54 protein-coding genes and 1 pseudogene (1 of these 55 running past the window's edge) are annotated in these 55,901 nt (G+C 64.8%); 18 read left to right on the top strand and 37 right to left on the bottom strand.

The features are described 5' to 3' along the window. Window positions 1-92: 92 nt before the first annotated feature. On the top strand, window positions 93-3,650 hold the full coding sequence (locus ACTYOL_RS07240; RefSeq protein ID WP_444757713.1) for a hypothetical protein: 3,558 nt from the start codon (window positions 93-95) through the stop codon (window positions 3,648-3,650). A gap of 206 nt (window positions 3,651-3,856) precedes the next feature. On the opposite strand, the gene ACTYOL_RS07235 is transcribed toward ACTYOL_RS07240, so the two are convergent. From ACTYOL_RS07235 to ACTYOL_RS07175, 13 genes are all read right to left on the bottom strand, one after another. Next, the gene (locus tag ACTYOL_RS07235) at window positions 3,857-4,903 is read right to left on the bottom strand and encodes an EscU/YscU/HrcU family type III secretion system export apparatus switch protein (protein ID WP_200603538.1); all 1,047 of its coding nucleotides are present in this window, start codon (window positions 4,901-4,903) and stop codon (window positions 3,857-3,859) included. Next, window positions 4,896-5,714, bottom strand: coding sequence for a type III secretion system export apparatus subunit SctT (sctT, locus tag ACTYOL_RS07230; RefSeq protein ID WP_197893089.1), 819 nt, complete (start codon window positions 5,712-5,714; stop codon window positions 4,896-4,898). The genes ACTYOL_RS07235 and sctT overlap by 8 nt, the downstream gene beginning before the upstream one ends. A 6-nt stretch (window positions 5,715-5,720) precedes the next feature. Then, window positions 5,721-5,990, bottom strand: coding sequence for an EscS/YscS/HrcS family type III secretion system export apparatus protein (locus ACTYOL_RS07225; RefSeq protein ID WP_054892864.1), 270 nt, complete (start codon window positions 5,988-5,990; stop codon window positions 5,721-5,723). A gap of 4 nt (window positions 5,991-5,994) precedes the next feature. Next, entirely contained in the window at window positions 5,995-6,651 is a 657-nt protein-coding gene (gene sctR, locus ACTYOL_RS07220) for a type III secretion system export apparatus subunit SctR (protein WP_063543624.1), read from the bottom strand. Beyond that, on the bottom strand, window positions 6,648-7,676 hold the full coding sequence (locus ACTYOL_RS07215; RefSeq protein WP_200603539.1) for a FliM/FliN family flagellar motor switch protein: 1,029 nt from the start codon (window positions 7,674-7,676) through the stop codon (window positions 6,648-6,650). Before ACTYOL_RS07215 ends, sctR begins: the two co-directional genes overlap by 4 nt. Beyond that, on the bottom strand, window positions 7,673-8,146 hold the full coding sequence (locus ACTYOL_RS07210; protein ID WP_063543622.1) for a YscO family type III secretion system apparatus protein: 474 nt from the start codon (window positions 8,144-8,146) through the stop codon (window positions 7,673-7,675). Before ACTYOL_RS07210 ends, ACTYOL_RS07215 begins: the two co-directional genes overlap by 4 nt. A gap of 13 nt (window positions 8,147-8,159) precedes the next feature. Next, window positions 8,160-9,482 (bottom strand): FliI/YscN family ATPase, encoded by a 1,323-nt coding sequence (locus ACTYOL_RS07205; RefSeq protein WP_063543620.1) that lies wholly within the window; start codon window positions 9,480-9,482, stop codon window positions 8,160-8,162. After that, the gene (locus tag ACTYOL_RS07200) at window positions 9,479-10,069 is read right to left on the bottom strand and encodes a FliH/SctL family protein (RefSeq protein WP_054892869.1); all 591 of its coding nucleotides are present in this window, start codon (window positions 10,067-10,069) and stop codon (window positions 9,479-9,481) included. Before ACTYOL_RS07200 ends, ACTYOL_RS07205 begins: the two co-directional genes overlap by 4 nt. Further along, complete coding sequence (locus ACTYOL_RS07195) at window positions 10,066-10,692, bottom strand: hypothetical protein (RefSeq protein WP_063543616.1); 627 nt, start codon at window positions 10,690-10,692, stop codon at window positions 10,066-10,068. Before ACTYOL_RS07195 ends, ACTYOL_RS07200 begins: the two co-directional genes overlap by 4 nt. After that, window positions 10,689-11,471, bottom strand: coding sequence for a type III secretion system inner membrane ring lipoprotein SctJ (gene sctJ, locus ACTYOL_RS07190; RefSeq protein WP_197893081.1), 783 nt, complete (start codon window positions 11,469-11,471; stop codon window positions 10,689-10,691). Before sctJ ends, ACTYOL_RS07195 begins: the two co-directional genes overlap by 4 nt. 4 nt (window positions 11,472-11,475) lie before the next feature. After that, window positions 11,476-11,823, bottom strand: a complete 348-nt coding sequence (locus ACTYOL_RS07185) for a hypothetical protein (RefSeq protein WP_442797965.1) — start codon at window positions 11,821-11,823, stop codon at window positions 11,476-11,478. 93 nt (window positions 11,824-11,916) lie between these two features. Further along, window positions 11,917-12,132, bottom strand: coding sequence for a hypothetical protein (locus ACTYOL_RS07180; RefSeq protein WP_054892873.1), 216 nt, complete (start codon window positions 12,130-12,132; stop codon window positions 11,917-11,919). A 22-nt stretch (window positions 12,133-12,154) separates the two neighbouring features. Further along, window positions 12,155-12,733, bottom strand: coding sequence for a type III secretion protein (locus ACTYOL_RS07175; RefSeq protein WP_197893077.1), 579 nt, complete (start codon window positions 12,731-12,733; stop codon window positions 12,155-12,157). A 112-nt stretch (window positions 12,734-12,845) separates the two neighbouring features. On the opposite strand from ACTYOL_RS07175, the gene ACTYOL_RS07170 reads away from it, so the two are divergent. Then, window positions 12,846-13,631, top strand: a complete 786-nt coding sequence (locus ACTYOL_RS07170) for a tetratricopeptide repeat protein (RefSeq protein WP_444757712.1) — start codon at window positions 12,846-12,848, stop codon at window positions 13,629-13,631. Window positions 13,632-13,651: 20 nt separating this feature from the next. Here the strand turns inward: ACTYOL_RS07170 and ACTYOL_RS07165 are convergent, their stop codons facing one another. The 8 genes from ACTYOL_RS07165 to ACTYOL_RS07130 form a co-directional block, all read right to left on the bottom strand. After that, window positions 13,652-14,086 carry a hypothetical protein gene (locus ACTYOL_RS07165; protein ID WP_444757711.1) on the bottom strand — a complete coding sequence of 145 codons (435 nt, stop codon included), beginning with the start codon at window positions 14,084-14,086 and terminating at the stop codon, window positions 13,652-13,654. A 12-nt stretch (window positions 14,087-14,098) separates the two neighbouring features. Next, entirely contained in the window at window positions 14,099-15,358 is a 1,260-nt protein-coding gene (locus ACTYOL_RS07160; protein WP_370671064.1) for a type II and III secretion system protein family protein, read from the bottom strand. A gap of 59 nt (window positions 15,359-15,417) precedes the next feature. Then, window positions 15,418-17,559: a type III secretion system export apparatus subunit SctV gene (gene sctV / locus ACTYOL_RS07155; RefSeq protein ID WP_444757710.1), complete on the bottom strand. Its 2,142-nt coding sequence runs from the start codon at window positions 17,557-17,559 to the stop codon at window positions 15,418-15,420. Next, entirely contained in the window at window positions 17,556-17,891 is a 336-nt protein-coding gene (locus ACTYOL_RS07150; protein ID WP_371105658.1) for a tetratricopeptide repeat protein, read from the bottom strand. The genes sctV and ACTYOL_RS07150 overlap by 4 nt, the downstream gene beginning before the upstream one ends. Then, a complete protein-coding gene (locus ACTYOL_RS07145) occupies window positions 17,891-18,253 on the bottom strand; it encodes a hypothetical protein (RefSeq protein WP_186708430.1) in 363 nt (120 codons plus the stop codon). Before ACTYOL_RS07145 ends, ACTYOL_RS07150 begins: the two co-directional genes overlap by 1 nt. Window positions 18,254-18,261: 8 nt before the next feature. Further along, entirely contained in the window at window positions 18,262-19,191 is a 930-nt protein-coding gene (locus tag ACTYOL_RS07140) for a SctD/MshK family protein (RefSeq protein WP_444757709.1), read from the bottom strand. Between the two features lie 111 nt (window positions 19,192-19,302). Beyond that, window positions 19,303-19,467, bottom strand: a complete 165-nt coding sequence (locus ACTYOL_RS07135) for a hypothetical protein (protein WP_172964786.1) — start codon at window positions 19,465-19,467, stop codon at window positions 19,303-19,305. Window positions 19,468-19,880: 413 nt separating this feature from the next. Beyond that, on the bottom strand, window positions 19,881-20,666 hold the full coding sequence (locus tag ACTYOL_RS07130) for a helix-turn-helix transcriptional regulator (RefSeq protein WP_054892881.1): 786 nt from the start codon (window positions 20,664-20,666) through the stop codon (window positions 19,881-19,883). Window positions 20,667-20,843: 177 nt separating this feature from the next. Here ACTYOL_RS07130 and ACTYOL_RS07125 point away from each other — a divergent pair, with 177 nt between their 5' ends. From ACTYOL_RS07125 to ACTYOL_RS07115, 3 genes and pseudogenes are all read left to right on the top strand, one after another. Beyond that, window positions 20,844-21,668: a carbon-nitrogen hydrolase family protein gene (locus ACTYOL_RS07125; RefSeq protein WP_063543604.1), complete on the top strand. Its 825-nt coding sequence runs from the start codon at window positions 20,844-20,846 to the stop codon at window positions 21,666-21,668. A 138-nt stretch (window positions 21,669-21,806) separates the two neighbouring features. Then, complete coding sequence (locus tag ACTYOL_RS07120; RefSeq protein WP_112897678.1) at window positions 21,807-23,129, top strand: APC family permease; 1,323 nt, start codon at window positions 21,807-21,809, stop codon at window positions 23,127-23,129. A 200-nt stretch (window positions 23,130-23,329) separates the two neighbouring features. Then, window positions 23,330-26,755 (top strand): annotated as a pseudogene (locus ACTYOL_RS07115) (hypothetical protein). Window positions 26,756-26,983: 228 nt separating this feature from the next. Here the strand turns inward: ACTYOL_RS07115 and mqo are convergent. From mqo to ACTYOL_RS07100, 3 genes are all read right to left on the bottom strand, one after another. Further along, window positions 26,984-28,627, bottom strand: coding sequence for a malate dehydrogenase (quinone) (gene mqo / locus ACTYOL_RS07110; RefSeq protein ID WP_065861399.1), 1,644 nt, complete (start codon window positions 28,625-28,627; stop codon window positions 26,984-26,986). A gap of 264 nt (window positions 28,628-28,891) precedes the next feature. Further along, window positions 28,892-29,965, bottom strand: a complete 1,074-nt coding sequence (locus tag ACTYOL_RS07105; RefSeq protein ID WP_054892889.1) for an AI-2E family transporter — start codon at window positions 29,963-29,965, stop codon at window positions 28,892-28,894. 12 nt (window positions 29,966-29,977) lie between these two features. Next, window positions 29,978-31,048 (bottom strand): DUF2066 domain-containing protein, encoded by a 1,071-nt coding sequence (locus tag ACTYOL_RS07100; RefSeq protein ID WP_200603546.1) that lies wholly within the window; start codon window positions 31,046-31,048, stop codon window positions 29,978-29,980. Between the two features lie 271 nt (window positions 31,049-31,319). On the opposite strand from ACTYOL_RS07100, the gene purM reads away from it, so the two are divergent. From purM to ACTYOL_RS07080, 4 genes are all read left to right on the top strand, one after another. Further along, window positions 31,320-32,378: a phosphoribosylformylglycinamidine cyclo-ligase gene (purM, locus tag ACTYOL_RS07095; protein ID WP_054892891.1), complete on the top strand. Its 1,059-nt coding sequence runs from the start codon at window positions 31,320-31,322 to the stop codon at window positions 32,376-32,378. Further along, window positions 32,378-33,031 carry a phosphoribosylglycinamide formyltransferase gene (gene purN, locus ACTYOL_RS07090; protein WP_153774387.1) on the top strand — a complete coding sequence of 218 codons (654 nt, stop codon included), beginning with the start codon at window positions 32,378-32,380 and terminating at the stop codon, window positions 33,029-33,031. The genes purM and purN overlap by 1 nt, the downstream gene beginning before the upstream one ends. A gap of 8 nt (window positions 33,032-33,039) precedes the next feature. Beyond that, the gene (locus tag ACTYOL_RS07085; RefSeq protein ID WP_054892893.1) at window positions 33,040-33,750 is read left to right on the top strand and encodes a DUF3108 domain-containing protein; all 711 of its coding nucleotides are present in this window, start codon (window positions 33,040-33,042) and stop codon (window positions 33,748-33,750) included. A 194-nt stretch (window positions 33,751-33,944) separates the two neighbouring features. After that, window positions 33,945-34,127, top strand: a complete 183-nt coding sequence (locus ACTYOL_RS07080) for a hypothetical protein (protein ID WP_054892894.1) — start codon at window positions 33,945-33,947, stop codon at window positions 34,125-34,127. Window positions 34,128-34,171: 44 nt separating this feature from the next. Here ACTYOL_RS07080 and ACTYOL_RS07075 read toward each other — a convergent pair whose 3' ends face one another. From ACTYOL_RS07075 to ACTYOL_RS07045, 7 genes are all read right to left on the bottom strand, one after another. After that, window positions 34,172-34,711 (bottom strand): DUF2058 domain-containing protein, encoded by a 540-nt coding sequence (locus tag ACTYOL_RS07075; RefSeq protein ID WP_054892895.1) that lies wholly within the window; start codon window positions 34,709-34,711, stop codon window positions 34,172-34,174. A gap of 26 nt (window positions 34,712-34,737) precedes the next feature. Next, the gene (gene mazG / locus ACTYOL_RS07070; RefSeq protein ID WP_153774386.1) at window positions 34,738-35,571 is read right to left on the bottom strand and encodes a nucleoside triphosphate pyrophosphohydrolase; all 834 of its coding nucleotides are present in this window, start codon (window positions 35,569-35,571) and stop codon (window positions 34,738-34,740) included. Between the two features lie 109 nt (window positions 35,572-35,680). Next, window positions 35,681-37,921, bottom strand: coding sequence for a GTP diphosphokinase (gene relA / locus ACTYOL_RS07065; protein WP_054892897.1), 2,241 nt, complete (start codon window positions 37,919-37,921; stop codon window positions 35,681-35,683). A 96-nt stretch (window positions 37,922-38,017) separates the two neighbouring features. Further along, window positions 38,018-39,382 (bottom strand): 23S rRNA (uracil(1939)-C(5))-methyltransferase RlmD, encoded by a 1,365-nt coding sequence (rlmD, locus tag ACTYOL_RS07060; protein WP_200603547.1) that lies wholly within the window; start codon window positions 39,380-39,382, stop codon window positions 38,018-38,020. Further along, on the bottom strand, window positions 39,382-40,281 hold the full coding sequence (gene cysM, locus ACTYOL_RS07055; protein WP_054892899.1) for a cysteine synthase CysM: 900 nt from the start codon (window positions 40,279-40,281) through the stop codon (window positions 39,382-39,384). Before cysM ends, rlmD begins: the two co-directional genes overlap by 1 nt. A gap of 95 nt (window positions 40,282-40,376) precedes the next feature. Then, window positions 40,377-41,810, bottom strand: a complete 1,434-nt coding sequence (locus ACTYOL_RS07050; protein WP_197893058.1) for a sensor histidine kinase — start codon at window positions 41,808-41,810, stop codon at window positions 40,377-40,379. A 2-nt stretch (window positions 41,811-41,812) separates the two neighbouring features. Further along, complete coding sequence (locus ACTYOL_RS07045; RefSeq protein WP_444757708.1) at window positions 41,813-42,529, bottom strand: response regulator transcription factor; 717 nt, start codon at window positions 42,527-42,529, stop codon at window positions 41,813-41,815. A 203-nt stretch (window positions 42,530-42,732) separates the two neighbouring features. On the opposite strand from ACTYOL_RS07045, the gene ACTYOL_RS07040 reads away from it, so the two are divergent. The 4 genes from ACTYOL_RS07040 to ACTYOL_RS07025 are packed head-to-tail and all read left to right on the top strand — an operon-like array spanning window position 42,733 to window position 47,374. After that, entirely contained in the window at window positions 42,733-45,489 is a 2,757-nt protein-coding gene (locus ACTYOL_RS07040) for a response regulator (RefSeq protein ID WP_197893056.1), read from the top strand. A 31-nt stretch (window positions 45,490-45,520) separates the two neighbouring features. Further along, complete coding sequence (locus ACTYOL_RS07035; RefSeq protein WP_151924265.1) at window positions 45,521-46,510, top strand: 2-hydroxyacid dehydrogenase; 990 nt, start codon at window positions 45,521-45,523, stop codon at window positions 46,508-46,510. A gap of 25 nt (window positions 46,511-46,535) precedes the next feature. Then, window positions 46,536-46,973 carry a hypothetical protein gene (locus ACTYOL_RS07030; RefSeq protein ID WP_153774382.1) on the top strand — a complete coding sequence of 146 codons (438 nt, stop codon included), beginning with the start codon at window positions 46,536-46,538 and terminating at the stop codon, window positions 46,971-46,973. Then, window positions 46,970-47,374: an META domain-containing protein gene (locus tag ACTYOL_RS07025; RefSeq protein ID WP_372821292.1), complete on the top strand. Its 405-nt coding sequence runs from the start codon at window positions 46,970-46,972 to the stop codon at window positions 47,372-47,374. Before ACTYOL_RS07030 ends, ACTYOL_RS07025 begins: the two co-directional genes overlap by 4 nt. Window positions 47,375-47,514: 140 nt before the next feature. Here ACTYOL_RS07025 and ACTYOL_RS07020 read toward each other — a convergent pair whose 3' ends face one another. Continuing rightward, window positions 47,515-47,982 (bottom strand): TlpA disulfide reductase family protein, encoded by a 468-nt coding sequence (locus ACTYOL_RS07020; RefSeq protein WP_112897668.1) that lies wholly within the window; start codon window positions 47,980-47,982, stop codon window positions 47,515-47,517. An 87-nt stretch (window positions 47,983-48,069) separates the two neighbouring features. Here ACTYOL_RS07020 and arsC point away from each other — a divergent pair, with 87 nt between their 5' ends. The 3 genes from arsC to ACTYOL_RS07005 are packed head-to-tail and all read left to right on the top strand — an operon-like array spanning window position 48,070 to window position 49,431. Beyond that, complete coding sequence (arsC, locus tag ACTYOL_RS07015; RefSeq protein ID WP_054892906.1) at window positions 48,070-48,423, top strand: arsenate reductase (glutaredoxin); 354 nt, start codon at window positions 48,070-48,072, stop codon at window positions 48,421-48,423. Further along, window positions 48,420-49,025, top strand: a complete 606-nt coding sequence (gene wrbA, locus ACTYOL_RS07010) for an NAD(P)H:quinone oxidoreductase (RefSeq protein WP_054892907.1) — start codon at window positions 48,420-48,422, stop codon at window positions 49,023-49,025. The genes arsC and wrbA overlap by 4 nt, the downstream gene beginning before the upstream one ends. After that, entirely contained in the window at window positions 49,018-49,431 is a 414-nt protein-coding gene (locus tag ACTYOL_RS07005) for a DUF2069 domain-containing protein (RefSeq protein WP_065861389.1), read from the top strand. The genes wrbA and ACTYOL_RS07005 overlap by 8 nt, the downstream gene beginning before the upstream one ends. 52 nt (window positions 49,432-49,483) lie before the next feature. On the opposite strand, the gene ACTYOL_RS07000 is transcribed toward ACTYOL_RS07005, so the two are convergent. Then, window positions 49,484-50,155 (bottom strand): DNA-3-methyladenine glycosylase I, encoded by a 672-nt coding sequence (locus tag ACTYOL_RS07000; RefSeq protein WP_197893046.1) that lies wholly within the window; start codon window positions 50,153-50,155, stop codon window positions 49,484-49,486. Window positions 50,156-50,159: 4 nt separating this feature from the next. After that, on the bottom strand, window positions 50,160-50,984 hold the full coding sequence (gene ttcA / locus ACTYOL_RS06995) for a tRNA 2-thiocytidine(32) synthetase TtcA (RefSeq protein ID WP_054892909.1): 825 nt from the start codon (window positions 50,982-50,984) through the stop codon (window positions 50,160-50,162). Between the two features lie 251 nt (window positions 50,985-51,235). Between ttcA and ACTYOL_RS06990 the strand changes: the two genes are divergently transcribed. Together ACTYOL_RS06990 and ACTYOL_RS06985 are read left to right on the top strand one after the other, a co-directional pair. After that, window positions 51,236-51,835 carry a Yip1 family protein gene (locus ACTYOL_RS06990; RefSeq protein ID WP_054892910.1) on the top strand — a complete coding sequence of 200 codons (600 nt, stop codon included), beginning with the start codon at window positions 51,236-51,238 and terminating at the stop codon, window positions 51,833-51,835. Between the two features lie 127 nt (window positions 51,836-51,962). Then, entirely contained in the window at window positions 51,963-52,457 is a 495-nt protein-coding gene (locus tag ACTYOL_RS06985) for a SprT family zinc-dependent metalloprotease (RefSeq protein ID WP_054892911.1), read from the top strand. A gap of 37 nt (window positions 52,458-52,494) precedes the next feature. Here ACTYOL_RS06985 and ACTYOL_RS06980 read toward each other — a convergent pair whose 3' ends face one another. The 3 genes from ACTYOL_RS06980 to ACTYOL_RS06970 form a co-directional block, all read right to left on the bottom strand. After that, window positions 52,495-53,115 carry a calcium-binding protein gene (locus ACTYOL_RS06980; protein ID WP_197893044.1) on the bottom strand — a complete coding sequence of 207 codons (621 nt, stop codon included), beginning with the start codon at window positions 53,113-53,115 and terminating at the stop codon, window positions 52,495-52,497. 215 nt (window positions 53,116-53,330) lie between these two features. Continuing rightward, complete coding sequence (locus ACTYOL_RS06975; RefSeq protein WP_054892912.1) at window positions 53,331-54,656, bottom strand: dicarboxylate/amino acid:cation symporter; 1,326 nt, start codon at window positions 54,654-54,656, stop codon at window positions 53,331-53,333. A gap of 382 nt (window positions 54,657-55,038) precedes the next feature. After that, window positions 55,039-55,901 carry the 3' portion of an ATP-binding protein gene (locus ACTYOL_RS06970; RefSeq protein ID WP_153774379.1) on the bottom strand. Its footprint extends 484 nt past the window's final position, so only the last 863 of its 1,347 coding nucleotides appear in the window; its start codon lies off the right edge, out of view; the stop codon is at window positions 55,039-55,041.

Genomic DNA, 55,901 nt, shown 5'->3' with positions numbered 1-55,901 from the left:
TTGATGTCGGTCGCGCAACCTGGTCGCCCAGCAACGGAATCGTCTCGGGCTGCGGGGCTGCGCTTGCCGCCGTCCTCGCCCCGGACCGTGCAATGATCAACAGACCCGAAGCCCCCTCCAGCAGCAGCCCTTCCTCCCCCTCCGACACCGCCGGCCTTTTCGACAGCGTCCTCGACAAGGCCCGCCTGCTGCTCAGCGATCCGGGCGCGGACAAGACCTTCAAGCCCAAGGTCCTGGCGGCCAACGACGGCGGCGGCAGCGTGCCGCACGACAAGCCCGCCGATGCCGACAGCTACAAGGACATCACCGAGCTGCCGGAAACCCTCGATATCGGCAAGCTGAAGATCGTCGCCCAGGACAAGGACAACGGCGTCATCTACTTCGAGCACGGCGGCAACAAGTACCAGATCAGCGAGAAGGCCGCGCAGGACAGCCAGCCAGGCTACGAGACCTTCGAGAACCTGCGCTTCGGCCATGCCGTGCCGACCCGTGAAGACCGCGGCCCCGACCACGGCACCCAGCTCTACAACCTGCTCGACACCTTGGCCGACACCCAGGGCACACCAGCCCACGACCTGATCGTCGCCGGCCTCACCGACCCGGGCCAGTCGCTGCTGCGCAAGGACGACAGCGGCTTCCTGCTGGACAACATCCAGTCGGTGGAGCAGGCCACCGACGGCGTGCTCAAGGTCAAGCTCACCAACGGCCGCGAAGTCATCATCGCCGAGGGCATCACGCCCGAGGCCTATGCTGCCTACAGCGGCGCCGGCAAGACCCGTGTCGCACTGGACGACGCCAAGGCCGCCGGCTACGAGCAGGTCACCGGCCTGCCCGCCGGCCTGGACGTGGACAAGCTCAAGGTGGTTTCCGAAGACAAGGACGCCCACGTCATCCTGTTCGAGCACGACGGCCACAAGTACGCGATCAGCCGCGACGACGCCAAGGCCCACGACCGCGGCTACGACTCGCTCGACAGCGTCCCCTCCGCCGCCGCCAACCAGCCCGCCCCGGAGAACCGCGGCAGCCAGCTGTACGACTTCCTGCACGCGCTGGACACGACCAAGGGCACGCCCGCCTTCGACTACATCAAGAACGCCCACAAGCTGCCCGACCAGCACCTGCAGACCCGTGCCGAGGGCACGCTGGGGATGAACGACATCAGCAAGGTCGATGCGCCCACCGACGGCATCCTGGTGGTCACCAAGGCCGACGGCAAACTGGTGGTGGTATCGCGCGACGTCTCCCCCGAAGCCTTCCTCGACTACAGCACCAAGGGCCAGACCCTCGCCGGTCTGGAAAAGGCCAAGGGCGACGGCTACACCAAGGCTGGCCCGGACGACTACCTGGCCTCGACCGAGGACATCATGAGCGTCGGCGGCATCGGCGACTACGGCCCGGGCCTGATCGCCTTCACCCAGCGCAAGCCCGGCGGCGAAGAGCAGAAGATCATCGTCTCGCAGTTCGACAACCCGCAGATGTTCGAACAGATCGCCGACTACCGCAGCAGCATCGCCGAGCAGGTCACCGACGTCGACAAGCTGCGCGCCGACCATGGCCTGCCGCCGCTCAAGGAAGTCTCGGTGGATGAGCTCGCCACCACCGAAAAGGACGAGGACGGCCAGCCGTTGTCGGTACGCGACCTGGCCATCCGCGACCTGGTCGATGGCTACCGCGCCGGGATCAAGGACGGCAGCATTGCCAAGGACGACCCACGGGCCAAGCTGGTTCGGGCGCTGGAAGCCAAGAGCATGGCCGACCATGGCATGTCGATCATCCCTGAGCATGGCTTTGGCAACCATGGCAACGCCAGCGACCCGATCACCGTGACCTCGCGCGATGTGCGCGACGAGATCTTCGATGCCAAGGCCATCGATGCCCAGCTCGGCGAACTGCTCGGCGACCCGACCATCGTCGCCGACCTCAAGAGCAAGCACGACGCGGCCCTGGGCAAGGTCGAAGGCGGCTCGGCGAAAGTCGACGAAACCCGCCAGAAGCTGCTCGACAGCACCTCGTCGGAGAACTTCGTCAAGTACATCAACGATCTGCAGGCCAACGGCCAGACCGAGCTTGCCACCAGTGAAATCCGCAGCGCCTACGCAGGGCTCGCCGACATCGATCCGGCCAAGGCCGACCAGTTCCTGCAGAACCTGCAGATCGACGGCTACACCCTGGAGCTGGACAAGCTGATCGCCGACCCCAGCAAGATCTCCGACGACAACACCGCGCTGGCCACCACCGACCAGACCCTGCTCATGCTCCAGGCCCTCAAGGCCGGCGGCGACGGCATCCCGCGCAGGTCGCTGGCGACCTACGAGAAATTCGTCGAGATGCTGCTCAAGGACAAGGACATGGCCACCGATTTCGGCAAGGTCATGAGCAACCTGGGCGACACCTGGCAGGCCAACGGCAAGATCACCCTCGACGACATCAACAAGGCGGTCAGCACCGAGCTGATGCCGAACCTGAGCGCGGAAAACCGCGGCGCCTTCGTCAAGACCTTGTCCTTCCTCAGCGACAATGGCGTGCTCGGCTCGATGGGCGGTGCGATCTCTCTGGGGCGGGCCATCTATCAGCTGGCCGGCAAGGGCGGCACGCTGGCCGACACCCCACGCGAGCGGGCCGGCATCGCCAACGACTTCATCGGTTTCCTCAGCACCGGTTCGCACTTCGCCACCCTCGGCACCAAGGCCTTCGACAAGGCGTTCGGCACCAACGCCTACAAGCTGATGGGCCTGGACCGCTCGGTGCCGACCATCTGGAGCAAGCCAGGCACTGCGGGGCCCGAGATCCCGCGCAGCGTCCAGGATGTGCAGAACCAGTACTACAACATCATCGACGACGCCATGGCCGACGGTAAGGATGTCGGCAAGGCGCTCAACGGCCAGCCGTTCGACGAAGCCACGATGAACAAGCTGCACCAGGGCATCGAGAGTGGTATCGAAAAGCGTGGCGGCGTGGTCGGCGCAGGCAAGATCGCACGCTTCGCCGGCAGTGCGATCAAGGTCATCGGCGCCGGTGCCGACGTGGTCGGTGGGGTGATCGGCGTGGTCATGGGTGGCCTGACCATCCGCGACGGCGTGCGTGAGAAAGACCCGATCAAGATCGCTTCCGGTTCCTTGTCGGTCGCAGGTGGCGTCAGCAGCCTGTTCGGTGCAGCCGGCAGCGTCGCCGGGGTGTTCGGTATCACCGGGCGCCTGGTGCCCCTGCTCGGGCCGGTGGGGTTCCTGTTCTCCGGGGTGTTCTCCTTCGTCGGTGCGATCCTCAACGACGTCAAGTCGCACAAGCTGCACAAGATCTCGCTGCAGAACTGGGACCAGATCCAGGACTTCAAGCAGGACGGCCTGCTCAAGCCCAACGGCGACGAGGCTTATGTGTGGCTGCAGACCTACCTTTCCGATTGGGGCCAGCGCGACGCGCCGGGCGATCGCAGCATCTTCGACTTCCGCAAGGAAGAGTGGGATGCACGCTCGAGCATCCGCGGCGACCATCGCGTCGATCATCCGGATTACATCGGCGACGGCAACAACCGCCGTTCGGAAGACTACAAGTACTCGCTCAAGCCCTCGGACTGGATCGACGACAACGGCAACATCATCTCGATGGTCGGTGATGGTTATGGCGGGCCGTACAAGCCGGTGGACAACGGCTGACCAACCCCTGCCTTGTGGAGCGGCGGTTCGCCGCTCCACAAGGGCCACACTGCCTCTGTAGGAGCGGGCTTGCCCGCGAACACCGGCATAGCCGGTGCCATGCATCGCGATGTTCCTTTCGCGGGCAAGCCCGCTCCCACAGGGTGGCATGGCCTCGGCGGCTCCGGTGTTCGCGGTGACAAGAGCCGAGCTATCTCTGCCGGGGCTTAGATCAACCGCGCAGCCACCAGCAGATCCGCTACCGCCTGGAAGGTGCTGTCCGGCACCGGATCCCCCGCCACGGTGCGCCGGGCAAGCTCGGCCGCCAGGCGGGCATCCATGGCATGGGCGATCCCCAGTTGCGCAGCTTCGCCAAGCATCCGCGCGCTCTCCTCAGGCTCGGCCTGGCACACCACCACCGGCACCGGCGTCTCCCCGCGCACATAGCGCAAACCCACCACCCAGCCACCGGCCACACCCACCATCAACGACGCCCGGCCCAACCCCAGCTTGGTCGCCATGGCCTGCATTTCCTGGCGCTGGCGGCGCAGCTCGCGCTTGATCAACGGATCGCCATCGATATCCTTGCGCTCGCGCTTCTGCTCGCTGCGGGTCATGCGCATGTCGCGGCCGAACAGCCAGCGCTGCATCAGCACATCCGCCGCGCCCAACACCAGAAACGCCGCCAGCACCGTGAACACCAGCGGCTTGAGCACCAGCAGGAAGGTCGACTGCAGGCACTCAGGCCCGCACCGCGACGACTCCATCAGCGCCTGCAGCGCATGGCGCCCGACCACGTAGAACGCCAGCCCCAGCAAGTGCACCTTGACCAGGCCCTTGAGGAACTCCACGACGTTGCGCATGGCGAAGATGCGCTTGAAACCCTCGGCCGGGTTGATGCGTTTGAAATCCGGCTTGAGCGGTTCGACCGAGAACACCACCCCGCGCATGGTCACCAGGTTGGTCAGCACCACCGCCGTCACCGTCACCGCCATCACCGGCAGGGTGATGCCGATCACCAGTTGCTCGGCCGTATCGAGCAGGCGCGGCCACACCGTGGCGAAGGGTTCGATGTAGATCTGCGCGGTCAGGTCCACCAGCGCCGTGACCTGGGCCTTGGCCCGTGGCGCCAGGATGGCGATGCACAGGGTGCAGAGCAGGATCACCACCCCCGATACCAGGTCCTGGCTCTTGGCGACCTGCCCCTTCTTGCGTGCGTCCTTGAGTTTCTTGTCCGTTGCCGGCTGCGACTTCTCTTCGCTGGTGTCAGCCATTCCCCCCCTCCACCAGGCTCTGCAGCACCCCGACCGTGCCGCGGAACTCCGCAAGCTGATCGAGCATCAGCGGCACCAGGAAGCCGATGTAGACCACCATCAGAATGGTGAAGAACAGGTTCTTCACCGGCAGGGACAGGTCGAAGATGTGCAGGCTCGGCGCCATGCGCGAAAGGTAGGCGAGCATCAGGTCGGTGATCAGCAACGAAATCAGCAACGGCGACACCATCAGCACCCCGATGCGCATCACCTGGTCGAGGATCGACAGCACCGCCGTCAGCGCAGAGCTGGCGAACAGCGGGGTGAACTGGGTCACCGGCCATAGCTGGTAGCTGTGCAGGTAACCATCGACCATGAGGATGAAGCCACCCGACATGAAGTACAGCGCGATCAGCATCACCGTGAGCAAGGTCGCCATCACCCCGGACTCCCCCGACGACAGCGGATCCACCAGTTGCGCCATGGTCGAGCCACGCTGCAGGTCGATCAGTTCCCCCGCCACTTCCGCGGCCCAGAACGGGATGCCGAACAACAAACCGACCACCAATCCGACCAGGAACTCCTTGATCAACAAGCCCGCCAGCCAGAACCCGCCAAGCTCGGGGGTAGCGGTGAAGGCCGAGAACACCGGCAGGAACATCGGCACCGAGATCGCCACGGCGGCGCAGGTGCGGATCATCCCGGTCAGGCCCAGACGGTTGAAGGCCGGGGTGATCACCACCACCCCCATGGCGCGGGCAGTGGAGAGCGCGGCCGAACTGATCACCGGGTAGGCGATCTCCAGGAAGGCATTGACGAAACCTGCGTCCATGCCCGATCAGCGCGTCCACAGCGCGAAGTTGTCCAGCACCTGGTTGCCCAGCCCCATCACCTGCCCGGCCAGCAGCGGGCCGACGAAGACGATCAGCAGCAGCACCGCCACCAGCTTGACCACCTGCGGCAGGGTCTGGTCCTGGATCTGCGTCAGCGCCTGCAACAGGCCAACGCTCAGGCCGACGATGATCGCCACCCCCAACGCTGGCGCCGACAGCAGCAACACCGTCATCAGCGCCTGCTTCATCAACGAAAGGAACACGTCCTGGCCCATCGGCTCAGCTCCCGTAGCTCAGAATCAGACCATGCATCAAGCGCGACCAGCCGCTCAGCGCAACGAAGAGGAACAGCTTCAGCGGTATCGATATCAAGGTCGGCGAGACCATCGACATGCCCATCGCCATCAGCACGTTGGACACCAGCAGGTCGACCACCAGGAACGGGATGTACAGCAGGAATCCGATCTCGAACGCCCGCGTCAGCTCGGAGCTGACGAACGCCGGTATAAGCACCACCAGGTCATCGTCACGCAGCTCGGCGCGGGCCTCTTCGGACCACACGTTCTGCGTGGCCTGGACGAAGAAGCCACGCTCGCTCTCGTTGGCGAAGCGCGACAGGTGCGCCTGCAACGGCGGCCTGATCGCCTCGCCCAACTCCTTCAACTGCTCGGCGTTCTCCAGTTGCAGGCCATGACTCTGCGCCGCGCGGTACATGTCGCCGATCACCGGCGTGGTGACGTACACCGACAGGATCAGGGCGATGCCATAGAGCACCAGGTTCGGCGGCGTCTGCTGCACACCCAGGGCGTTGCGGATCAGGAACAGCACCACGGAGATCTTCAGGAACCCGGTGAGGGTCACCACCGCCAGCGGAATCAAGCCGATGGAGGCGACGACCAGGATGATCTCGATCAGGTTTGGCTGGTAGCCACTCATGATGCGGCAAAGCTCAGCAGGCGCACGCCCAGGCCGTCGCCGATCTTCACCAGTTGGCCCTGGCCGACGCGGCGGCCGTTGATCATCAGGTCGACGCCTTCGTGCATGCGCGGCGCCAGCTCCAGCACGCTGCCCACGCCCAGCTCGCGCAGTTGCGCGAGGCTCAACTCGACGCTGCCGACCTGGCAGACCAGTTTCAGTTGCAGCTCGTCAAGGCTGCTGTCCAGGCTCGGCCCGGTGCCCTGTTCGCTCATGTGTCGCTCCTTCAAGGCAAGCGCGGTGATAGGGGGTTCGATTAGCTGCAGGCGTTGTCCGTCGCGCTGCACACGGGCTTGCCACTGGTCGTCCAGGTGCAGGCGCAGATGATCGTCCGGCCAGGGATCGAGCATGACCACATCGCCCGGCAGCAGGCTGCGCAACTCGACCAGGCTGAGCCAGGCCTCGCCGCCGTCGACGCCCAGCGTCAACGCCAGGCCACCGAGGTCGTGGGGCATGGGCGCGGCATGCTGCTCCAGCAACACGGCAATCTCGGCCCAGGTCGCGGCATCGCAGCGCAATTGCACCGCCAGCGCGCTGTCACCCAGGCGTACCTCCAGGCCAAGGCTCAGTGGCGCCAATTCGACGCACTGCGTGAGCGCGCGATCGAGCACGTGGATCGGCTGTGAGAACAGGTGCTCCAGCGGCGCGATCAGCGTCAGCAGCGCCTGCTCCAGCAACAGCGCCGCGGGCAGGCTCGGCAATAACAGCCCCTCGGGCAAGCCGAGCAGGTCGAGGGCACGGGCTGGCACGTGCAGTTGCACGGGCGAGTCGCCCAGCGACAACCACAACTCAAGCTGGGGTTCATCCATCGCCGCACCACTCGACGCCCAGGCGACACTCAGCGGCGCCCCGCCCAACTGCCCCTGCCAGGGCTGGCGCGGCCGATGCAGGCGCTGGTGCAGGGCCTGCCACTGCGGGTCAAGGCGCTCCAGGCTGTGCTCGAAGGCCAGCGCGTCGGCGGGCACCTCGGTGGTCTGGAGGGTCAAGGCGTGAGATCCAGCAAGGGGGCAAACAGGTCTTCGCCCTCATCCTGCGCTTCCCCGATGCGGCGCTCGCCCAAGGCGTGGTCTTCGACCAGGGAGTCCCAGGCATCGGCCTGGCGCTGACGAGCGACATGGGCCTGACGCAGGCTCTCCTGGGTCTGCTCCTGCTGCTGGTGGTAGTCGTGGGCCTCGTCCAGGTTGCCCAGCAGCGTCTCCTGTTCGTCCTCCAGCTCCGACAGGTGCACCTGCGCAGCGAGCCAGGCCTTGACCGACAGCCCCTCGCTGAAGCGACCGTAGAGTTTTTCCGCCTCGAGCGCGGAGGTTTCCCGCGCCAGGCACAGCCGCTGGCGGGCATCGTCGAGGGCAGCATGGGTTTCGCGGCAGAGCTGGCGCTGCGCGGCCAGTTGTGCGGACGCCCGTTGTTCACGCAATTGGCGCAGGGTCTGCAGGCTTTTCAATTCATGACTTTTCATGGGCGCTCCTCTCTCATGCCAGCACCTTGCGCATGTGTTCCAGGGTTTGTCGGGCGCCGCTCGGCTCCGCCGCCGACTGGCGCAGAAAAGCTTCGATAGCGGCGTGGCGGGCGATCGCTTCGTCCGCGAGTGGGTCGCTGCCGGCGGCGTATTCACCGATGCGGATCAGCATTTCGATATCGTTGCGCCGCGCCATCAGCTCGCGCATGCGCATGGCCAGCTGGCGTTGCTCAGGGCTGGCGACCTGCTCCATCAGGCGGCTGCGGCTGCGCAGCACATCGATGGCGGGAAAATGGTTGCGCTGGGCCAGCTCGGCGCTGAGCACCACATGGCCGTCGAGAATCGAGCGCGCCTCCTCGGCCACCGGATCGGTCGCGGCGTCACCTTCGGTGAGCACCGTGTACAGCGCGGTGATGCTGCCCCGTGCTGCGGGGCCGGCACGCTCCAGCAGGCGCGGCAGGGCCGAGAAGAACGACGGCGGGTAACCGCGGCGGGTCGGCGGTTCGCCCACCGCCAGGCCGATCTCGCGCTGGGCGCGGGCAAAGCGGGTCAGGCTGTCCATCAGCAGCAGTACGTTGCGGCCCTGGTCGCGGTGATACTCGGCCAGCACCGTTGCCACGTAGGCGGCGCGGGCACGCTCGGCGGCCGGGCGATCGGAAGTGGCGACCACCGCCACGGTGCGCGCGCGGGCCTGGGCGTCGAGCTGCACGTCGAGCAACTCGCGCACCTCGCGGCCACGCTCGCCGATCAGGCCGATCACCACCACGTCGGCATCGGTGTTGCGCACCATGCTGGCGAGCAGCGACGACTTGCCCACCCCCGGCTCGCCGAACAGGCCCATGCGCTGGCCGCGGCCCAGGGTCAGCAGCCCGTCGATGGCGCGAACCCCCACCGACAGCGGATCGACGATCACTTGTCGGGCGAAGGGTTCGGGGGGCTCGGCCTGCAGCGGATAGCGGCGCATCGGCCCCAGCGGCGGCTGGCGATCACCGTCGAGGTAATCGCCCATGGGGCTGATGACCCGCCCCAACTGGCCATCACCCACACTCACCCCCAGCGCCTCGCCGGTAGCGGTGATTTCGGTGCGGGTCGACAAGCCTTCGAGCGAGCCGATCGGCGAGAGGATCGCCTCGTCGCCATCGAAACCGATGACCTCTGCCGCCAGGGCGCGACCACTGGAGGGGTCGTGCAGGCGGCACAGCTCGCCGATGCGCACGCCGGCGACGCTGGCGCGCAACAGCACACCACGAATGCTGCGAATGGTGCCCTTCATCGGCCGTGGCCGGGCATCGCCCAGGCGCGCGTGCAGGCGCGGCAACAACGCTTGCAGGCTCACGGTGTCACCTCGGCGAACGGCAACAGGCTGCGGCGCAGCGCCTGCAACTGGGCGTCCAGCCCCAGTTCCACCGAACCGACCGGGCTGCTCAGGCGAGCCTGACCGGGCTGCAATTGATCATCGGACTCCACGGCAATCGCCGCCAGGCCATCCGTTTCGCCGTGCATGCGTCGGCGCACGGCCTCCACTTCCAGGCGCGGCACGAACAGCGTCAGCGCCTGGTCCTGGCGAAACGCAACCAGCGCCTTGCGCGTGCACAGCACGATACGCTCGGCGTCACCCAAGCTCTCCAGCACTTCGCGGGCGATGCCCAGGGCCAGGTCAGCCAGGCTGTTTTCCAACCCTGCCAGATAGGCCTCGACCTTGGCGGCAGTGTCGGCCAGCAACTCGCTGACCGCCTCGGCGCCCTTGGCACGGCCGAGCTCGAAACCGTCGGCACGGGCCTGTTCCAGCCAGCGTGCGCTGTCTTCCCGGATACGTTCGGCCTCATCGCGGGCGGCCTGCAGGTAATCGCGTCCATCGGTCCAGGCCTGGACCTCGGCGGCACGCAGGATGCGCGATGCCGGACGGCTGGGCAGCTGACTCATTGCACGCTCTCCCGGTTCTCGGACAACGGCATCAGCAAGGCGGCGACCCGACGCACGATGCCAGGGTCGGCCAACGATGCCGAACCTTCCGCCACAGGCAGCGGCAGGCGCAGTTGCAGCCAATCGCGCAGGTCGGCGGGCTGTTCGTCGAACCAGGCCTGCACGCAGCGCGCACCGTCGTGGTCGATGGCGGCCAGCAGGTCGTCAGGCTGGCGCAACAGGTCCATTGCCCCGCCCCACTGGCGGTGAGCAATGGCCAGGCCGAAGACCTCATGCCCAAGCCCCTGGCGCAGGTGCTCGACCACCTCGCGACGGATTTCCCGGCCCAAGGTCGCACCGTGCCAGATGGCCCCACACAGGCGCGGCAAACGGGCGAAATCCTGCGGAGCCAGCAGCAACACCGGCAGGTCCTGTTCGGTCGGTTGCGACACCTGATCCAACGGCTGCAACTGGAAATGCGCCAGCATCAACGCCTGCAGGCGCGCCTGGAAACGCGGCGACTCGATCAATGCCTGGATCTGCGCACCGGCGACGTTCTCGGCGAAACAGCGGCGCAGGTGGCGCCGGTCGACAAAGGCCAGAGGCTGCCCCAGCAGGGCCTGCCATTGGGGCATCAGGCTCATGGCGCCTCCGACAGGCTGTACAGCGCACGACCACGACGCTGCTGCCAGTGCCGCCAGCCCAACAGCCCGGCCAGGGCCAGCACCACCAGCAGGCTGCCACCGAGCAGCAGACGCGCGCGGGACGCATCTTGTTCGAGCATCCAGATACCCATCACGCTGACCAGGCGCGGCTGCCCCTCGTCTTCGCCCATGGGGGCTGCGGCCTTGATCGCGGTCACCGACACACCGTCATAGCTGAGCCCGGAAATGCCGTTGGCGACCAGGGTCTTGATCTGCGGAATCAGCGGATTGATGTCGGTGTTGGCGTCATAGCGCACCAGCACCGAGGCCGACGACGGGGAAATCACCCGCTTGAGCAAGTCGTTGTCCGGCAGCACCACATGTACCCGCGCCGACACGATGCCGTCGATCTGCGAGACGCTGTGCGACAGCTCTTCGCTCAGGGCGTAGACCATCTGCGCGCGCTCCTGCACCGGCGAGGACACCAGGCCGTTGCTCTTGAACACTTCGCCCAGGTTGGAGAACGACTGCCCCGGCAACCCGGCCTCGTCGAGCCGGGCCATCGCGTCGGCGAAGCGACGCTCGTCCACCACGATCTTCATCTGGCCGTTGTCCTGGACCTTGCGCGAGGCCGGGATGCCGTCGCGCAGCAACACCGCGAGCATGGCATTGGCCTCGCGCTCGCTGAGGTTGCTGTACAAGTCCATGTCACAGGCCTGCAACAGACTGGCCAGGGCGACGACGATCAGCACACGCAGGGCTCGCCAACGACGGGTCATCGATTCATTGTCCTTTGAGCAGGGTGTTGGCGGAGCCGGAAACCTGGGTCGCGCCACGTACCACCATCTGGGTTTCGATGGAGTAGTCGAACATCCGCCCAAGCGACTGGACGATGTTCGCGACCTGGGTATCACCGACCTTGGGCGCGCCCTCGGCGCCGGTGGCCACGAACGGCGACGGGACTGCGGCCGGGGTCGACGATGGCATCGCCGGGCTGCCGTGACTGAGTGACTCGGCCCGAGCGCTGAAGGTGCGCGAGCGGTCGATGAAGCCGTCCAGGCGCTGCATCAGGCTTTCACCGATCTGGTGAGGGCTGGCACCTTCAGGCATGCCCTTGGCACTGTTGGCCATGTTTTCGAAGAGGTTCTGGGAGGCACCGAGCCCCCCTTGTCCTCCTGACGGCGGCAGTGCCGCCGTGGTCGCGAGACTGGCTGTCATGGCCGCTTACTCGTCGTCGTCCGAAGACTGGGCTTCGTTCAGCATTTCCTGGGCCTTGGGCATGATGATGAACTGCCCGCCGATCAGCACGGCCTGGTTCACCAGCGCCTCCTGGAAGCTTGGATCGTCGGAGGCGTCCTGGGACTTGTCGAGCGCCGCATCGAAGCGCGCTTCGGCGCTGCTCGGGGTGCTGCCGGGGGTATCGATCGGGGTAACGGCCATGGGGCTTCTCCTGGGTGGTTTTTCAGTGATCGCTGACGCTGGCGCCGCGGAACACCCGGATACCCCGGGAGGCTGCGGACGTCGCGACGGGCTGGGGTCGGTTGTCGAGGTGCTGCTGGATCATGCTCAGGTAGGCGGGCGGTCCGGAAACCAGCAGTTCGTCGCGCTCGGCGCCAGGGCGCAGCGACAACTGGCGGCCGTACACATCGAGGCTTTGCAGGTAGTCGCGCAACTGCTCCAGGTCCAACCCGGGCTGGCGACGGAACAGGCGCGTGGCCACTTCATCGTTGCTATTGATGTAGAGCACGTTGCCGTCGTAGTACCAACCCAGCGCGTTGCTGTCGCACAGCTGGGTGAGGAAGTCGCCGGCAGTGCTGCTGCGCAACGGGCTGCGGGCCTTGCCGCGGACCTTGTCGGACACCACCACGACCAGCTCCAGGTTCTGCCCGAACTCGCTCAGCGCGCCGCGCAGGTCCTGGTCGACCAGGGCATAGGCGTAGGGTTGGGCGAACCAGTCGGGCTCGTCCTTGCCCTCGTCGCTGCGCACCGGCAACGACAGCAGAACCAGCAGCAGGGTGGTGAGCCAGAGCAGGTTACGCATGGGCGATTACCTCCCTGGCGCGGCTCACAGCTGTGAAATCGTATGAAGCGCAGTCGAAATCACACATCAAGTCGCTAGAATGGCCACTCAGTCGTCCGCTCGAGTCCTGCCCATGCCCAAGCGTTTGCCGTCCACCCTGCTTCTGATCGCCAGCACCTTGCTCGGCGCCTGTACCAGCCAGCCGAACCGTAGCGATGATGGCTACGACCGCCTCATGCACCTGGCCGGCGATCTGCAGCAGCGCGGCGATGCCGCCTCGGCCGCTGCGCTCTACCAGAATGCCGCGCAGCAACCTGGGCGCCATCCCGAAGCCTGGCAGAAGCTGGGCGACACCACGCTGGCCGCAGGCGACGCGCGCGCGGCCGAGCGAGCCTACCAGCAGGCACTTGAACTGCAGCCGGACAACCTCGACGCCCTGCTGGGGCTGGGCAGCGCCCAACTGCGCCAGGGCAAGCTGGAGCGTGCGGTCACGTCCCTGACCCAGGCGGCCGAGCGTGGCAACAGCGCCGATGCCTGGAACCGCCTGGGCATTGCGCAGATCCTGCGCGGCCAGGCAGCGGCCGCCCAAGGGGCCTTCAGCAAGGGGTTGGCGCTGGCACCGGACAACCTCGATACCCGCTGCAACCTGGCCCTGGCCTACGCCCTCGGCGGTCAGGCGCAACGGGCCCTGGACACCGTGCGCGTGGTCGGCCAGTCGCCGCGTGCCCTGCCCCGGCACCAGCGCAACGAACTGCTGGTCACCGTACTGGCCGGCCGCGAGCAGGATGTCGCCGGCCTGCCCCTGGACGATCTCTCCGCCAGCGAACGCCAGACGCTGCTGAACGAAGCCCGGCGCATCAAGGCGATCCCGGATGCCCAGGCCCAGGCCCGCGAGCTGGGCCTGGTGGACGGTCGCTAGCACCTGCACATGCGCGCGTTTCATTGCTTCTCCTGGCGATCGGCGCGCGCTTGCTGCTCATCCTGGCGTCGACGCAGCTCGGCGCGATCGTAACCCTCGATGTAGACCTGCGCGGCGCGCCCCACGGGCGCCGCCATGGTCGGGCCGGTCGGCCGCCCCTGAGCCAGGTCGTCCGGCTGCTCGACCATGCGCATCAGCGTGAGGTTGTTGGCGCAACCTGGCGGCAGCAGCGGCACGAAGTCCTCGTCCAGGCCGAAGTCATCCTTGCTCGCCGGTTTCAGGCATTCCACCGGCAGGATCTCGGTGCTGCCGTTGGCCAGTGTCTTGTGCTGAAAATCAGGGGAGTAGGAGGCCGGCTCCAGGTGCGTCTGGCAGCCAGCCAGCAGTGCCAATGGCAACAGCCAGCAGAGCCCGGCGCGGGCGCTGATCATCGACATGGAAAAGATCGATTTCATGGTCGCTCCCGGTCAGTTCATGTAGAAGCCGAACTTGCCGCCACTGCGTGGCCCCGCCGAAGCGGTCGCAGGGCCCGGCAGGGCATCGAGGGGCGTGGCCAGGTCGCGCTCGCGGGTCGGCTGCACCAGGTACGGGGTGATCAGGATCACCAGTTCAGTCTCGTTGCGCTGGAAACGCTTGGAGCGGAACAGGTTGCCCAGGATCGGCATGTCGCCGAGCATCGGCACCTTGTCCATGTCCTGGCTGCTTTCGCGCTGGAACAGGCCGGCAATGGCGAAGGTCTGGCCGCTGCCGACCTCGACCCGGGTATCGGCGCGTCGCACGCGGAACGACGGCACCCGGTAACCGTTGACGTCGGTGGTGTCCGAGCCCATCAGGCTGCTGACCTCGGGCCGCACCTGCAAGGCGATATGGCCGTTGGGCAGCAGCGTCGGGCTGAACAGCAGCGAGACACCGAAAGGCTTGTACTCGATGCCCACCAGGTCACGGTTGACCGGCACCGGCACGGGGATCTCGCCGCCCGCCAGGAAGCTTGCGGTCTGCCCGGTCATGGCGGTGATGTTCGGCTCGGCGAGGATCTGCAGCACGCCATTGCTCTGCAGGGCTTCAAGCATCGAGTCGATGTTGACGTTGCCCGAGCTGAGGCCGGCGCTGATGACATTCGATGCACCGCTGGCGGCGTCGGCGGCGAGGCGACCACCGGTGATCAAGCCAAAGGAAAAGGTGCCGTTGTTGAACAGTGCGTTCCAGCTCACCCCGTAGCGCAGCAGCTCGGAACGCGAGACTTCGGCAAAGCGCACACGGATGTTGACCTGGGCAGAACCGGCATAGGTCGCGGCGTTGACCGCTGGTACCGGGCTCTGGTTGTCGAGCAATGCATTGAGGTCACTGGCTTCGCCGACATCCCTGACCAAGCCCTTGGCCACCAGCTGGTTACCCACCGCGCTGACCTGCGCACCACTGGCCGGATGCAGGTCTTGCAGCGGACGGCTGACGCTCTGGGTCGCGTTGTTCACCGACAGGTTCAAGGCCGCCAATTGCTTGCCCGCATCGTCCAGGGCGATCAGGCTGGTCTGCCCCGGCGCCTTGCCGAACACGTAGATCACCCCGTCGGACACCACTTGCAGGTCGGCGATGCCCGGCTCGGCAACCAGCACCGAGGCCACCGGCGCCTTGAAATGCAGCACCCTGCCCTCGCCCGATGCCAGGTCGAGGCGACCGTGGCTGCCCACTGCGATCTCGTCGGCGCAGGCCAGCAACGACAGCAGCATGCCGGCCAGACCCAGCCACAAACGGTAATGAAACACAGCGCCGATGCGTGATGAACCGATCATGAAGCACTCGCCAGAGAAGTGACCGAAGCGCCGCTGGTGGAGCAGCGTTGAGAGGTGTCGCCAAGTTCGAGGGTGCCCACGGCCTGCAGGTTGTATTCACCGGCCAGCTCGCGGAACGACAGCACGGCCAGCTCCATGTCGCCACGCAGCACCAGGCGGCGCAGGTGGCGGCGCAGTTCCGGGTGCACCAGCAGCACGCTGGTGCGGTCTTCGGGCAGGCGCTCGCAGGCCTGGCGCAGTTGCAGCATCAAGGCGCGGCTGACCTGCTCGGGAATCGCCTCGCGGCCACCGTCCTGACGGCGCATGCCCGTGCGCAACTGCTGCTCCAAAGCCGGCGCCAGCACCAGGGCGCTGATCACCCGGTTGCGGTCGGCATATTGGTGGCTGATCTGTCGGGCCAGGGCGGCGCGCAGGTGCTCGGCCAGGTGCGCGGCGTCGGCATCGCGTCCACCCCAGTCGACCATGGCCTCAAGCAAGGCGCGCTGGTTGCGGATCGACACCCCCTCTGCAACCAGGTAGCGCAGGGCTTCGGCCATGCGCTGCAACGACAGGTTGCGCAGCACTTCCTTGATCAGTTCGCCATAGCTGCCCTCGATGCTTTCCAGCAGCGCACGGGTCTCCTGGATGCCGAGAAAATCTGCCGCGTAGCGGCGCAGGGTGCGCTCGACCGTCGCCCGTAGCACTTCCTCGGGGAGCATGAAGCCGATGCCCGCCTGTTCCAGACGCTCCTGGTACTCACGAGCGATCCAGTGGGCGCTGCGCGCAGCCAGGGGCGAGTCGGCTTCGATCATCGGGATGTCGAGCAACTGCACATTGACCGGGTCGTCCCTGAGCAGCAGGCAATCGGCGGGCAGTTCACCTTCGCTCACCGGCACGCCTTCAAGTTCGATGACGAAGCGCTGGGCGGCGCTCTTCGCGTCCACATGCACGGCGGCCAGGGGCACATCGATGCCGAGCTCGCCACGGATCTCGTGGCACAGCGCCTCGAAGCGCTGGCGCAACGGCTGCTCCGGCGCACTGGCCGCAAGGCCCGGCCCCATGACCAGGAGGATGCGACAGTTGAGCGGCTTGCTCGCCGACACGCTGGTCTCCACCGCTGGCACCTGGGGTTCATCCTCGGCCTCCTGTGCCTGCACCGGCTCAGCCTGCTCGGCCGCCTGGCGACGCTTGAGGTAGAACGCCGAGCCAGCCAGCACTGCGGCAAGCACGAAGAACACCGCCGCCGGGAAGCCCGGCAGCAGGCCGATGCCCAGCAGGATCAATGCCGTGAGGAACAAGGCACGGTGGCTGGCGCCCAACTGGCGAATGATCTCCGTGCCCAGGTCACCGCTGGCGCCGTCGCTGTTGACGCGGGTGACCACGGTGCCGGCCGCCACCGAAATCAGCAGCGCCGGAATCTGTGCGATCAGGCCATCACCGACGGTCAGCAGCGAATAGGTGTGCACGGCGGTGCCGAACGGCATGTCGCGCTCGACCATGCCGATCAGCATGCCGCCCAGCAGGTTCACCGCGAGGATCACCAGGCCGGCGATGGCGTCGCCCTTGACGAACTTCATCGCACCGTCCATGGCGCCGAACATCTGGCTTTCACGCTCCAGGCGCGAACGACGGCGACGAGCTTCGGCCTGGTCGATGTCGCCGTTGCGCAGGTCGTTGTCGATGCTCATCTGCTTGCCGGGCATGGCATCGAGGGTGAAGCGCGCGGCCACCTCGGCAACCCGCTCGGCACCTTTGGTGATGACCACGAACTGCGCCACGGTGATGATCAGGAACACCACCAGGCCGACCACCACCTGGCCTGCAATGACGAAGTCACCGAACGCCTGGACGATATGGCCGGCATCGCCGTGCAGCAGGATCAGCCGCGTGGTGGTGATCGACAGCGACAGGCGGAACAGGGTGCTCAGCAGGATCAGCGGCGGCAGCGCCGAGAACTCCACCGAGTGGTTGATATAGAAGGCGACGATCAGGATCAGCATGCTCAGTGCGATGTTCAGGCCGATCAGGCCGTCGACCAGGTAGGTCGGCAGCGGGATGATCATCATCGCGATGGCCATCAGCATGAACGACACGATGATCACGTCGGTGCGCTGGGACGCCGCACGCGCCAGGCCGTTGAGGCGATCGAGCGGGCTCATCGGGCGGCCCTGCGTGCACTGAGGTAGCGCTTGAAGCACTGACGCGCCTCGTCCTTGCGCCCACCGCGCCACAGCGCATGGCTGCGCAGCAGCAACAGGCCGGGTGACTCGCCTTCCTGCTCGGTGAGGCGGTCGAGTGCGTTCAGGGCGCGACTGGCGTTGCCGCTGTCGGTGAAGGCCATGGCCAGGTAGCGCAGCAGCGTGCCGTCCTGGGGGGCCATCTGCGCGGCGATCAACAGCATCACCAGCGCGCGCTGGGGCTGACCGCTGCGGCGGTAGAGGTCGCCCAGGCCCTTGAGCAGTTCGATGCTGTCGTGTCGTTCGCGGGACATCATGGTTCCTGCACCTCGGCGCGTTGCTGCTCCAGGGACTGGCGCAGGTGGATCTCTTCACGAAGCAGGTCTTCAGCCAGGTCGCGGATCTCCGGCTCGGCATCCAGCGACGGCATGACTTCGTCCAGCAGGTACTGCAGCAGGTCCAGCGCACGGGTGCCGCTGAACAGGTCCGGGTTGATCTCCTCGCCGGCACAGGCTTGCTCGAGCTCTGCGCGCAGCGAACGGCGGCCAGCCACTTCCCGCTTGCCCAGCAGCGCATCGAAGCGGGCGTTGGGGCGCGCCTGCAGCGGGCGTACGGCCTCGACGGAGGGGGTCTTTTCGGTGGAAGACGGCAACAATGGCCGCGGTTCGATCCTCATGCTCGGTCCTATAAGGTCAGGGTGAAGCGTTCTTCACCCCTGGCCAGGATCACCTGGTCGCTGTCGATACGTTCCAGCATCCAGCCGTCGGCCAAGGCCGCGCCGGGATAGAGGCGCTTGCCGCTTTCGCTGATCACATAGGGGTTGTTGCCGAACCACACCGCCTGAAAGCGCACCCGTGGACGGGCGACATCGGCCTGGGCGGTGACCGTGCTGTGCAGCATCACCTGCTGGCCGTAGCGCTGGTCGTAGTCCTGGCGTACGGCGAGCCAGCGCGCCTTCTGCGTCAGGTCCAGGCGCCCCTCGGCCACCAGTTGCCCGCCTGCTTCGCTGAGCCGCACGCCTTCCAGGCCGTTGGCCAGCAACTGCTGCCCCAGCCATTGATGGGCCTGCGCCAGCGAAGGCAGCTGCGGCGCACGCGGTACGGGGGTCACGCTGGCGGCCAGGGGTTTGGGGGGCTCGCCACGCATGGCGTAGGCGAAGGCGCAGATCAGCATCAGGCCCAGCGCCAGCGCAACGTGGGTGCGGGTGAATGCCGAGGCGTTCTGGGGCTGTGCGATTGCGGCAGTGGCGCGCGCGGGCTGTTCGTGCTCCAGGCTCAACTGCGCCTCGCCCAAGGCGATACGCAGCGGCAACTGAGCGCGATAACCGCTGCCGAGCGGAACGATGATCGCCCGCCCCTGCTGGTCTTCGACCCGCACTTCGCCGCCCACGGCCTCGACTGCGACCTTGCCGTCTGCCAGACGCAATACCAGATGGCGGGGCTCGACGCCCGGGTCATTGAGAATGAAGTCGGCATCAGGTGTGCTGCCGAAGGTGTACTGGGCGCCGTCCAGACTGATCCGGCCACCCTGGTGCAGACCCTGGGTGACGCTGAGTACCGGCTTGGAGGCTGTCGCGCCACCGGTGACGGCGGCCAGAGCGGTAAGGGCTGTCATGGGCGGGGCACCACCGTGAATACCACGGGCAACGGCCATTCAGACCCTTGCCGAAAAATGCGTCGTTGCAAGACATGCGGGCGGAGCAACCCCCGCCCGCAAGGCACAACGTCAGTTCTGCGGACGCTGTTTGGTGGCGTCGAGCTCAGCCTTCTTGGCAGTGGTCAGCTCGGTGATCTGGGCCGACTTCTCGATAGCCATGTTGAAAGTGGCTTCCATCTTGGCGATTGCTGCGTCTGCGCCGCCACCGCTGCTTGCTGGAGGTACGTTGCTCATGGTGATACTCCTTCAGGATAGGGATTCGTAAGAAGCCGCTTTGAGGCGGGTAGAAGTCCGTGCAAGACAGCGACCGAAGGGGATGTAGGCAGTCGCTCTCCAACACGGGGCCCATGTTAGGCAATGAATATTCGCCCCTGCTGTGAAACGTTGTGAAAGGTTGGGAAAACTCTTGATACAAATCACCAAACAGCGTCTTTACACAGGCTACAAGCCAGGCACAGCAAGGCCTTCAGCTGGAAGGCCGAATCCCTTGGAATGTCTCGGATTGGGTAAAACGCGCTGTTTTTCTGTCGAAACAGCCGGCAGTGAAGTTCAGTTATCGAACAAACGTAGTCACCCGGGAGGCACTACTGGGCAAATATTACAAGGCGGCAGGATGAACGGATAAATAATGACTTCTGTGAACTCAATCAACTTTGCGCCTGCAGAAACAGCGAGAACAACTCGGACTGTGACTTGATGCCCAATTTGCTGTACATGTGCTTGCGGTGCACTTTCACGGTCTCGGCGGATATCGCCAGCTTGCGCGCGATCTCCTTGCTCGAACAACCACTGAGCATCAAGCGCCCCACTTCCAGCTCCCGTGCAGTCAGGGGTGTCTGCAGCGCCTCGACGGTTTCCTCCAGGCGACTCTGCCAGCGTGGCGCCGGTGGCGTTGCCTGCTCCAGTAATTCACGCTCGAACGTCATGCGCTGGCGCATCAGCCCGGCCACCCAGGGGCGCAGCAGGTCGAGCAGGGTGATCTGCTCGGCGCTGAAACGCCCCTTGGTACCCAGCGACAGGCACAAGGTGCGCTCCTTCTCGAGCTGGACATTGAACTGCACCTCGTCGGCGACCACGTTCAGGCGAAAGTAGCGCTGGTAGTAGTCGGTCTGCTCGAAGCACTCCGGCGCCACGTCCGCCAGCTGGAACAGGCCGCTGCCCGGCGCCTCGCGGCTGGCGATGTAGAACGGGTCGAGCAGGTACAGGCCCTTGAGGTAGTCCTGGAACAGCGGGTCGGGCCCGCCATCCTCGCCTGGACACTCGGCGAACACTTGCGGTCTACCATTGCTGAAGAGCAAGGCCACCCAGCTGTCGAACGGCACATACTGATCGAGCAGGCGCACCAGGGCGAGCCAGAAGCCGGGCTTGTCGAGCGTCTCGACCAGGTGACCGACCGAGCGGTGCCAGGCCAGGTCCTGCAGCGTAAGGTTCATGCCTCTACCCCTGTTGGGTTACCACGTGGGCGTAATTACCCCTGATACGGTGCCCGACGCATACTCGGGCAAGCCTTGCCTCGGTCCGATGCGCATTCTGACCGTTTTTCACCGGGCGGTCATGTCACCGCCATGGCTCGGGCATTTCAATAAAAGATTGGGTCTATGAGAACAGCAATGAAGGTCGAACTCGTGCAACTGGTGGGCCGCGACGGTGACACCGCCTACAACCTGAGCCGCACCCTGGAGGCGATCCACGCCTGCCCTGCCGGCACCGACCTGGTGGTATTCCCTGAAACCCAGCTGATGGGGTTCCCCAGCGAAGACAACATCGCAACCCTCGCCGAACCCCTTGACGGCCCAAGCGTACGCGCCGTGCAACAGGCAGCGCGCGAACGTGACGTCGGCGTGGTGGTCGGCATGGCCGAAGCGGGTGAAGACGGCCGCTTCTACAACACCACCCTGCTGATCACCGCTGAAGGCATCGCCTTGAAATACCGCAAGACCCACCTGTGGGCGTCGGACCGCGGCATCTTCACTCCGGGCGACCGCTACGCCACCACGCTGTTCAAGGGGGTGCGGGTCGGCTTGCTGATCTGTTTCGACATCGAGTTCCCCGAAAGCGCCCGCGCCCTCGGCCAACTGGGCGTCGAGCTGATCCTGGTGACCAACGGCAACATGGATCCCTACGGGCCGACCCACCGCACCGCGATCAGTGGCCGCGCCATGGAAAACCAGGCATTCGCGGTGATGGTCAACCGCGTCGGCGAGGGTGATGGCGCCCTGGTGTTCGCCGGCGGCAGCGCGGTGGTCGACCCGTACGGGCAGTTGCTCTGCGAAGCCGGGCGCGAGGAGTGCCGCATCGGGCTGGAACTGGACCTGGCGCAACTGGATGTAGCCCGTCGCGACTACAGCTACCTGGCCGAGCGCCGCTTTGTCCTGCCGGGTGAAGTGCGCGAGCACGATAACGGCCTGCGCGAGCTGATCATCGATAACCGCTGACACCACCGCATCTATAGGGAACTCAACAATCCTGAGGGTCACGCAGACTGCAAAGCGCTGACCCGCGACGGGCAAGGGATGCCATTTTTTGCGTCGATTTCGACTCTGCATAACAAACATAATCTGGAGTAAGCAGTAATGGCCCGACTCAAGCGAACCCTTTCGCTCAGTGCGGTGGTGCTGTTCGGCATCGCCTACATGACCCCGATCATCGTCCTCGGCACCTTCGGCATCCTCGCCGACACCACTGGCGGCGTGGTCCCCTCGGCGTACCTCGCTGCCTCCGTCGCCATGCTGTTCACCGCCCTGAGCTACGGGCGCATGGCCGCCGCTTTCCCGGTGGCGGGCTCGGCGTACACCTATGTGCGCAAGTCGATCAGCCCGAAACTGGGCTTCCTGGCCGGCTGGGGCGTGCTGCTCGACTACCTGTTCCTGCCCATGGCCATCTGGCTGATCGGCGCAGCCTACCTGCACTCGGCCTTCCCCGCCGTGCCACAGGCGCTGTGGGTGCTGGCGTTCATCGGCGTGACCACGGCGATCAACGTGGTCGGCCTGCGCCTGGCGAAGAACATCAACGGCGCCCTGATGCTGGTGCAGTTCCTGGTGCTGGCGGCCTTCGTGGTGTTGGCGATCCACTATGTGCTGGGGGACGCGAGCAAACCGCTGTGGTCGCTTGAGCCGTTCTTCAAGGAAGGCGTGCAACTGCCGCTGATCATGAGCGGTGCAGCGATTGCCTGCTATTCGTTCCTGGGCTTCGATGCCGTGAGTACCCTGACCGAGGAAACCCACGAGCCGCGCAAGAACATCCCGCGGGCAATCCTGCTGATTACCCTGATCGGTGGCTTCCTGTTCATCGCCGCCAGCTACTTCGTGCAGCTTGCCCACCCCTCCACCCAGTTCGAAAACGCCGACTCGGCGGCCTACGAGATCGCCCGCAACATCGGTGGCGACCTGTTCGTCAGCCTGTTCCTGGTCGGCTTGATCGTCGGTCAGTTCACCTCGGGGCTGTCCGCCCAGGCCAGCGCCTCGCGCTTGCTGTTCGCCATGGGGCGTGACGGTGTACTGCCCAAGGCATTCTTCGGGCGCCTGAGCGAGCGCTTCGGCACCCCGGTCGGCAGCATCGTGCTGTGCGGCGTGGTGGCGCTGCTGGCGTTGCACATGGATGTCACGACCTCCACCTCGTTCATCAACTTCGGCGCCTTCCTGGCCTTCAGCCTGGTCAACCTGTCGGTGGTGTTCCACTACTGGATCGGCCGTGGCGAACGCGGGCCACGCGCGGTGCTGCTGTTCCTGGTGTTCCCGCTGATCGGTCTGGGGGCAGACCTGTGGCTGATGGTGAGCCTGGATCACCTGGCGATCTACCTGGGCCTGGCCTGGCTGGCGGCGGGCATCCTGTATCTGGCCGTGCTGACGGGTGGGTTCAGCAAGCAGCCGCCAGAGATGCATTTCGAAGAAGCGTGATCGGATCGCATCGGCCTGTGGGGCGGGTTTGCCCGCCCCACAGGCCTTTCACTGCCGTAAAACGTTGTGAATTCCCGTGCACTGAAACCTTTGCTTACATCTTGCTCTGCTACCGTCGAGCCGCCTCGAGGGTCGCCGAGCGTCCAGCAACACTGACACGCCTTGCGCCCTTTCTGCCCCGACGAAAGGAGTTTCACGGCATGTCGACCAGCCCCCTCACCCGTAGCGCCGACATCAAACTGTCAGAGCCACGCGACCACAAGCCCGCCGCCACCTTCCGCGTGCTGCTCGCCAACAGCGAGCGCAACGCCGACAGCTACCGCAGCGCCAAGCCCGACGAGCAGATGCCCGCATTGGGCGAGCTGGCCTCGATCGAAGCCCCCGGCGCCCAGGGGGCCGACACCGTGCGCTACGTGACGACCGCAGGCGACGCCGTGCTGGTCAGCAAGGCCACCAACCCCAAGCTCTACCAACAGATCGTCGAGGCCCGCCCGGCACTGGAGGCCATCGCCAAGAGCAAGCAGGACGGCTACGAACTGCTCGGCAAGGACGCCCAGGCCCCCGCCACCCTCGCTGACTACAAGGCCATCGGTGCCGCTGACGAAGTCGGCCCCGGCCTGATCCGCTACCAGACCGCCGACGGCAAGGCCTACATCGTCGCCGAGCAGGACAACCCTGACCTGTTCAAACAGGTCTCGCAGGACTACAAGGTACTCTCGGGCATCAACAGCAGCATCGCCGATGGCTACCAATGGGCCGGCGCCGACCAGCAGGTACCCGGCGCGCTTGGCGATTTCCGCGCCGTGGGCCCGGCCGAGGAAGTCGGGCCGGGCGTGATCCGCTATGAGACTCAGGATGGCAGCAAATACGTGGTGTCCGAGCGCGACAATCCCGAGCTGTACAAGGCCGCCGCCAGCGCCTATGACAGCCTCTCGGGCCTGCAGGCCAGCGAAGCCGACGGCTACCGGCGCGCCACCGACAATGAAGTCTGGCCGCCCTTCGACGGCACGGCCATCGGTGCCCGCGACGAGGTCGGCCCGGACCTTATCCGCTACGAACACAATGGCGAGAAAGTGGTGGTCGCGCGCGACGACAACCCCAAGCTGTTCGATTACCTGGCCGGCCTGCACGAGGTCTACAGCGACCCGGCCAAGGCTGGCGACATCCGCACCGCACTGGACAACGGTGCCGTGCTGGCCGATGCCAACACCCAGGCCCCGGGCCTGAACGACTACAAGGGCTTCGGCTGGACCACCGGCCAGGAAGACAATGTCCTCACCTACGAAACCCACGACGGCACCAAGGTCGTGGTCTCGCGCGACATCTCGCCGGAGCTGTTCAAGCAGGTGGCGACCGCCAACGACACCTGGGGCAAGATCCACGACAGCGAGAAGGAGGGCTACAAGCTCGCCGGCCCCAACGATTTTCTCAAGAACAAGGACATGTCCTTCGGCTCGCCGGACGAGCTGGGCGATGGCCTGATCCGCTTCGAGACCGACGAGGGCAAGTTCATCGTCTCCAAGGAGCTGAGCCCACAGCTGTACGACGAAGTGGTCGGCAAGTGGGAAGGCTGGACCAAGGGCGAGGTCGATGAGACCCGCAGCAAGTACAACCTGCCACCGCGCGAGGAACTCGATGCGCTCAATCTCAAGACCGGGGTCAAGGCCGATGAGAAGGATGCGTCCTCGCCCGAACTGACCGTGGGCGAGTTGGCTACCAAGGAGTTGCTCGACAGCTACCGCAAAGGCGTGCAGGACGGCTCGATCGCCAAGGACGACCCGCGCGCCAAGCTGGTCCGCGCCCTCGAAGCGCAGGCTGCCTACCAGAACGGCCGCGGCATCACCGGCTACGAGGAAGAGCCCGGCGCCTTCGGCGGCACATGGCGGGTGTTCGACAAGGAGCAGACCGAGCTCACCTCTGCCGACATGCACGACATCATCGACGGCGGCAAGCTCAAGGAGCAGATCAGCACCCTGTTCGCCGACGAGACCATCCAGAAGGACTACAAGTCGAAGATGGACGATGCGCTCAACCGCATCCCCAACAAGGACGAGGTCAAGCAGAAGCTGCTCGACCTGACCAACAACCCCGACTACATCGCCTACCTCAAGGACCTGCAGAAGCAGGGCAAGGACCACGAGGCCAAGGAAGACCTCAACAATACGCTCTCGGCCTTGTCGTTGTTCGATCCGGAGGCGGCGACCAAGGCGGCCCAGTCGATCCAGGCCGACGGCCTGACCAGCGACCTCAATGACCTGGTCGGCGACCCGAGCAAGATTTCCGACGAGAACAAGGAGCTGGCCACCAAGGACCTGTTCGGCCTGCTCAAGAGTGTGCTCAAGGGCTCGCTGCTGGACATGCCGCGGCGCACCCAGGAGGTCATCGAGAAGTTTCTCGAAGAGGGGCTGCAGGGCAAGCAGAAGTCCTCGGTGGTCACCAAGGTGCTCGAAGAGCTGTCGCAGATCGACATGGCCAAGGGCAGCATCAGCGAGGCCGACCTGAAGACCGTGCTGTCCAAGCCCTATGTGCCGATTGCCGACCGCGGCACCCTCGGCGAGGTGTTCAGCGCCCTCAACAGCAAGGGCATCCTCGGCACGCTGGGTGCCGGGGTGAACCTGTTCTCGGGCATCTATCAACTGGTCGGCCAGGGCGGCAAGCTGGGCGAGACCTGGCAGCAACGCCTGTCGATCGCCAAGGACTTCGTCAGTTTTGCCGGCGCCGGCAGCCACTTCGCCAAGGTCGGCGATGCCATCGGCGGGCTGGTCGGCAAGAGCGGGTTGGTCGATTTCCTCGGCCTGGACAAGACCCTGCCGGAGATCTGAGGCAAGGGCGGGATCCAGGAGCCGAAGTTCGAATTCAAGCTCAGCGAGCTGCCGGCGAGCACCAAGGCCAAGATCGCCGAAGCGCTCGATACCCTGCCCGGCAGCAAGCTCGGGGACTTTTCCGACGTGCTCGGTGACGGCGCGGGCAACGCCAACGCCGCCAAGAACGCCTATGGCGGCATTACCCAGCGCCTGGAGGACGCCGTATCAGCCTCCGGCACGGTCAAGCTGCCACCGGGCAAGGCGGCGAAGATTGCGGGGTCGGTCATCAAGGTACTGGGTCCGGCCACCGACCTTGCCGGTGGTTTCGCCGACATCGTCCTGGGGGCCTTCACCATCAAGAACGCGATCAAGGATGGCGATCCGCTGGCCAAGGCCTCCGGTGGCCTGCAGATCGCCGGCGGTGCCTTCGGTGCCTCGGCCGGTGTACTCGGTGCTGCCAGCCTGTTCGGTGCAGGCACGGCCGCAGCGCTGACCGGGCCTTTCTTCCTGGTGGGCGTGGTGCTGGGGGTGATCGGCGGGATCATCGGTTACTTCGTCGATCACAACAAACGGCAGAAGGCCAGCGAGAAGGAAAACGACTGGTACCGGGACCTGGCGGCCGATGGATTGTTGCAGGGCGACTGGGCGGACAAGGTCGAGTATGCCCACTACTCGATCCACCATTACGGCGACCGCGAGGCGCCGGAGGATGACAGCCTGTTCCGCTTCCAGGAGGCCGAATGGAAGCATTTCGACGAGACCCCGCAGAAGAATGGCTCGTCGAGCAACCGCCTGGACGACAAGTTGCACGTGGATCATTGAGCCACTGATTGCAATCCATCCCTGTGGTAGCGGGCTTGCCCGCGAAAAGAGCGCCGCGGTGGATGGCACCGGCTTCGCCGGTGTTCGCGGGCAAGCCCCGCTCCCACAGGGACTCGCTGCCACAAAACACTGTAACCAGGCACAAAAAAGCCACGAGCCCGCCTGCGGCGATCCTCGTGGCTTTTCAGGCAACGGCCTGTCAGGCGACAGGCCATTTCCTCAGGCAGCTTACAGCGCCATGTCGTTGGCAGCCTTGCTCTCGGCAGGTGCGGTCGACTCGACACCGGTGCTGGTCCCGACGCTCTGGTCGATGACCGGCGGCTTCTCCAGTTGCAGCACTTCAGCGGTGTAGTTCCACTCTTTCTGCACGGCAGCAGCGGAATCGTTCAGCTTGGTACCGTAGCTCGGCACGATTTCGCGGATGCGGGCCTGCCACTCAGGCGTAGCGACCTTCTCCTTGAACACGGTTTCCAGCACGTTGAGCATGATCGGCGCAGCGGTCGAGGCGCCTGGCGAAGCACCCAGCAGACCGGCGATGGTACGGTCCTGGGACGCCACCACTTCGGTGCCCAGCTTCAGCACACCGCCCTTCTCTTCGTCACGCTTGATGATCTGCACGCGCTGACCGGCCTGCCACAGGCGCCAGTCTTCTTTCTTGGCGTTCGGGAAGTAAGTGCGCAGGGCTTCGAAGCGGTCGTCATCCGACAGCATCACCTGGCCGGCGAGGTACTCGACCAGCGGGTACTGCTCGATGCCCACTTTGGTCATCGGCCAGACGTTGTGCAGGGTGGTGCTGCTCAGCAGGTCCAGGTACGAGCCGTTCTTCAGGAACTTGGTCGAGAAGGTGGCGAATGGCCCGAACAGGATCACGCGCTTGCCGTCCAGCACGCGGGTGTCCAGGTGCGGAACCGACATGGGTGGCGCGCCGGTCGAGGCGATGCCGTAGGCCTTGGCCATGTGCTGCATGGCAACGGTCGGGTTCTCGGTCACCAGGAACGAGCCGCCCACCGGGAAGCCTGCGTATTCCTTGGCTTCAGGAATGCCCGACTTCTGCAGCAGCTTCAGGGCGCCGCCGCCGGCACCGATGAACAGGAACTTGGCGTCGGTGGCAGAGGTGCTGCCATCCTTCAGGTTCTTGTACTCGACGTGCCAGGAGCCGTCCTTGTTGCGGGTGATGTCCTGCACTTCGCTGGACAGCTTCAGCTTGAAGTTGTCGCGGGTCTGCAGGTGGCCGACGAACTGGCGGGTGATCTCGCCGAAGTTGACGTCGGTGCCGATCGGCGTCCAGGTCACGGCCAGCTTCTGGTTCGGGTCACGCCCTTCCATCATCAGCGGGACCCACTTGGCGATCTGGGCGTGGTCTTCGGAGAACTGCATCGGGCGGAACAGCGGGCTCGCCTGCAGTGCTTCGTAACGCTTCTTCAGGAAGGCGATGTTGTCGTCGCCCCAGACGAAGCTCATGTGCGGGGTGGTGTTGATGAACGATTTCGGGTTCTTCAGCACGCCCTGGCGAACCTGCCAGGACCAGAACTGGCGCGACACCTGGAAGGCTTCGTTGATCTCGATCGCCTTGGAGATGTTGACCTTGCCGTCCTTGTCCATCGGGGTGTAGTTCAGCTCAGCCAGCGCGGAGTGGCCGGTACCGGCGTTGTTCCAGCCGTTGGAGCTTTCCTCGGCGACGCCATCCAGGCGCTCGACCATTTCCATCGACCAGCTCGGCTCCAGTTCGCTGAGCCATACGCCCAGGGTCGAACTCATGATGCCGCCGCCAATCAGGAGCACATCGACTTTCTTGGCTTCGTCGGCGTGCGCTTGCATGAAGCTCGCCGCGACAGCCAGACCCAGCAAGGTCTTGCCAGCTTTTTTGAACATTGATCACTTCCAGTCAGTAGAACGGAGGGGGGCCTGTGGCTGGCCCAGGTGTTTCTTGTTCTTCAGCGCAGGCTTTTTGTGATCATTGTTCAGCAGCCAGAGAACCCTTACACGCTTCAGCCATTGGTCTGATTGACCTGGGTCGGCTGAAACGATTGCGGATTGTAACCGAAACGCCAGCACAAACAAATTGGCGGCGGGAACGTCAAGGTGGCGGGTTGTCCCAGGGGCTCGCCCGGCACGTGGGCCGGGCGATTGAGAGGTTCAAAGCTCGGGATCGATATCCCCGGCGTACATATCCGACTCTTTATACAGGTCATGCACATGGCGCAGCAGCACCATGATCACCGCCGCCACCGGCAGCGCCAGCAGCACGCCGGTGAAGCCGAACAGCTCGCCGCCGGCCAGGATGGCGAAGATCACCGCCACCGGGTGAAGGCCAATGCGGTCGCCCACCAGCAGCGGGGTCAGCACCATGCCCTCGAGGGCCTGGCCGACCATGAACACCGCGACGATGCCCAGCATCGGGTACAGGTCGCCGCCGAACTGGAACAACCCGGCGATCAGCGCTGCACCGATGCCGACGATGAAGCCCATGTACGGCACGATGGCCGCCAACCCCGCCAGCAGGCCGATCAGCAGCCCCAGCTCGAGACCGATCAGCGACAGCCCGACCGCGTAGATCACGCCCAGCGCCAGCATGACCAGCAGCTGGCCGCGCACGAACGCCCCCAGCACCTCATGGCACTCACCCGCCAGCCCCACCACCTGGTCTTCACGCTGGCGCGGCAGCAGGCTGCGCAGCTTGGCCATCATCAGGTCCCAGTCACGCAGCAGGTAGAAGCCCACCACCGGGATCAGCACCAGGTTGGCCAGCCAGGCGATCAGCGCCAGGCTCGAGGCGGTGGCCTGGGACAGGACGATGCCGACGATGTCGGTGGTCTGGCCCATGTGCGCGCCGATGGCAGCCTTGATCTTGTCGAACTTCCAGAAGCCATCGGCCAGGCCCAGGCGGCTCTGCACCCACGGCAGCGCCACATGCTGCAGCCAGTCGAGCATCTGCGGCGCCAGCTCGTACAGGCGCAGCAACTGCTTGGCCAGCATCGGCACCAATACCAGCAGCAAGGCGAGGAATACCAGGGTGAACAGGCTGAACACCACCACCACACCCCAGGTGCGCGACAGGCCCAGGCGCTCCAGGCGATCGACCAGCGGGTCGGCCAGGTACGCCAGCAGGATGCCCACCAGGAACGGCGAGAGGATGTTGTGCAGCAGGTACAGCAGGACGGCGATCAGCAGGGCTATGCCCAACCATACCCAACGGCGTACATCAGTCATGTTCGCGGCTCCTTACCAGCGAAAACGCAGGCCATCGAACGGCTTTGGCGCAGCCGCCTGCGGGGCGACCGCCTGGCCAGGCGCTGCCTCGGCTACGGGAGCGGGAGCGGGAGCGGCGGCAGGCGCCGGATCGACGGGCACCTCCTGCAGATGCGCCAGCCCCAGTTGCGCGCGCAGTTGTTCGCGATTGCCGGTGACCGTATAGGTCAGGGTGTCGCCGTCGGCCATCTGCAGCCGCGGGCCATAGGGCTCGAGCACACGCAGCAGTTCGGCGTAGCGCTGCAGGTTCATGCCCTGCACCTGGACCTGCAGGTCGCTGCTCGCGCCCGGGCGGGTGACGTAACGGGGTGCCAGGCGTGTACTGATCGCCAGCATCACCGCGTCGGCCAGCGCGGCCTGGTCGGCCCCCTCTGCCGTGCCCTGCTCGCGCTGCTCGCCCAGCCACAGTTGCCATTTGCCTTGCCACTTGCCGTCGGCTTCGTGGGCGTGCACAGCCAGCAGGGCATCGGCGCCATAGCGCTCGGACGCCTCACGCAGCGGCGCCGGGTCGTTGCCTTCGAGCTGCTTGGCATTGGCCACCAGTTGTTCCTGCAGGTCGGCCAGCGGCAGGCGCAGCGGCAGGCCACGGTGCTGGGCTGCGCGACGCAGCGGCTCGGCGCTGCTCTGGCCATCTCCGACCAGGCTGCTGCCCTCGACACTGTCGTACAGCCACCAGCCAAGAATCGACGGCCGGTTGCTGCCCCACAGGGCCAGGCCGCCCTGGCGCAGGGCGCGCTCGGTGCTGCCGGGGTCGAATTCCACCACCACCGATTCAGGTGGGCCGGCGTCGCTGCCAACCTGATTGACGATCTGTTGCGGATCCTTGCGCAGGGCGACCACCGCCGGGTTCTGCGTCGCCTTGGCATCGCCGGTCAGACGCAGCACCAGGGTGTCGAGTGCCTTGGCGGTGGCCTGGGTCCGCGCCTCGCTGCCCTGCCCATCGACAGGCTCGCGGACCTGGTAAAGCCCCGATACGGTCTCGGCCTGTGCCGTTGCACCGATCAGCCCTATGCAAACCACTGCCAGGTAATTGAGAAAACGCATGAAGGATTCCTGTCCAGATGACTTTCAGGGCAGAAGCTACAAGCTGCACGCTGTCAGCGGCAAGCAAAAGCGCGCGCCGGTGCTGTCTGTCTTCTCTTATAGCCTACCGCTCGCCACTTGCCGTTCAATGGAGGATGGCCGCTGCCGGGCAACCCTGATAAAATCGCGCGCCTTCGCAGACCAGTCACGTACAGGCAGCCGCCGCCTCCCGAGCCGGCCTTGGCCGCGCTGGTCGTTTTCCTGAATCCCTCCCCCTTAAAGGCCTGGATCAATGAGCAAGCAACCCTCCCTGAGCTACAAAGACGCCGGTGTAGACATCGACGCCGGCGAAGCACTGGTCGAACGCATCAAGGGCGTCGCCAAGCGCACCGCACGCCCTGAAGTCATGGGTGGCCTGGGCGGCTTCGGCGCCCTCTGCGAGATCCCGGCCGGCTACAAGCAGCCGGTGCTGGTCTCCGGCACCGACGGCGTCGGCACCAAGCTGCGCCTGGCGCTGAACCTGAACAAGCACGACAGCATCGGGCAGGACCTGGTCGCCATGTGCGTCAACGACCTGGTGGTCTGCGGCGCCGAGCCTCTGTTCTTCCTCGACTACTACGCCACCGGCAAGCTGAATGTCGACGTGGCCGCCACCGTGGTCACCGGCATCGGCGCCGGTTGCGAACTGGCCGGTTGCTCGCTGGTCGGTGGTGAGACCGCCGAGATGCCAGGCATGTATGAAGGCGAAGACTACGACCTGGCCGGTTTCTGCGTCGGCGTGGTGGAGAAGTCGGAAATCATCGACGGCTCGAAAGTGGTCACCGGCGACGCCCTGATCGCCCTGCCTTCCTCCGGCCCGCACTCCAACGGCTACTCGCTGATCCGCAAGATCCTCGAAGTGTCCGGCACCGACATCGAGAACACCCAGCTCGACGGCCAGCCGCTGACCGACCTGCTGATGGCGCCGACCCGCATCTACGTCAAGCCACTGCTGGAGCTGATCAAGAAGACCGGCGCGGTCAAGGCCATGGCCCACATCACCGGTGGCGGCCTGCTGGACAACATCCCGCGCGTCCTGCCAAAAGGCGCCCAGGCCGTGGTCGACGTGGCTAGCTGGCAGCGCCCGGCGGTGTTCGACTTCCTGCAACAGAAAGGCAACGTCGACGAGCACGAGATGCACCGCGTACTGAACTGCGGCGTGGGCATGGTCATCTGCGTGGCCCAGGATCAGGTCGACAACGCCCTGAACGTCCTGCGCCAGGCCGGTGAGCAGCCTTGGGTGATCGGCCGCATCGACGTGGCCGCCGAAGGCGCTGCCCAAGTCGAGCTGCAGAACCTCAAGGCACACTGATGCCGAGCAAGACCTGCAATGTCGTAGTACTGCTGTCGGGCTCCGGCAGCAACCTGCAAGCCCTGATCGACAGCATCCACGCCGAACACGGTAGCGCGCGGATCCGCGCGGTGATTTCCAACCGCCCCGACGCTTTTGGCCTGCAACGGGCCAAAGCCGCCGGGATCGACACCGCCGTGCTCGAGCACGGCGGTTTCGACGGGCGCGAAGCATTCGACGCGGCGCTGGTGCAACTGATCGATGGCTTCGCCCCCGACCTGGTGGTGCTGGCCGGCTTCATGCGCATCCTCAGTGGCGACTTCGTGCGCCACTACCAGGGTCGCCTGCTCAACATCCACCCGTCGCTGCTGCCCAAGTACAAAGGGCTGCACACTCACCAGCGGGCCCTGGATGCCGGTGACGCCGAGCACGGCTGCAGTGTTCATTTCGTCACCGAGGAACTCGACGGCGGGCCCTTGGTCGTACAGGCTGTGGTAGCGGTCGCGCCAGGCGACGATGCGCAGAGCCTGGCACAACGGGTCCACCGACAGGAACACCAGATCTACCCGCTGGCGGTGCGCTGGTTCGCCGAAGGACGCTTGCGCCTGGGCGAACAAGGTGCATTACTGGATGGCCAGCCGCTGGCGGCCAGCGGTCACTTGATTCGACCCTAGGAGAATATATGCGTCGCGCCCTGCTATTGGCTCTCGCCGTGCTCGCCCTGCCCCTCCAGGCAGCTGATCTGAAGCCTTTCTCGGCCAGCTACACCGCCGACTGGAAACAGCTGCCCATGAGCGGCACCGCAGAACGCAGCCTGGTCAAGAACGCCAACGGTACCTGGGACCTCAACTTCAAAGCCTCCATGATGATCGCCAGCCTGACCGAACAGAGCACGGTGCGCATGGACAACGACACCCTGCTGCCGCAGAAGTATCACTTCGAGCGCGGTGGCCTGGGCAAGGCGAAGAAGGTCGACCTGGACTTCGACTGGAACAGCAAGAAAGTCACCGGTAGCGACCGTGGCGATGCGATCAGCCTGCCGCTCAACCGTGGGGTGCTGGACAAGTCGTCCTATCAACTGGCCCTGCAACATGACGTGGCGGCGGGCAAGAAGAGCATGACGTACCAGGTGGTCGACGGTGACGAGATCGACACCTACGACTTCCGCGTGCTGGGCACCGAGAAGGTTGCCACCAAGACCGGCCAGGTCGATGCGGTCAAGGTCGAGCGCGTGCGCGACCCAAGCCAGAGCAAGCGCATCACCGAGCTGTGGTTCGCCAAGGACTGGGACTACCTGCTGGTGCAACTGCGCCAGGTCGAGACCGATGGCAAGGAATACGTGATCGTGCTGCAGGATGGTACGGTCGATGGCAGGACGGTGAAGGGCAACTGATCTCTTCCCTGCGCTGTAACCTGCTGTAGCCGGAGCCCCGCCTAGTGCGGGGCTTTGTTTTGGCTTGCAGAAGCAAGCGCAGCGCGTTTCATGAACATAGTTTCATCGTCGTTTTATTTACTTAGCCTGCTAACAAACTCTATAAAGAAGGTGTGCGACACAGTGTCGCAGACCAACAGAAGTGGAGTTTACCGATGACTGTCCAAGTAACCGAACGCGACGAATCGAGAATGTCCCACGAAGGCCTGGCCGCTGGCGTGCGGATCTGGGACGTACACCAGCAGGGCCAACTGGTCGGCATGTTCCACAACGAGCATGAAGCCCACCAGTACCGCCAGGAGCTCGAGACCCTCGAGAGCCAACGCGGCACACAATAAGATCTCCCCCACGAAAAACCCCGCCTGAGCGGGGTTTTCGTCATTTACCACATCAGATCGTCAGGGATCTTGTAGGCCGCATATGGATCGTCTTCATCGGCCTCCTCGACATGGGTGTTGAGCAGCAGGATGCGCTTGGGATCGCGTTCCTGGATCTTCACCGCCGCCTCGCGCGGGATCACTTCGTAGCCGCCGCCATGGGCGACGATCGCCAGCGAACCGTTGCTCAGCTTGCTGCGCATCAGGGCGTTGACGGCAATGCGCTTGACCTTCTTGTCGTCGACGAAGTTGTAGTAGTCCTCGGTGGTCAGCTTGGGCAGGCGGGTCGCCTCGATCAATTGCTTGACCTGCGCGGCACGCGCCTTCTGCTCGGCCTTCTCCTGCACCTGGCGGTTCAGTTCCTGGTCCTTTTTGGCCTTGTCGGCCATGGCTTCCTTGGCCAGGCGCTGCTGGCTGTCGTCCACCTCGACCTGGCCCTTGTGTTCCAGGCGTTTCTGTTTCTTCTCGGCCTTGTTGGTCTGGGAGACCTGCTTCTGGTTGACCAGACCGGCCTTGAGCAATTGATCGCGAAGGGAAAGGCTCATCGGTGTTCACTCACTTATGCATCGGCTCAGCCGCAGCTGGGCAGGTTCTTTTCCTGACGTTTGGCTTCGCCCCAGAGGGCATCCAACTCGTCAAGGTTACAATCTTCGATCGGTCGGCCAGTGTCGCGCAATGCCTGCTCGATGAAGCGGAAACGTCGTTCGAATTTACGGTTGGCGCGGCGCAGGGCGTTTTCCGGATCCTGCTTGAGATGACGGGCCAGGTTCACAGCGGCGAACAGCAGGTCGCCGACTTCGTCTTCCAGTGCCTGGTCATCGCCATCGGCCATGGCCTGCAATACCTCGTCGAGCTCCTCGCGGACCTTGTCCAGCACCGGCAACGCCTCGGGCCAGTCGAAACCGACGGTGGCCGCGCGCTTCTGCAGTTTGGTCGCACGCGACAGCGCCGGCAAGGCGCCGGGAACATCGTCGAGCAGCGAGAGCTGTTCGGGGGTGCTCTTCTCGGCGCGCTCCTCGGCCTTGATCTCTTCCCAGCGCGACTTGACCTGCGCCTCGCTCAAGCGCGGGATGTCGGGTGCGGCGTAGAGGTCACCGGTGGGGAACACATGCGGATGACGGCGGATCAGCTTGCGGGTGATCGAATCAACCACGCCGGCAAACTCGAAACGCCCCTCCTCCCGCGCCAGCTGGCTGTAGTAGACCACCTGGAACAGCAGGTCGCCGAGTTCGCCCTGCAACTGCGCGAAATCGCCCTGCTCGATGGCGTCGGCCACCTCGTAGGCTTCCTCGATGGTGTGCTTGACGATGCTGGTGTAGTCCTGCTCGAGATCCCAGGGGCAGCCGTATTGCGGATCGCGCAGGCGGGCCATGAGGTGGAGCAGGTCGTTGAGGGTGTAGGTCATGCTCTGGCAGGTCCTTAGGTGGCGCCCTCATCGCGGGGCAAGCCCGCTCCCACAGGGATCACGCTGCACCTGCAGGAGCGGGCTTGCCCGCGATGGGGGCGACGCAGTCTCAAGGCGTACGATTACGCCGCGTCTCGATGATGTTCGGCAACTGCGAGATCCGTCCGAGCAAGCGCCCCAGCGCATCCAGGCCTGGAATCTCGATTGTCAGCGACATCAGCGCGGTGTTGTCTTCCTTGTTCGAGCGGGTATTGACCGCCAGCACGTTGATCTTCTCGTTGAGCAGCACCTGCGAAACGTCGCGCAGCAAGCCCGGGCGGTCGTAGGCGCGGATGACGATATCGACCGGGTAGGTCTGCACCGGAATCGGCCCCCAGCTCACCTGGATCATGCGCTCCGGCTCCTTGCCCGCCAACTGCAGCACCGAGGCGCAGTCCTGGCGGTGAATGCTCACGCCGCGGCCCTGGGTGATGTAGCCGACGATGGCGTCGCCCGGCAGCGGCTGGCAGCAACCGGCCATCTGCGTGAGCAGGTTACCTACGCCCTGGATCTGGATGTCGTTGCGCTTGCCCGATCGAGTCCCGCGCGCCGGGCGCGGCACCAGCTCGACCGGCTCGATACGCTCCGGCTCGAGCAACTGCTGGGCGGCGTTGACCATGTGCGCCAGGCGCAGATCACCGGCCCCCAGCGCAGCGAACATGTCCTCGGCGGTCTTGACGTTGGCCTTTTCCGCCAGGCGCTCGAAGTCCACCTGCGGCAGGCCCAGGCGGCTGAGTTCGCGCTCGATGAGGGTCTTGCCGGCAGCGACGTTCTGGTCGCGCGCCTGCAGCTTGAACCAGTGGACGATCTTGGCCCGCGCACGCGAGGTGGTGACGTAGCCGAGGTTGGAGTTCAGCCAGTCGCGGCTCGGGTTGCCCTGCTTGCTGGTGATGATCTCCACCTGCTCGCCGGTCTGCAGGCTGTAGTTCAGCGGTACGATGCGCCCGTTGATCTTGGCGCCACGGCAGTTGTGGCCGATCTCGGTGTGCACGCGGTAGGCGAAGTCCAGCGGCGTGGCGCCCTTGGGCAGGTCGATGGCGTGGCCATCAGGGGTGAACACGTAGACCCGGTCCGGCTCGATGTCGACCCGCAGTTGCTCGGCCAGGCCGCCGATGTCGCCCAATTCCTCGTGCCACTCCAGCACCTGGCGCAGCCAGGAAATCTTCTCTTCGTAGTGGTTGGAGCTGGACTTGACGTCGGTGCCCTTGTACTTCCAGTGCGCGCAGACACCCAGCTCGGCCTCTTCGTGCATGCCGTGGGTACGGATCTGCACCTCGAGCACCTTGCCCTCGGGGCCGATCACCGCGGTGTGCAGCGAGCGGTAGCCGTTTTCCTTGGGGTTGGCGACGTAGTCGTCGAACTCCTTGGGGATGTGGCGCCACAGGGTGTGGACGATACCCAGCGCGGTATAGCAGTCGCGGATTTCCGGTACCAGCACGCGCACCGCGCGCACGTCGTAGATCTGGCTGAACTCCAGGCCCTTGCGCTGCATCTTGCGCCAGATCGAATAGATGTGTTTCGCCCGGCCGCTGATGTCGGCCTTGACGCCGGTGGCCAGCAGCTCGTTCTGCAACTGGTTCATCACATCGCTGATGAAGCGCTCGCGGTCCAGCCGCCGCTCGTGCAGGAGCTTGGCGATCTGCTTGTACTGGTCGGGCTCCAGGTAGCGGAACGACAGGTCTTCCAGCTCCCACTTGATATGGCCGATGCCCAGGCGGTGAGCGAGCGGTGCGTAGATGTCGAACACCTCGCGCGCCACACGCAGGCGTTTTTCGTCATCGGCGGCCTTCACCGCGCGGATCGCGCAGGTCCGCTCGGCCAGCTTGATCAGGGCGACGCGTACGTCGTCGACCATGGCCACAAGCATCTTGCGCAAGTTCTCGACCTGCGCCTGCGAGCCCAGCACCAGCGACTGGCGCGGGCTGAGGCTGGCGCTGATGGCGGCCATGCGCAGCACGCCGTCGATCAGCTTGGAGACCACCGGGCCGAAACGCTGGCCGACCTCGGCCAGGGTGACCTTGCCTTCGCGGACCGAGCGATAGATCACGGCAGCGACCAGCGAGTCCTGGTCGAGCTTGAGGTCTGCGAGAATTTCAGCGATCTCGAGCCCCGCCTGGAAGCTCGACGTCCCGTCGGCCCAGGAATGCTTGGCCGGGTTGCCCTTCTTCTCGACTTCCTGGGCGAAATCGCAGGCCTCCTTGAGCGCCGTGCGATCCAGCGCCGAATCGACGCTCACCACATGATCCAGCCATGCTTCGAGATTGATACTGCCGTCGGTGTTGACCGGCTGGTGCACTCTCACCTGTACCATGTTTCGTTTACCTTTCCATACAGCGCACCTCGCGGGTGCACTGGCAATCAACCGTGCCGCTTCCCGTCCGTGGAAGCCGCACCAAGGGGCCAGCCGTTACTGGCCCACTTCGAATAACGCCATGGCCTCGACATGCGCCGTCTGAGGAAACATGTCGAGAATCCCGGCCCTTTTTAACCGGTACCCCTGGCCGACCAGCACCTGCGCGTCTCGCGCCAGCGTGGCGGGGTTGCACGATACATAGACCAACCGCCTGGCCTTCAAGCGTGCGATGCTTTGCACCACCTCGTAGGCACCGTCGCGCGGTGGGTCCAAGAGTACCGCAGAAAAGCCCTCGGCGGCCCATTCGGCACCTGCCAAAGACTGCGATAAATCGGCCTGAAAAAACCGTGCGTTATGCACATTGTTGCTCGCGGCGTTGGCGGCAGCCCGATCGACCATCGCCTGCACACCTTCCACCGCCACCACTTCACGGGCCTGGCGAGCCAGCGGCAGGGCAAAATTGCCCAGGCCACAGAACAGGTCCAGTACCCGTTCGTCCGGTTGCGGCGCAAGCCACGCCAGCGCCTGTTGGATCATCAAGGTGTTGACCTGGGCATTGACCTGCACGAAGTCGCCCGGTCGCCACGCCAGCTCCAGCCCCCAAGGGGCCAGGTCAAACCCAAGTGTCGCGGCGCCATCATGTGGCGCCGGCTCACCCTCGCCCTGCAGCCACAGTTGCGCACCCGCCTGCTCGCAGAACGCCTGCAGGCGCGCCAGGTCGTCGTCGGCCAGCGGCGCTACATGGCGCACCAGCACTGCCTCGGCGGTGCCGCTGAACAATTCCACATGCCCCAGCGCCTGAGGCCTGCTCAAGCTGCGCAGCACGGTCGGCAAATGTCGCAGGATGGTTTGCAAGGGTTGTACCAGCACCGGGCAATCGTCGATGGCGATGATGTCCTGGCTGGCTTCGGCGCGAAAACCGACCTGCAGCTCGCGCGCCTTCACATCCCAACGCACGGCGATGCGCGCGCGACGGCGGTAGCCGAATTCCAACCCGGCCAGCGGCGCGGCCCACTCATCAGGCTGCACACCGGCTACGCGCTGCAACTGCTCGGCGAGCAGGCGCTGCTTGAGCGCCAGCTGGCCCTCGTGGGGCAGGTGCTGAAGGTTGCAACCGCCGCAGCGGGCGTAATGCCGGCACGGCGCCTCGCGCCGCTCGGGGCTGGCCTGCAGCACGCGCTCAAGACGTGCTTCGACGATCTTGCCGCGGGCATTGAGCACCCGCGCCTCGACCGCCTCGCCCGCCAGGGCACCACTGACGAACCAGGTGCGCCCCTCGACAAAGGCGATGCCGCGTCCGTCACCGGCCAGGCGTTCGATGTCCAGGCGTTGTTTCTTGCCCACCGGCACCTGTGGGGTGCGGTCGCCGCCGGCTGGCTGGAAGCGCAGGCCGCTGCTGTTGCTTTTCTTTCTGGACATCAGGTCGCGTCGAACAGGCCGGTGGAGAGATAACGGTCGCCGCGGTCGCAGATGATCGCGACCATCACGGCATTTTCCACTTCACGGGACAGACGCAGCATCGCCGCGACCGCACCGCCGGAGGACACACCGCAGAAAATGCCCTCTTCGCGTGCAAGGCGACGGGTGGTGTCTTCGGCTTCCTGCTGGGACATGTCCACCACGCGATCGACGCGGGTGGCGTCGAAGATCTTCGGCAGGTATTCCTCCGGCCAGCGGCGGATACCGGGAATGGCCGAGCCTTCCATCGGTTGCAGGCCGACGATCTGCACCGCCGGGTTCTGTTCCTTGAGGTACTGCGAGCAGCCCATGATGGTGCCGGTGGTGCCCATGGAACTGACGAAGTGGGTGATGCTGCCCTGGGTCTGCTGCCAGATCTCGGGACCTGTGCTGGTGTAGTGGGCAATCGGGTTGTCGCCGTTGGCGAACTGGTCGAGCACCAGGCCGCGACCTTCGGCCTGCAGCTTTTCGGCCAGATCGCGCGCCCCTTCCATGCCCTCTTCCTTGGTCACCAGGATCAGCTCGGCGCCATAGGCGGTCATCGCCGCCTTGCGCTCGGCCGTGGAGTTGTCGGGCATGATCAGGATCATCTTGTAACCCTTGATCGCCGCCGCCATGGCCAGGGCGATGCCGGTGTTGCCGGAGGTCGCCTCGATCAGGGTGTCGCCAGGCTTGATCTGGTTGCGCAGTTCGGCGCGGGTGATCATCGACAACGCCGGACGGTCCTTGACCGAGCCGGCCGGGTTGTTGCCTTCGAGCTTGAGCAGGAGGGTATTGCTGGTCTGCCCGGCGATACGCTGCAGGCGGACCAGAGGGGTGTTGCCGACGCAATCGGCGATGGTTGGGTACTGCAAGGTCATGGGCGTGTTTCGCAATCAGGACGGCAGGGGCGCCTATCATACCGGCAAAGGACGCGCCGCCATATCACGCAATTGCTGGGAGATATAGCAGGTAGTTATATGGGTGACGAACCCTGCGCGGGCAAACTCGCGCTCGCAAGAACGGTGAAAGCCTTTTCAGCAGCAGGCTTACCTGCCAAGCCCTCGGTGTCGACACAAGGCAGGCGCATGCACAGCCGCAATCCCCGTTGCCCATTCTCGGCCCACAGCCTGCCGCCCTGACGCTGGATCGCACTGCGGGCGATACTCAGCCCCAGCCCAAAGCCTCCATCCCCGGGGCGCGAGCCGTCGAGCCGGGAAAACGGCGCGAAGATCCTTTCCAGATCGTCGTCATCCACCCCGCCGCCTTCATCTTCCAGGAACAACTGCCAGTGATTGCCCTCGCGCTGGCCACTCAGGCGCACCACCCCGTCGTGCGGTGAGTGGCGAATGGCATTGCGCAGCATGTTCTCCAGCGCCTGGGCCAGGTGGTTGAGATTACCCTCCACCCAACAGCTGGCCGGCAACGTGCACTGCAACCGCTGCGCGGCCCAGCCGCTTTCGTAGCAGGCATTCTCCACCAGCAGGTCCCACAGGGCCTGAAGCTGGATGGGCTCAAGGTTCATCGGCGCACGCTCGGCATCCTGCCAGGCCAGTTGCAGGGTGTCCTCGACCAGTTGCTGCATGCAATCGAGTTCCCGTTCGAGGCGTTCGCGCAGGCGTGCGACGTCGGTCTCGCCCTCGCAGGCCACACGCAGGCGGCTCAGTGGCGTGCGCATCTCGTGGGACAAGTCGCGCAACAGTTGCTGCTGCAGGGTTACCGTGCCCTGCAGGCGCTCGGCCATCTGGTCGAAGGCACGCGCCAGCTCGCCCAACTCGTCGTCACGACCGATCGTGCGCGAATCGAGCCGCGCCGAAAGCTGGTCGGCACGCCAGGCATTGGCCTGCTCGCGCAACTGGTTCAGCGGCACGATCAGCATCCGGTAGAGGCCCACGCACAGCAGCAGGGTGAACAGCCCCGGCATCACACCATTGGTGATGATCCGCCAGAACAACCGGTACTGGCCGGGGGTCAGGCGCTGGGGCAACTCGATCACCAGCATGCCCTGCTCGGGAGCCTGGGGGAACGGCAAGCGCAGCCAGGGCTGGTCGATGCTGCGCCTGCTCATCGGCCAGTCGACGCCGCGCAGGCGGGTCAGGCGCTGGATTTCCTCAGTGGACAAGCGAGCCCCGGCGAGCGGTCGCAAGTTGCCATCGAGCACCGCGATCCAGCCCGACTCACGCTGGCGCATGTCCAGCAACCAGCGCTCGAGGCCTTCCCGGCCGCCCTGGTTCCAGGCCTGCTCGGCCTCGGCGGCATAACCGCGCAACAGCTGCCGGGCAGGCTCGGACAAGAAGGCGTTCTGGGTTTCCATATGCCGGCCCCAGGTGTAGCTCAGGCCGATCATCAGCAGGCAGAAGCCCACCAGCAGCACCGCCAGCTTCCAGAACAGCGATCGACGATCGAGCATGCTCAGTCTGCCTCGCCGGCACAGAACACGTAGCCCTTGCCCCATACCGTGCGCACCTGGCGCTCGTGATAACCGATACTCTTGAGCTTGCGACGGATCTGGCTGACATGCATGTCCAGGCTGCGGTCATGGCGCGAATAGCCACGCTGCAGGACCTGCTGGTAAAGGAAGGGCTTGCTCAGCACCTCCTCCTGGCTGCGATTGAGGGTGTCGAGCAGGCGGTATTCGCTGGGCGTGAGCCCCGCAGCCTGCCCGTCGAGCGTCACGTCGCAGGCCTGGTCGTCGAAATGCAGTTGCCCCGGCAAGACGTCACGCGGCGCTTGATGCCGGCGCTCCAGGGCGACCCGGCGCAGGATCGCCTCGATGCGCACGCGCAGCTCGGCCATGCTGAAGGGCTTGGGCAGGTAGTCGTCGGCACCGCGCTGGAAACCGCTGATACGGTCCGCCTCGGCCCCCAGCGCCGACATCAGGATGACCGGCGTGGCGCTGCGCCGGCGCAGTTGCGCCAGGGCATCCAGACCATTGAGCCCTGGCAGCAGGATGTCCAGCAACACCACATCGAAGGCCTCGCGGCCAGCAGTTTCCAAGCCTTCCAGGCCATTACGGCACCAGGTCACGCGGAAACCGCCGCGCTGCAGCTCCTCGTGCAGGTAGGCGCCGAGCACCGGATCGTCCTCGATGGCGAGGATGCTTGAGTCGTGAATGGATACGGTATGCATTGGCATCTGCCATGAATTCTCAGTTGCGCGATTATTGGCGAGGGACGCCGTTCTGGCAACCGAGTGTCGACCAATGCCGTTGCCAGCGCCGCGCGCCATAAAAAACCCGCACAAACAAAGTGCATTACCGGTGCGTGCGGAGTAACGTTCTGCGGGATCCCGTCCACTCGCGACGGCCCGCACGCACATGACAGGAGACAGGTGTGCTCGATCGTTTGGGAATCAGAAGCCGCGTCCTGCTGCTGGCCCTACTGCCCGCCGGGCTGATGGCGCTGGTGCTGGGCATTTATTTCACCTGGTTGCAGCAGAACGAACTGCGCACCCAACTGTTGCAACGCGGCAAGATGATCGCCGAGCAACTGGCACCGCTCGCAGCCCCCGCCCTGGCCCAGGAAGCGCCAGCGCAGCTCGAGCGCATCGCCGCCGAGGCTTTGGAGCAGACTGATGTGCGTGCCGTGGCTTTCCTGGCCCCGGACCGTTCGCGCCTGGCCCATGCCGGCCCCAGCATGCTCAACCAGCCGCCCAGTGGCGGCACCGGTACGCAACTGCTGCAACGCACCGGCAACGACGCCACGCGCTACCTGATGCCGGTTTTCGGCCATCACCGCGACCTGGCCACCGAAGCCGTGCCCAACGAATCCGAGCGCTTGCTTGGCTGGGTCGAAATCGAACTGTCCCACGACGGCACGCTCCTGCGCGGCTATCGCAACCTGTTCACCAGCCTGCTGCTGATCTTTGCCTGCCTGAGCCTCACGGTGCTGCTGGCATTGCGCATGAGCCGGGCGATCAACGGCCCGATCGGGCGCATCAAGCACGCGGTCACCCAGCTCAAGGAGGGCAATCTCGAAGAACGCCTGCCGCCCATGGGCAGCGTCGAGCTGGACGAGCTGGCGGCCGGGATCAACCGCATGGCCGAAACCCTGCACAACGCCCACGAAGAACTGCAGCACAGCATCGACCAGGCCACCGAGGACGTGCGCCAGAACCTGGAGACCATCGAGATCCAGAACATCGAGTTGGACATGGCGCGCAAGGAGGCTCTGGAGGCCAGCCGGATCAAATCCGAATTCCTCGCCAATATGAGCCACGAGATCCGCACCCCGCTCAATGGCATCCTCGGCTTCACCCACCTGCTGCAAAAGAGCGAGCTCACGCCTCGCCAGCTCGACTATCTGGGCACCATCGAAAAGTCCGCCGACAACCTGCTGGGGATCATCAACGAGATTCTCGACTTCTCCAAGATCGAAGCCGGAAAGCTGGTGCTCGACAGCATCCCCTTCAACCTGCGCGACCTGATCCAGGACACCCTGACCATCCTCGCCCCGGCGGCCCACGCCAAGCAGCTGGAGCTGGTCAGCCTGGTGTACCGCGACACGCCTCTGTCGCTGGTTGGCGATCCGCTGCGGCTCAAGCAGATCCTCACCAACCTGGTAAGCAACGCCATCAAGTTCACCCGCGAAGGCACGATCGTCGTGCGCGCCATGGTCGAAGACGAGCACGAAGACACCGCGCAACTGCGCATCAGCGTGCAGGACACCGGCATCGGCCTGTCACCGGCGGACGTGCGCACCCTGTTCCAGGCCTTCAGCCAGGCCGACAACTCGCTGTCGCGCCAACCTGGCGGCACCGGCCTTGGCCTGGTGATCTCCAAGCGCCTGATCGAACAGATGGGTGGCGAGATCGGCGTCGACAGCACGCCGGGCGAAGGCTCGCAGTTCTGGATCAACCTGAGCCTGCCCAAGGCCCACGACGACGCCGAGGAAATGCCCCTGCAAGCGTTGCTGGGCCGTCGCGCAGCGATCGTCGACGGCCACGAACTGGCCCGTCAGGCCCTGGAACACCAGCTTGAAGACTGTGGCTTGAGCGTCAGCCTGTTCTCGTCGTTCGAGCAGTTGCTGCAAGGCGTACAGGCCGCCAGCCAGGCCGGCCAACCCTTCGAATTCGCCGTGCTTGGCGCCAACCTGGGCAACCTCTCGCCCGACCAGCTCGGCCAGTATCACCAACAACTCGAACGCCTGGGCTGCCAGTGCGTGGTGCTGTGCCCGACCACCGAGCAGGCGCTGTATCACCCGTTCCTGCCCAATGCCCATGGCCAATTGCTGTCCAAGCCCACCTGCACCCGCAAGTTGCGCCGCCTGCTGCTGGAACTGGTGCAACCGACCCGCCCCAGCAGCGAACCGCGGCACACTGCCGGCTCGCGGGTGCCAAGGATCCTCTGTGTCGACGATAACCCGGCCAACCTGCTGCTGGTGCAGACCCTGCTCGAAGGCATGGGCGCCGCAGTCGTGGCGGTAGACAGCGGCTTCGCGGCAGTCCAGGCCGTGCAGGACGAACCCTTCGACCTGGTGCTGATGGATGTGCAGATGCCCGGCATGGACGGCTGCGCCTGCACCGAGCAGATCCGTCGCTGGGAAGCCAGCCAGAGTGGCCCGCCCCTGCCTATCGTCGCCCTGACAGCCCACGCCATGGCCAACGAAAAGCGCGCCCTGCTGCACAGTGGCATGGATGACTACCTGACCAAGCCGATCAGCGAGCGCCAGCTGGCCCAAGTGGTGATGAAATGGACCGGCCTGAGCCTCGGTACGCCCTCACTGGACCGCGCCACTGAACGTTTTCCCGATGGCAACGAGCTCAAGGTGCTCGACCACGAAGAGGGTTTGCGCCTGGCGGCCGGCAAAGCGGACCTGGCCGCCGACATGCTGGCGATGCTGCTGGCCTCGTTGGAAGGTGATCGCCAGGCCATCCGCAGCGCCCGCGAACAAGGCGATCGTTCGGCGATGATCGAGCGCGTTCACCGCCTCAACGGCGCTTCGCGCTATTGCGGCGTCCCACAATTGCGGGCCGCCTGTCAGCGCAGCGAGACGCTGCTCAAGCAGGACAGCCCGCAGGCATTGCAGGCGCTGGATGACCTGGAGCGCGCCATCCACCGACTGGCGGAGCAGGCGCACCTGCGTGCCTGATCGTCGACGACACACCGAAGGAATCCCCACCATGCGCGTCCTGTTGTTCAGCAGCCAGCACTACGACCAGGAAAGCTTCACCCAGGCCGCGGCCAGCAGCGCGCTGGAGCTGCATTTCCAGTCCGCTCGCCTCACCCCGGACACCGCCCCACTGGCCCAGGGCTTCGAGGTAGTCTGCGCCTTCATCAACGACGATCTGGGCGCCGAAGTCCTGCAACGCCTGGCCAGCGGTGGTACACGGCTGATCGCCCTGCGTTCGGCGGGCTACAACCATGTCGACCTGGCGGCTGCAGCACACCTTGGGCTGACGGTGGTGCGCGTCCCAGCTTATTCGCCGCACGCCGTGGCCGAGCACGCGGTAGCGCTGATCCTGGCCCTCAACCGCCGCCTGCACCGCGCCTACAACCGCACCCGCGAAGGCGATTTCACCTTGCATGGCCTGACCGGCTTCGACCTGCACGGCAAGACCGTGGGCGTGGTCGGCACCGGGCAGATCGGTGCTGCGTTCGCCCGCATCATGGCCGGCTTCGGCTGCCAGTTGCTGGCCTACGACCCCTACCCCAACCCCGAGCTGCTGGCCCTCGGTGCCCGCTATCTGGAACTGCCCGAACTGCTTGGCCAGGCACGGATCATCAGCCTGCATTGCCCGCTCACCGAGCATACCCGTCATCTGATCAACGCCGAGAGCCTCGCGCGCCTGCAGCCCGGTGCCATGCTGATCAACACCGGGCGCGGTGCGCTGGTCGATACCCCGGCGCTGATCGACGCGCTCAAGAGCGGCCAGCTCGGCTACCTGGGCCTGGATGTCTATGAAGAAGAGGCGCAACTGTTCTTCGAGGACCGCTCCGACCTACCACTGCAGGACGATGTGCTGGCCCGGCTGCTGACCTTCCCCAACGTGATCGTCACCGCGCACCAGGCGTTTCTGACCCGCGAAGCGCTGGAAGCGATTGCCGCGACCACCCTGGACAACATCGCCCGCTGGGCAGCAGGCGATGCGCAAAACACGGTCACAGGGTAGGATACGCGGCATTTCTGGAGGACCCATGGTCGAGCACGATTTCCGCTACACCCTTTTCAACCCGCAACACACCCTGATCGAATGCCGCGCGCTGGTGCCAGGCCGCTACCAGGTAACCGGCAACGGCGGATCGATGCACAAAGGCGACGTCCTGCTGGTGACGCTCAAAGGCAGCAAGGACCTGTCCATGCGCCTGACCGTCGAGAGCGTCCGTCATCTGATCAACCCGCGCGGCCAGTGGGTTGCCGTGGCCAGCGGCCCGGAGTTCAACGAACTGGAAATCCTCACCTGGCAGGTCAAGTGCGACAGCTGCGAGGCCGTGCTCGACTTCGAATTCGCCGTCGATGCAAAGCTCGGCAAGAAGGCCCGCCAGCCCGCCGCCAATGCACGCATCGCGGAGCTGGGCTGGAGCAGCCAGGGCGAGCGTCACCTGTGCCGCAACTGCCAGGGAAGCGCCCAGTGAAACACCTGTTGATCTGCGCCGCGCTGCTCGGCGGTCTGTTCGGCTGCGCGGCGCAGCCTTCCAAACTGCAGCAGGAGCAGAGCTATGTGCTGGAGTGGATCGGCGAACGCCCGCTGATCGACTACAGCCACCTGACCCTCACCCTGGCCGATGATGGCCGCGCCTATGGCAATGCCGGCTGCAACCATTGGTTCGCCAGCTATACCCTGGACGGCGATAAATTGAGCTTCGGCAAGGTCGGCAAGACCCGCAAGCTGTGTGCACCGGCATTGATGGAGCAGGAGCAGCGCTTCCTCCAGGCCCTGGAAACGGTGCAGCGCTGGGATGTGTCGGCGATCGAGCAGATCCGCTTCTGGCCGGCCGAAGGCAAGCCGCTGCGCTTCTGGCCTGAGGAAGGCTGAAGTGCATCGGGGCCGCTGCGCGGCCCATTCGCGGCACGAGGCCGCTCCCACAAGTAACACCGCAGTATTCAGAAGTTGCGGAGCTCTTGTAGGAGCGGCCTCGTGCCGCGAATGGGCTGCGAAGCAGCCCCGACAACAGGTCAGGCGCCGCCTTTGAGCGCCTTGATCTTCGCCTGCAGCCCTTCGAGCGTCTGCTCACCGAGCAACTGCTCACGCACCTTGCCCTTGTCGTCGATGATGTAGGTCACCGGCAGTGCTTCGCTGCGAGGCAGCTCGTAACGCTCGGCCGGGTCCTGGGCCAGCACGGTGAAGTCGATGCCCAGCGCCTGCACGGCCTGCTTGAGGTCGTCGCCCTGCAGCCCGTCGAAGTTCACCCCTACCACCTTGATGCCCTGGGCAGACCATTGCTTGGCCGCCGTGTTCAGTTCGGGGATCTCGGTGCGGCAAGGTCCGCACCACTCGGCCCAGTAGTTGAGCACCAGCCAGTGCCCGTCGATCTGCTCGGCCTTCACCGTATTGCCGTGCTGGTCCACGCCGTAGTCCGCACCGCAGCCGCCGAGCAAAAGGCTCGCGGTGATGGCCAGTGCAGCTGCCAAACGCCTTGCCATGGGTCAATCCTTCTCGAAGTTTTAAGGCATGAAATGTCGATCGCTGCGGTTAGAATAGCCGCCACACCCAGCTGGATGCGACCCGTCATGACCGATTTGACCCTCTATCATAACCCGCGCTGCTCCAAATCCCGCGGTGCCCTTGAACTGCTGGAAGAACGCGGCCTGGCCCCGACCGTGGTGCGCTATCTCGAAACCCCGCCCGACGCCGCCACGCTCAAGGCGCTGCTCGGCAAGCTCGGCATCGGCGCGCGCCAGTTGTTGCGCAGCGGCGAAGACGAATACAAGGCCCTGGACCTGGCCAACCCCGCGCTCACCGATGCGCAACTGATCGACGCCATGGTCCAGCATCCGAAATTGATCGAACGCCCGATCCTGGTCGCCGGCGACAAGGCCGTGATCGGTCGGCCCCCCGAGAAAGTCCTGGAGATCCTGCCGTGAACGATCCATTCATCCTGGTCCTGTACTACAGCCGCCACGGCTCCACCAGCGAGATGGCCCGGCACATCGCCCGCGGTGTCGAGATGGCGGGCCTGGAAGCGCGCCTGCGCACGGTGCCGGCGATTTCCACCGAGTGCGAAGCCGTGGCGCCGGACATCCCCGCCAGCGGCGCGCTCTACGCCACGCTGGACGACCTGCGCCACTGCGCGGGGCTTGCCTTGGGCAGCCCGACCCGCTTCGGCAACATGGCCGCGCCGCTCAAGTACTTCCTCGACGGCACCAGCAGCCTGTGGCTAGGCGGTGAACTGGTCGGCAAGCCTGCGGCGGTGTTCACCTCCACTGCCAGCCTGCATGGCGGCCAGGAAACCACCCTGCTGTCGATGCTGCTGCCGCTGATGCACCACGGCATGCTGGTCACTGGCCTGCCCTATAGCGAATCGGCCCTGCTCGAAACCCGTGGCGGCGGCACGCCCTACGGCGCCAGCCATCATGCCGGTGCCGATGGCAAGCGCGAGCTGGACCAACACGAGATCGCCCTGTGCAGGGCGCTCGGCCAACGGCTGGCCAACACGGCCAAGGCCCTGGGTGGCGAGCGTGGCTAGAAAGCCCAAGGTCCTGCCTGCACTCGACTGGCTGGCCCCGCGCCTGCGCCTGACCCGGGCGCTGAGCCTGGCCTGCTTCTTCGGCCTGATCGCCTTGCTGGTGGTGAACAACCTGTGGTTCGCCGACCTGCATGGGGCGCGGGTCGAAGTGATCCTGGCCATCGAGCTGATTCCGCTACTGCTGTTACTGCCAGGCATGCTCAGTGGCAGCGCCCGGGCGCATGCCTGGACCTGCTTTGTGGTGAACATCTATTTCATCAAGGGCGTGCTGGCAGCGTTCGACCCGGCTCGGGCGCTGTTTGGCTGGATCGAGGTGCTGGTGAGCCTGGGGTTGTTCGTCAGCGGGTTGCTGTACGTGCGCTGGAAGTTTCAGTTCGAGCGGCGGATGGCCGGGGAAGGTAGCTGAGCTCAGTGTTGAAGCCATCGCGGGGCAAGCCCGTGATGGCTTCAGCGAGGACTCAATGATTGACGGTATGCGCCAGCATCACCGACAACTGGCACAGCGGCCGGCCACTCTCTTCATGCCACTGGTTGAACGCCTGCTGCACCAGCGCCAGGTCGCGCTGGCTGGTGGGCTGCTTGTCGATCACCTTCTGCGCGATCAAGGCTGCTGCCATGTCCTCGGTGGGGATGAAGGTATCCTTGCCGACCATGCGCAGGAAGCGCGGCGCCGACAGGCCACCGAGCTGGTTGCCATGCTTGGCCAGGTACTTCCACAAGCCGACGATATCGGTCTCGGGCCAGTCGGCGATGAAGGCACCAAAACTGCCCTTTTCCTTCGTCACATCGAGGATCATCTGCGCATTGCGCGGCACGCTCTTGAGCTTGCCCAGGTGGCGGATGATGCGCTCGTCCTGCATCAGGCGCTCCAGATGCTCGGCGCCCATCAGTACAACCTTCTGCGGGTCGAAACCGAAGAACACCTGTTCGAACGCTGGCCACTTGGCGTCCACCAGGCTGTGCTTGAGCCCGGCGCGGAACACGCGCAGGGCCAGGGTCGACAGGTAGCGGTCGTCAGTGATGTCGCGCAACTGCGCCGGCGTGCGCGGTTGCGGCAGGAAGGCCTCTAGCGCCTTGGCCGAGCCGAAGCGATTGATGCAGTACTCATGCAGCCACTGATAGTCGCGCATGAGGTCAGATGTTCAGCACGTCGAGGAAGCGCGGGGTGGCGCTCTCGTCGATCTTCAGGCTGGTGAAGTCGAACAGGTCGCGGTCGGCCAGTTGCGAGGGCGCGACGTTCTGCAGGGCGCGGAAGATGCTCTCGGTACGCCCCGGGTGCTTGCGCTCCCACTCCACCAGCATGTCCTTGACCACCTGGCGCTGCAGGTTCTCCTGCGAACCGCACAGGTTGCACGGGATGATCGGGAATTCCTTCATGTCCGAGTAAGCCTGGATATCCTTCTCGCTGCAGTAGGCCAGCGGGCGGATCACCACGTTGCGGCCATCGTCGGCGCGCAGCTTGGGCGGCATGCCCTTGAGCGCGCCGTTGAAGAACATGTTGAGGAAGAAGGTCTCGACGATGTCGTCGCGGTGGTGGCCGAGCGCCATCTTGGTCGCACCGATCTCGTCGGCGAAGGTGTACAGCGTGCCACGGCGCAGGCGAGAACACAGCGAACAGGTGGTCTTGCCTTCGGGGATCAGTTCCTTGACCACCGAGTAAGTGTCCTTCTCGACGATGTGGTACTCGACGCCGAGGGTCTTGAGGTAGGCCGGCAGCACATGCTCGGGGAAGCCTGGCTGCTTCTGGTCCATGTTCACCGCGACGATCTGGAACGAAATCGGCGCCACCTTCTGCAGGTGCAGCAGAACATCGAGCATGGTGTAGCTGTCCTTGCCGCCGGACAGGCAGACCATGACCTTGTCGCCATCCTCGATCATGTTGTAGTCGGTGATGGCTTCGCCGGCGAGACGACGCAGGCGTTTTTGCAGTTTGTTCTGGTTGACCGAGAGGGTGCCCATAGCGCTTGGATCCGCGAGGTGTGACAAAAGCCGGCTATTTTACGCACAAACCGAGCACAGGCGTAGGCCATTCCGATAAAGAATCAACAGCGCCGCCGACAGCGCGATTTGCTCTAAAAAGCCGGGTTTGTGCCGGGTTCTGCTTCCTATACTGCGACATAAGGCCATATTACCGCTTGATCGGTTGCCTGGCCTCGGCCACAGGCGCTCCGCTTGGGGGGCGTTTGGCGACGACGATAGGAGTGACCGGCATGATCCATCACGTTCTGGGGCTGTTTACCCATCCCGACCAGGAATGGCGAGAGATTCGCGGTGAAGAAGAAAGCATCAGCCACATGTACCTGACCCACACCCTGATCCTGGCAGCGATTCCGGCGGTGTCCGCCTTTATCGGCACCACCCAGGTCGGCTGGGTGATCGGTGATCGACCACCGGTGATGCTGACCATGGAAAGCGCGCTGTGGATGAGCGTCATGTCCTACCTGGCGATGCTTGCCGGGGTGGCGGTCATGGGGGCCTTCATCCACTGGATGGCGCGCACCTACGATGCCAACCCCTCTATGGCACAGTGCATCGCCTTTGCAACCTACACCGCCACGCCACTGTTCCTCGGCGGCCTGGCGGCGCTCTACCCTCACCTGTGGCTGGGCATGCTGCTGGGCACAGCGGCCATCTGCTACACGGTCTACCTGCTGTATGTCGGGCTGCCGACCTTCATGAACATCCCCACCGACGAAGGCTTCCTGTTCTCCAGCTCCGTGCTGGCGGTGGGCCTGGTGGTGCTGGTGGCGATCATGGCCGCCACCGTGATCATCTGGGGGCTTGGCGTGGGGCCGGTCTACACCAATTAGAAACACCAACACTGGGGCGTCGGGCCAGAGGCCGCCGTTTTGGCGGCCTCTGGCTTCGTGCTGACCGGCGGCTCGGCAAGCGTGCAGGGCTTGCGGCATAATGGCGCGTCAGGAGAATCATCCCGCCATGCCCGAGCTACTCAAGCAACGCGTCGAAACCTGTTACCAGCAAGCCGAAACCTTCTTCAAACGCCCCTTCCCGCGCCCGGAAGTCAGCTTCAAGCTGCGCGGCCAGAAGGCCGGTGTCGCTCATCTGCACGAGAACCTGCTGCGCTTCAACCTGCAGCTGTACCGCGAGAACCAGGATGACTTCCTGCGCCAGACCGTGGCCCATGAAGTCGCCCACCTGATCGCCCATCAACTGTTCGGTGACCGCATCCAGGCCCATGGCGAGGAGTGGCAACTGATCATGCGCGGGGTGTACGAACTGCCGCCCAACCGCTGCCACAACTATGAGGTGCAGCGCCGCGTGGCAACCCGCTATATCTACCGCTGCCCCTGCGCAGACAGCGACTTTGCGTTCAGCGCCCAGCGGCACAAGCTGGTGCGCCAGGGGCGACGCTATCTGTGCCGGCGCTGCCGGGAGATCCTGGTGTACAGCGGCGAGACACGCGTCGAATAGACACTACTACCACCTGTGACCTCGATAGACGAGGATGTCAGAGGATCAGATACGCGGTCGTGAAGTGTTCAACACCAATCAGTTCGATTTCGAAATCTGGCGCGAGACCGCCGCGGACATTACCCGACAGCAGCCCGTGCTCGAAACGCAGTTGGCCTTTTTCGGTAAAAGGAGCATCACCAATAAAGGTGAAGCCGACAAGGCCAGAGGACGCTGCCAATCCACGCAGATCAATGCGATCCCCCATTGCACCATTGAAGTCGGTGATGATATCCCGTCGATTGCCGAGGCCCATGTCAGCCAACTTTGAAAACACGAAGAGATCGGCACCTCGACCACCGCTCAGCACATCGGCACCTGGCCCACCCTCGAGCAGGTCATCCCCCTCACCTGCGAGCAGGGCGTCATTACCAGTGTCGCCGATAAGCACATCGGCGCCGTCACCTCCGAACAGTAGGTCACCGCCCTCGCCCCCATTCAGCACGTCGCTACCTGGACCACCGAACAGGATGTCATCTCCATTGCCTCCTTCCAGTACATCGTGACCGCCACGGCCCCTGATCACATCATCGCTGTATAGGCCAACCAGATGATCACTGTGGTCATCACCTTCGAGCCGCAACCCGTTACTTGCTTTTCCATCACTGGGCTTGAGCATTACCTGAACTCCCTGAACCGTATGAAATGAATGCATCGCGACAAGGTCGTGCTTTTGCAATACCCTCGCGGCACACTCGAATCTATCGATAGTCAGCTATCAGCGTCAGGTAATTATCTAGATACACGTGGTAACAAGTGTCCGCTCAAGGGTTGAGCGAAAGCATGAAAAAAGGCGACCCGAAGGTCGCCTCTTTCACCTCACTACAACCGCTATCAGCGAGTAGCCGGGCCTTCAGCAACGCCCAGGTCGTCGGTCGGACGGGTTTCAACCAGCGGTGCACCGCCGGAAGCCAGTTCCGATTGCAGCTTGTCGGTGTCCAGCTCCTTCACCCACTTGGCCACGACCACGGTGGCAACGGCGTTGCCGATCAGGTTGGTCAGGGCGCGGGCTTCGGACATGAAGCGGTCGATACCCAGGATCAGCGCCAGGCCGGCAACCGGCAGGTGGCCAACGGCGGACAGGGTGGCGGCCAGGACGATGAAGCCCGAACCGGTAACGCCAGCAGCACCTTTGGACGCAACCAGCAGCACCAGCAGCAGGGTGATCTGGTGAGTGATGTCCATGGTGGTGTCGGTGGCCTGGGCGATGAACACCGCAGCCATGGTCAGGTAGATCGAGGTGCCGTCCAGGTTGAACGAGTAGCCGGTCGGAATCACCAGGCCAACCACGGATTTCTTCGCGCCCAGGCGCTCCATCTTGGTCAGCATGCGTGGCAGGGCCGATTCCGAGGAGGAAGTACCCAATACGATCAGCAGTTCTTCACGGATGTAGCGGATCAGTTTGAGGACGCTGAAGCCGTGGGCGCGGCAGATACCGCCAAGGACGATCAGGATGAACGCCAGGCAGGTGATGTAGAAGCAGGCCATCAGGTAGCCCAGCTGCACCAGCGATCCCACGCCGTACTGGCCGATGGTGAAGGCCATGGCACCGAAGGCACCGACCGGCGCCAGCTTCATGATCATGTTGATGATGTTGAACATGACATGGGCGAAGCGGTCGATCAGCTCGAGCACTGGCTTGCCGTAGCTGCCCAGGCGGTGCAGGGCGAAGCCGAACAGTACCGAGAACATCAGCACCTGGAGGATGTCGCCGTTGGCGAAGGCACCGACCACGGTGTTAGGGATGACGTTGAGCAGGAAGCCGACGGTGGTCTGCTGTGCACCGGCGGCGGCGTAGGCTGCGACGCTGCTGGCGTTCAGGGTGCTGACGTCGACGTGCATGCCAGCGCCAGGCTGAACCACGTTGACGACGACCAGACCGATGATCAGGGCGATGGTGGAGACGATCTCGAAGTACAGGAGTGCATAGCCGCCGGTCTTGCCGACCGACTTCATGCTCTGCATGCCGGCGATGCCGCTGACCACAGTACAGAAGATGATCGGGGCGATGACCATCTTGATCAGTTTGACGAAGCCGTCACCCAGGGGTTTGAGGGCGACACCGGTTTCGGGGTAGTAGTGGCCGAGCAGAATGCCGATGGTGATTGCAACGATCACCTGGACATACAGGGACTTGTACAGCGGCTGACGTTTCGTCATGGCTTAATTATCCTCAAGTGTGCCGTTTCACCCTTCCCAGGGCGAGGCACCTAAAGCGCGAACCCTCCTGCACCTGGAGGGATTTGTCGTTGTGTTCGAGCTGCCTGAGCAGGCCTCTGCCAGATCTGTAGCAAGGGTGATGCCAAAATGCCCGAATCAGGTGCAAGGCCCGTGTTTTCGGGAAATTTCTGCCCAAGGACAGGGCGAATCGACAGGGATGGATTGGCGGATTTCCGCCCGGTGGCGAGATTCGTACAAGGACGATGGCGGGAATCCGCCCGATGCGGGCATACGCTTGGGGCTTCGCGGGCAAGCCCCCAGGGGTTGGATTCATCAGCTATCCAGGAGCGGGCTTGCCCGCAAAGAGGCCCCCGCCGCAAGATCACTCCAGGTTGAACACGATCCTGAATGCCGCCCCGCCCAGGGGCGAATCATCCAGCGTAAGCCGGGCATCGAAGCTGTCGATGATGTCCTTGACCACCGCAAGCCCGATCCCCTGCCCCGGATGCTGCCTGTCCAGGCGCTCGCCGCGCTGCAGAATGCGCATGCGCTGGCCGGGCGGCACACCGGGGCCGTCATCTTCAACACACAAGACCTGCTGCCCAGGCAACTGCTCCAGGCTTATCCGCACCTGCCCCAGGCATAGGCGGTAGGCGTTCTCCAGCAAGTTGCCGAGCAATTCGAGCAGGGCGCCCTCCTCGATCGGTACCCACGCCTGTTCGGGAATGCTCAAGGTCACGGTCACACGCTTGTCGCGATAGACCTTGTCCAGCGTGTTGCACAGGCTGTCGAGCACCGGCGCAAGGCGCACCTTGTGCCGCACCAGGCCACTCTTGCGCAGGCTGGCACGTTGCAGCTGGTAGTCGATCTGCTGGCTCATGCGCTCGATCTGGCTTTGCAGTACCCGCGCCTGTTCGCGCTCGTCGCTGCGCTGGCCCATGCTTTCGCCAACCCCCTGCAGTACTGCCAGCGGAGTCTTGAGGCTGTGCGCCAGGTCATCCAGCGAGTCGCGATAACGCTGACGTTGCTCGCGCTCGCTGTGCAGCAGGCGGTTCAACGAGCCGGTCAAACGCAGCAGCTCGCGTGGATGCTCACGGCTCAGCCCTTCACGGGCGCCGCTTTCCACCTCGTCCAGCTCTCGACTCAGGCGACGCAACGACCGCAGCCCCCAGGTCAGGCCGGCCCAGAGCAGCACCATCAATGCCAGCAAGGCCGCACCAAAGCCCAAGTAGAGCTTCTCGCGCA

The sequence above is a fragment of the Pseudomonas sp. A014 genome (assembly GCF_052378495.1).
Classification (GTDB): Bacteria; Pseudomonadota; Gammaproteobacteria; order Pseudomonadales; family Pseudomonadaceae; genus Aquipseudomonas; species Aquipseudomonas machongensis.
This window is presented reverse-complemented; position numbering and strand designations above follow the sequence as displayed.

Bases quoted from the DNA above. Each gene is read 5' to 3' on its own strand.
- ACTYOL_RS07240 (WP_444757713.1), top strand. From the start codon at position 93: ATGATCAACAGACCCGAAGCCCCCTCCAGCAGCAGCCCTTCCTCCCCC.
- ACTYOL_RS07235 (WP_200603538.1), bottom strand. From the start codon at position 4,903: ATGGCTGACACCAGCGAAGAGAAGTCGCAGCCGGCAACGGACAAGAAA.
- sctT (WP_197893089.1), bottom strand. From the start codon at position 5,714: ATGGACGCAGGTTTCGTCAATGCCTTCCTGGAGATCGCCTACCCGGTG.
- ACTYOL_RS07225 (WP_054892864.1), bottom strand. From the start codon at position 5,990: ATGGGCCAGGACGTGTTCCTTTCGTTGATGAAGCAGGCGCTGATGACG.
- sctR (WP_063543624.1), bottom strand. From the start codon at position 6,651: ATGAGTGGCTACCAGCCAAACCTGATCGAGATCATCCTGGTCGTCGCC.
- ACTYOL_RS07210 (WP_063543622.1), bottom strand. From the start codon at position 8,146: ATGAAAAGTCATGAATTGAAAAGCCTGCAGACCCTGCGCCAATTGCGT.
- ACTYOL_RS07200 (WP_054892869.1), bottom strand. From the start codon at position 10,069: ATGAGTCAGCTGCCCAGCCGTCCGGCATCGCGCATCCTGCGTGCCGCC.
- ACTYOL_RS07195 (WP_063543616.1), bottom strand. From the start codon at position 10,692: ATGAGCCTGATGCCCCAATGGCAGGCCCTGCTGGGGCAGCCTCTGGCC.
- sctJ (WP_197893081.1), bottom strand. From the start codon at position 11,471: ATGACCCGTCGTTGGCGAGCCCTGCGTGTGCTGATCGTCGTCGCCCTG.
- ACTYOL_RS07185 (WP_442797965.1), bottom strand. From the start codon at position 11,823: ATGGCCAACAGTGCCAAGGGCATGCCTGAAGGTGCCAGCCCTCACCAG.
- ACTYOL_RS07180 (WP_054892873.1), bottom strand. From the start codon at position 12,132: ATGGCCGTTACCCCGATCGATACCCCCGGCAGCACCCCGAGCAGCGCC.
- ACTYOL_RS07175 (WP_197893077.1), bottom strand. From the start codon at position 12,733: ATGCGTAACCTGCTCTGGCTCACCACCCTGCTGCTGGTTCTGCTGTCG.
- ACTYOL_RS07170 (WP_444757712.1), top strand. From the start codon at position 12,846: ATGCCCAAGCGTTTGCCGTCCACCCTGCTTCTGATCGCCAGCACCTTG.
- ACTYOL_RS07165 (WP_444757711.1), bottom strand. From the start codon at position 14,086: ATGAAATCGATCTTTTCCATGTCGATGATCAGCGCCCGCGCCGGGCTC.
- ACTYOL_RS07160 (WP_370671064.1), bottom strand. From the start codon at position 15,358: ATGCTGCTGTCGTTGCTGGCCTGCGCCGACGAGATCGCAGTGGGCAGC.
- sctV (WP_444757710.1), bottom strand. From the start codon at position 17,559: ATGAGCCCGCTCGATCGCCTCAACGGCCTGGCGCGTGCGGCGTCCCAG.
- ACTYOL_RS07150 (WP_371105658.1), bottom strand. From the start codon at position 17,891: ATGTCCCGCGAACGACACGACAGCATCGAACTGCTCAAGGGCCTGGGC.
- ACTYOL_RS07145 (WP_186708430.1), bottom strand. From the start codon at position 18,253: ATGAGGATCGAACCGCGGCCATTGTTGCCGTCTTCCACCGAAAAGACC.
- ACTYOL_RS07140 (WP_444757709.1), bottom strand. From the start codon at position 19,191: ATGACAGCCCTTACCGCTCTGGCCGCCGTCACCGGTGGCGCGACAGCC.
- ACTYOL_RS07135 (WP_172964786.1), bottom strand. From the start codon at position 19,467: ATGAGCAACGTACCTCCAGCAAGCAGCGGTGGCGGCGCAGACGCAGCA.
- ACTYOL_RS07130 (WP_054892881.1), bottom strand. From the start codon at position 20,666: ATGAACCTTACGCTGCAGGACCTGGCCTGGCACCGCTCGGTCGGTCAC.
- ACTYOL_RS07125 (WP_063543604.1), top strand. From the start codon at position 20,844: ATGAAGGTCGAACTCGTGCAACTGGTGGGCCGCGACGGTGACACCGCC.
- ACTYOL_RS07120 (WP_112897678.1), top strand. From the start codon at position 21,807: ATGGCCCGACTCAAGCGAACCCTTTCGCTCAGTGCGGTGGTGCTGTTC.
- mqo (WP_065861399.1), bottom strand. From the start codon at position 28,627: ATGTTCAAAAAAGCTGGCAAGACCTTGCTGGGTCTGGCTGTCGCGGCG.
- ACTYOL_RS07105 (WP_054892889.1), bottom strand. From the start codon at position 29,965: ATGACTGATGTACGCCGTTGGGTATGGTTGGGCATAGCCCTGCTGATC.
- ACTYOL_RS07100 (WP_200603546.1), bottom strand. From the start codon at position 31,048: ATGCGTTTTCTCAATTACCTGGCAGTGGTTTGCATAGGGCTGATCGGT.
- purM (WP_054892891.1), top strand. From the start codon at position 31,320: ATGAGCAAGCAACCCTCCCTGAGCTACAAAGACGCCGGTGTAGACATC.
- purN (WP_153774387.1), top strand. From the start codon at position 32,378: ATGCCGAGCAAGACCTGCAATGTCGTAGTACTGCTGTCGGGCTCCGGC.
- ACTYOL_RS07085 (WP_054892893.1), top strand. From the start codon at position 33,040: ATGCGTCGCGCCCTGCTATTGGCTCTCGCCGTGCTCGCCCTGCCCCTC.
- ACTYOL_RS07080 (WP_054892894.1), top strand. From the start codon at position 33,945: ATGACTGTCCAAGTAACCGAACGCGACGAATCGAGAATGTCCCACGAA.
- ACTYOL_RS07075 (WP_054892895.1), bottom strand. From the start codon at position 34,711: ATGAGCCTTTCCCTTCGCGATCAATTGCTCAAGGCCGGTCTGGTCAAC.
- mazG (WP_153774386.1), bottom strand. From the start codon at position 35,571: ATGACCTACACCCTCAACGACCTGCTCCACCTCATGGCCCGCCTGCGC.
- relA (WP_054892897.1), bottom strand. From the start codon at position 37,921: ATGGTACAGGTGAGAGTGCACCAGCCGGTCAACACCGACGGCAGTATC.
- rlmD (WP_200603547.1), bottom strand. From the start codon at position 39,382: ATGTCCAGAAAGAAAAGCAACAGCAGCGGCCTGCGCTTCCAGCCAGCC.
- cysM (WP_054892899.1), bottom strand. From the start codon at position 40,281: ATGACCTTGCAGTACCCAACCATCGCCGATTGCGTCGGCAACACCCCT.
- ACTYOL_RS07050 (WP_197893058.1), bottom strand. From the start codon at position 41,810: ATGCTCGATCGTCGATCGCTGTTCTGGAAGCTGGCGGTGCTGCTGGTG.
- ACTYOL_RS07045 (WP_444757708.1), bottom strand. From the start codon at position 42,529: ATGCATACCGTATCCATTCACGACTCAAGCATCCTCGCCATCGAGGAC.
- ACTYOL_RS07035 (WP_151924265.1), top strand. From the start codon at position 45,521: ATGCGCGTCCTGTTGTTCAGCAGCCAGCACTACGACCAGGAAAGCTTC.
- ACTYOL_RS07030 (WP_153774382.1), top strand. From the start codon at position 46,536: ATGGTCGAGCACGATTTCCGCTACACCCTTTTCAACCCGCAACACACC.
- ACTYOL_RS07020 (WP_112897668.1), bottom strand. From the start codon at position 47,982: ATGGCAAGGCGTTTGGCAGCTGCACTGGCCATCACCGCGAGCCTTTTG.
- arsC (WP_054892906.1), top strand. From the start codon at position 48,070: ATGACCGATTTGACCCTCTATCATAACCCGCGCTGCTCCAAATCCCGC.
- ACTYOL_RS07000 (WP_197893046.1), bottom strand. From the start codon at position 50,155: ATGCGCGACTATCAGTGGCTGCATGAGTACTGCATCAATCGCTTCGGC.
- ttcA (WP_054892909.1), bottom strand. From the start codon at position 50,984: ATGGGCACCCTCTCGGTCAACCAGAACAAACTGCAAAAACGCCTGCGT.
- ACTYOL_RS06990 (WP_054892910.1), top strand. From the start codon at position 51,236: ATGATCCATCACGTTCTGGGGCTGTTTACCCATCCCGACCAGGAATGG.
- ACTYOL_RS06985 (WP_054892911.1), top strand. From the start codon at position 51,963: ATGCCCGAGCTACTCAAGCAACGCGTCGAAACCTGTTACCAGCAAGCC.
- ACTYOL_RS06980 (WP_197893044.1), bottom strand. From the start codon at position 53,115: ATGCTCAAGCCCAGTGATGGAAAAGCAAGTAACGGGTTGCGGCTCGAA.
- ACTYOL_RS06975 (WP_054892912.1), bottom strand. From the start codon at position 54,656: ATGACGAAACGTCAGCCGCTGTACAAGTCCCTGTATGTCCAGGTGATC.